Genomic DNA, 49,497 nt, shown 5'->3' with positions numbered 1-49,497 from the left:
GCCGTAGCGCCGATGGTAGTGTGGGGTCTCCCCATGTGAGAGTAGGGAACTGCCAGGCATCAAACAAGAAGAACCCCGTACCGAAAGGTGCGGGGTTTTTTGCTTTTGTTTTTCTTCCTCTCCCTCTCCCTGAAACTTTCTCACCTTCACCTTGCAGACTCGACATTCCGATCATTTCTGGGTATCGTTAGCTGTCTGGATGTCTAAACGTTTATACGTATGTTGTGAGGATATAAAGCTATGCCGATTCGGGTGCAGGACGAGCTACCAGCCGTCAATTTCTTGCGTGAAGAAAATGTCTTTGTGATGACGACTTCACGTGCGACAGGTCAGGAAATTCGCCCGCTGAAGGTGCTTATTCTCAATCTGATGCCCAAAAAGATCGAAACAGAAAACCAGTTCCTGCGTCTGCTGTCGAACTCCCCGCTGCAGGTTGATATTCAACTGCTGCGGATCGACGCCCGTGAGTCTCGCAATACGCCTTCTGAGCACCTGAACAACTTCTACTGCAACTTTGATGACATTCAGGGTGAAAACTTCGATGGATTGATTGTGACCGGCGCGCCGCTGGGCCTGGTGGAATTTAACGATGTCGCTTACTGGCCGCAGATCAAACAGGTGCTGGAATGGGCAAAAGATCACGTCACGTCCACGCTGTTTGTCTGTTGGGCGGTACAAGCCGCACTGAATATTCTGTATGGCATCCCCAAGCAAACCCGCACTGAAAAGCTCTCCGGCGTATACGAACACCATATTCTCCATCCCCATGCGTTGCTGACGCGCGGGTTTGATGATTCTTTCCTGGCTCCGCATTCTCGCTACGCCGATTTCCCGGCCCAGCTGATTCGTGATTACACCGATCTGGAGATCCTGGCCGAAACGGAAGATGGGGACGCTTACCTGTTTGCCAGTAAAGATAAGCGCATTGCCTTTGTGACCGGACATCCTGAATACGATCCGCACACCCTTGCGTCAGAGTATTTCCGTGATGTCGAAGCGGGTCTGAACCCGGATGTCCCGTACAACTATTTCCCGAAAGACGATCCGCAAAACAAACCGAGAGCGACCTGGCGCAGCCACGGGAATTTGCTTTTTACTAACTGGCTCAACTATTACGTCTACCAGATAACACCATACGATCTGCGTCACATGAACCCGACGCTGGAGTAATCGTCTGCACTAAACGATCCTAAAGCGTTTCAGCTATTCAAATCAGGCACCTTCGGGTGCCTTTTTTATTTCCGAAATGTCACTCATCATTCTTTAAAACTTTAATTTCAATAAAATCAATCAATTAATAGCAATTTATAATTAAAATGGAAATTGTTTTTGATTTTAGAAAAAATAGAGATAGTCTTAATTCTGCTGAGCGAAAACTACCCAACGATCTTTCGTTCGCATCGGGGGCGTGATTTTGGATCTTTGATGAGGAGCAGAGTAATGACTCAACAGGCAACGACGGTCGATGAACTGGCCTTTACCCAGCCGTATGGCGAGCAAGAACAGCAAGTATTAACGGCAGAAGCGGTAGAATTTCTGACTGAACTGGTGACCCGCTTTACGCCGCAGCGCAATAAGCTGCTGGCGGCACGTATTCATCAGCAGCAGGAAATTGATAACGGCAAGTTGCCTGGTTTTATTTCGGAAACTGCTTCCATTCGTCGTAGCGAGTGGAAAATCCGCGGCATCCCTGAAGATTTACAGGATCGTCGCGTTGAGATCACCGGTCCGGTAGAACGCAAAATGGTGATCAACGCCATGAACGCGAACGTTAAAGTCTTTATGGCCGATTTTGAAGACTCGCTGGCACCGGACTGGCGTAAGGTCATCGAGGGGCAGATCAACCTGCGCGACGCCGTAAACGGCACCATCAGCTATACCAATGAAGCCGGCAAAATATACCAGCTCAAACCGAACCCGGCGGTGCTGATCTGTCGCGTGCGCGGCCTGCACCTGCCCGAAAAACATGTCACCTGGCGTGGAGAAGCCATTCCAGGAAGCCTGTTTGATTTTGCACTCTATTTCTTCCACAACTACAAAGCCCTGCTGGCGAAAGGCAGCGGCCCGTATTTCTACCTGCCTAAAACGCAGGCCTGGCAGGAAGCGGCCTGGTGGAGCGAGGTCTTCAGCTATGCGGAAGATCGTTTCAACCTGCCGCGCGGCACCATCAAAGCCACCCTGCTGATTGAAACGCTGCCCGCCGTATTCCAGATGCATGAAATCCTGCATGCGCTGCGCGACCACATTGTCGGTCTGAACTGTGGACGCTGGGACTATATTTTCAGCTATATCAAAACCCTGAAAAATTATCCCGATCGCGTGCTCCCCGATCGTCAGGTTGTCACCATGGACAAACCGTTCCTGAGCGCCTATTCGCGTCTGCTGATCAAAACCTGCCACAAGCGCGGTGCCTTTGCGATGGGCGGCATGGCAGCCTTTATCCCGAGCAAAGACGCAGAGCGCAACAATCAGGTGCTCAACAAGGTGAAAGCCGACAAAGAGCTTGAAGCACGTAACGGCCACGACGGGACGTGGATCGCCCATCCGGGTTTGGCCGATACGGCGATGGAGGTCTTTAACCGCGTGCTCGGCGACAACAAAAACCAGCTGTTTGTCACCCGTGAAGATGATGCACCAATCGCAGAAGAACAGCTGCTGGCGCCGTGCGCGGGCGAACGGACGGAAGAGGGGATGCGGGCCAACATTCGCGTCGCGGTGCAGTACATCGAAGCGTGGATCTCCGGCAACGGCTGCGTGCCGATCTACGGCCTGATGGAAGATGCTGCGACGGCGGAGATCTCACGTACCTCTATCTGGCAGTGGATCCACCATCAAAAAACGCTCAGCAACGGCAAACCGGTGACCAAGACCCTGTTCCGCCAGATGCTGGCCGAAGAGATGCGGGTGATCCAGGACGAACTGGGCGAACACCGCTTCAGCAGCGGGCGTTTTGACGACGCTGCCCGCCTGATGGAGCAAATCACCACATCAGATGACTTAATCGACTTCCTGACCCTGCCGGGCTACCGCTTCCTGGCGTAACTCACCACATAACAATATGGAGCATCTGCACATGAAAACCCGTACCCAACAAATCGAAGAATTAAAGAAAGAGTGGACTCAACCTCGCTGGGAAGGCATCCGCCGCCCGTACAGCGCGGAAGACGTGGTGAAATTACGCGGCTCGGTCAATCCGGAATGTACGCTGGCGCAAAATGGCGCGGCGAAAATGTGGAAGCTGCTGCACGGTGGCTCTAAAAAGGGCTACATCAACAGCCTCGGCGCGCTGACCGGCGGTCAGGCGCTGCAGCAGGCGAAGGCCGGTATTGAGGCTATCTACCTCTCCGGCTGGCAGGTCGCGGCGGACGCCAACCTGGCCTCCAGCATGTACCCGGATCAGTCGCTCTATCCGGCTAACTCCGTGCCGTCGGTCGTGGATCGGATCAACAACACCTTCCGCCGTGCGGATCAGATCCAGTGGGCGGCGGGCATCGAACCCAACGATCCGCGCTTTATTGACTACTTCCTGCCGATCGTCGCGGATGCGGAAGCGGGCTTCGGCGGCGTGCTGAACGCCTTTGAGCTGATGAAATCGATGATTGAGGCCGGTGCAGCGGCCGTTCACTTCGAAGACCAGCTGGCGTCAGTGAAGAAGTGCGGACATATGGGCGGTAAGGTGCTGGTTCCTACACAGGAAGCGGTGCAGAAGCTGGTTGCCGCGCGTCTGGCTGCTGACGTGCTCGGCGTGCCAACGCTGGTCATTGCCCGTACCGATGCGGACGCGGCTGACCTGATCACCTCTGACTGCGATCCGTACGACAGCGAGTTCATCACCGGCGAGCGCACCAGCGAAGGGTTCTATCGCACCCATGCGGGCATTGAGCAGGCGATCAGCCGCGGTCTGGCGTACGCGCCGTACGCGGACCTGGTCTGGTGTGAAACCTCTACGCCGGATCTGGCGCTGGCAAAACGCTTTGCCGACGCCATTCATGCGAAGTACCCGGGCAAACTGCTGGCCTACAACTGCTCGCCGTCCTTCAACTGGCAGAAAAAGCTGGATGACAAAACCATCGCCAGCTTCCAGCAGCAGCTGTCCGACATGGGCTACAAATACCAGTTCATTACGCTGGCAGGCATCCACAGCATGTGGTTCAACATGTTCGACCTGGCGCACGCCTATGCGCAGGGTGAGGGCATGAAGCACTACGTTGAGAAGGTGCAGCAGCCGGAATTTGCGGCGGGCAAAGACGGTTACACCTTCGTGTCTCACCAGCAGGAGGTGGGCACCGGCTACTTTGATAATGTGACCACGATTATTCAGGGCGGCACCTCCTCCGTCACCGCCTTAACGGGTTCAACGGAAGAAGCACAGTTCTAATCTTTTCCCCCTCTCCCCCTGGGGAGAGGGTTGGTGGTGAGGGGGAATATATGTCGCGTGGCCTGGAATTACTGATTGCCCAAACTATTTTGCAGGGCTTCGATGCCCAGTATGGTCGTTTTCTGGAAGTAACCTCCGGCGCCCAGCAGCGCTTCGAACACGCAGACTGGCATGCGGTTCAGCAGGCCATGAAGCAGCGTATCCATCTTTATGACCACCACGTGGGTCTGGTGGTGGAGCAGCTGCGCTGTATTACCGACGGTAAAAGTCCGGACGCGGAATTTTTACTGCGCGTAAAAGAGCATTACACCCATCTGTTACCCGACTACCCGCGCTTCGAGATTGCGGAGAGCTTTTTCAACTCCGTCTATTGCCGGTTATTTGACCACCGCTCATTATCTCCTGAGCGGTTATTTATCTTCAGCTCCCAGCCTGAACGGCGCTTTCGTACCATTCCGCGTCCGCTGGCGAAAGATTTCTTTCCCGAGCACGGATGGGAAAAGCTCCTGCATCGCGTGCTGACGGATTTGCCGCTGCGTCTGCCCTGGGAGAATAAAGCCCGGGATATCGGGTATATCCACGCCCATCTCAAAGAAGCATTCGGCGCGGAGGTGCTCAGCCACAGCCATTTGCAGGTGGCCAACGAGCTTTTCTACCGCAATAAAGCCGCCTGGCTGGTGGGCAAACTGGTTACGCCGACGGCTATTGTGCCGTTTCTGCTGCCCATTCATCGTACCGACGACGGGGAACTGTTTGTTGATACCTGCCTGACTACCAGCGCCGAGGCCAGCATCGTGTTTGGCTTCGCCCGTTCCTATTTTATGGTGTACGCTCCGCTGCCCGCCGCGCTGGTGGAGTGGCTGCGCGAGATCCTGCCGGGCAAAACCACGGCCGAGCTGTATATGGCCATTGGCTGCCAGAAGCACGCTAAAACGGAAAGCTACCGGGAGTACCTGCGCTATGTCACCACGGCCGATGAGCAGTTCATCGAAGCGCCCGGCATTCGCGGCATGGTGATGCTGGTGTTTACGCTGCCGGGCTTCGACCGGGTCTTTAAGGTGATTAAGGACAGATTCGCGCCGCAGAAAGAGATGACCGCCGCGCACGTCCGCGCCTGCTACCAGCTGGTTAAGGAGCACGACCGCGTCGGGCGCATGGCGGATACTCAGGAATTCGAAAACTTTGTGCTGGATAAGCAGCAGATCGATCCGGCACTCATGGCGCTTTTACTGCAGGAAGCACCCGCCAAAATCACCGATCTTGGCGACAAAATCGCGATCAGCCATCTCTACATTGAACGACGCATGGTGCCGCTGAATATCTGGCTGGAGCAGTCCGACGGTCAGGCTTTAAGAGATGCGATTGAAGAGTACGGCAACGCGATTCGCCAGCTTGCCGCCGCCAATATCTTCCCGGGCGATATGCTGTTTAAAAACTTCGGCGTCACCCGTCACGGTCGGGTGGTGTTCTACGATTACGACGAAATTTGCTACATGACCGAGGTGAACTTCCGCGATATCCCACCGGCCCGCTACCCGGAAGATGAGCTTTCCAGCGAGCCATGGTACAGCGTTTCGCCGGGCGATGTGTTTCCCGAAGAGTTTCGCCACTGGCTCTGCGCCGATCCGCGCATCGGGCCGCTATTCGAAGAGATGCATGCCGATCTGTTCCGCGCCAGCTACTGGCGGGGACTGCAAACGCGGATCAAAAACGGGCACGTGGAAGATGTGTACGCTTACCGTCGCAAGCAGCGGTTTTGCATCCGGTTTTCAGAGGACATCATGCAGGCCGGGTAAGGCGAAGCCGCCACCCGGCAATGCATGCTTAACGAATCCCACCGTACGCCAGCGTGACCTCTTTCGCCGCCTTAATCACCAGCGCACCCAACTCAGTGACCCGATCGTCGGTCATACGTGAAATCGGCCCGGAAATAGAGATGGCGGCAAACGGCTCGCGGTGCTCGTCAAAAATGCAGGCTGCGATACAGCGCAGGCCGAGGGCGTGCTCCTCGTCGTCAAACGAATAGCCGCGCTTGCGGGTCAGGGCCAAATCTTCTTTCAGATGCACCGGCGAAACCAGCGTGGCGTGGGTATAGGCATGCAGTCCTTTACGGTGCAGCAGCCCCGTCACCTGCTCCTCGGTCAGCTGCGAGAGGAACGCTTTACCCGCCCCTGAGGCATGCATCGGCAGCTTGCCGCCAATCGGCGCGGACATGCGCATCAGCTGCGTGCATTGCACCTGGTCGATGATAATCGCCTGATGGTCGCTCTGGTCGAGCACGGCCAGATTCACGGTCTCGCCCGACTCTTCCATCAATTTGCGCAGAATCGGGTGCACAATCGCCAGCAGGTTACGGCTCTGCAGGAAGCTGCTGCCCACGATAAACGCATGCGCGCCCACCGCCCAGTGCCCCAGCTCGCCTACCTGGCGGACAAAGCCCAGCTGCTGCATGGTGGTCAGCAGGCGGTGCGTCGTGGAGTTCGGCAGACCAGCCTGCTGGGCCAGCTCCGTCAGGGCCACGCTGCTGTGCGACTCGGCTATCCACTCCAGCAGCTTCAGACCGCGCGTGAGCGATTGAACCTGTCCACCCTGTTGTGCGGCAGCGGTGGTGGCAGCAGGTTTTCTGCCGCGTTTAGCGGGAACGGTCGCGACCATGACGATCTCCTTTTTCTGTATCGTGGAAATCATTTTCGTTTTATTTGGTGAATTTGCAACCGTTATCCTGACTGATCGGAGGAGTGATAGTGAACATGTCTCATGTTACCGCTGAGCGACTTTTCCACCCTGCGAGATTGTGCCAGTATGGAACGCAGCCTTTTGGCCTTGTTGAGCGTTGTCGGGAGCAAGTGTGAGCAGCAAAGTAGAGCAACTGCGTGCGCAGTTAAATGAACGAATTCTGGTGCTGGACGGCGGCATGGGCACCATGATCCAGGGCTATCGTCTGAGTGAAGGCGATTTCCGCGGCGAACGCTTCGCCGACTGGCCCTGCGACCTGAAAGGGAACAACGACCTGCTGGTGCTCAGCAAGCCGTCCGTGATCAAGGATATCCACAACGCCTACTTCGAAGCGGGTGCGGATATCGTTGAAACCAACACCTTTAACTCGACAACCATCGCCATGGCGGATTACCAGATGGAATCCCTGTCGGCGGAGATCAACTTTGAAGCCGCAAAGCTTGCGCGCGCCTGCGCCGACGAGTGGACGGCCCGCACGCCGGACAAGCCGCGCTACGTTGCCGGGGTGCTTGGCCCAACCAACCGCACTGCGTCGATTTCACCGGACGTCAACGACCCGGCGTTTCGTAATATCACCTTTGACCAGCTGGTTGTTGCCTACCGTGAATCGACCAGAGCGCTGGTGGAAGGCGGTTCCGATCTGATCCTGATTGAAACGGTATTCGACACCCTCAACGCCAAGGCCGCGATTTACGCGGTGAAAGAGGAGTTCGAGGCGCTGGGCGTTGACCTGCCGATTATGATTTCCGGCACCATCACCGATGCCTCCGGCCGTACCCTGTCCGGCCAGACCACCGAAGCGTTTTATAACTCCCTGCGCCACGCCGACGCGCTCTCCTTCGGCCTGAACTGCGCGCTGGGTCCAGATGTACTGCGCCAGTACGTGCAGGAGCTGTCGCGCATTGCGGAATGCTACGTTACCGCGCACCCGAACGCCGGTCTGCCGAACGCCTTCGGTGAATACGATCTGGATGCCGACACCATGGCGGCACAAATCCGCGAGTGGGCCGAGTCTGGATTTCTCAACATCGTCGGCGGCTGCTGCGGCACCACGCCGGAGCACATCGCCGCCATGAGCAACGCCGTGGCCGGACTGCCGCCGCGCAAGCTGCCCGAACTGCCGGTTGCCTGTCGCCTCTCGGGCCTTGAGCCGTTAACCATCGGCGACGACAGCCTGTTTGTGAACGTGGGTGAGCGTACAAACGTCACCGGCTCCGCGAAGTTCAAGCGTCTGATCAAAGAGGAGAAGTACAGCGAAGCGCTGGACGTTGCCCGCCAGCAGGTGGAAAGCGGCGCGCAGATTATCGATATCAACATGGATGAGGGGATGCTCGACGCCGAAGCGGCGATGGTGCGTTTCCTGAACCTGATCGCCGGTGAGCCGGACATCGCCCGCGTGCCGATCATGATCGACTCCTCCAAATGGGAGGTGATCGAGAAGGGGCTGAAGTGCATTCAGGGTAAAGGCATCGTCAACTCCATCTCCATGAAAGAGGGTCTTGATACCTTTATTAATCACGCGAAGCAGGTCCGCCGCTACGGTGCTGCGGTGGTGGTCATGGCTTTTGATGAAGTGGGCCAGGCCGACACTCGCGCGCGTAAAATTGAGATTTGCCGCCGCGCGTACAAAATACTGACCGAAGAGGTAGGCTTCCCGCCGGAAGACATCATCTTTGACCCGAACATCTTCGCCGTGGCGACCGGCATCGAAGAGCACAACAACTACGCCCAGGACTTTATCGGCGCGTGCGAGGACATCAAGCGCGAGCTGCCGCATGCCCTCATCTCCGGCGGCGTGTCGAACGTCTCGTTCTCGTTCCGCGGCAACGACCCGGTGCGTGAAGCGATCCACGCCGTGTTCCTCTACTACGCCATCCGCAACGGGATGGACATGGGGATCGTCAACGCCGGCCAGCTGGCGATTTATGACGACCTGCCTGCGGAGCTACGCGACGCGGTAGAAGACGTGATCCTCAACCGCCGCGACGACGCCACGGAGCGGCTGCTTGACCTGGCAGAAAAATACCGCGGCAGCAAGTCGGATGACGCAGCCAACGTTCAGCAGGCCGAGTGGCGCGCCTGGGACGTGAAAAAACGCCTGGAATATTCGCTGGTAAAAGGCATCACCGAGTTTATCGAGCAGGACACCGAAGAGGCGCGTCAGCAGTCAGCCCGGCCGATTGAAGTGATCGAAGGGCCGCTGATGGACGGCATGAACGTGGTGGGCGATCTGTTCGGCGAGGGCAAAATGTTCCTGCCGCAGGTGGTGAAATCCGCGCGCGTGATGAAGCAGGCCGTGGCGTACCTGGAGCCGTTTATCGAAGCCAGCAAAGAGAAAGGCTCCAGCAACGGCAAAATGGTCATCGCCACCGTGAAGGGCGACGTGCACGACATCGGCAAGAACATCGTCGGCGTGGTGCTGCAGTGCAATAACTACGAGATTATCGACCTTGGCGTGATGGTCCCGGCGGATAAAATCCTCAAGACCGCGCGCGAAGTGAATGCCGACCTGATTGGCCTCTCCGGGCTGATCACCCCGTCGCTGGACGAGATGGTTAACGTGGCGAAGGAGATGGAGCGTCAGGGCTTCACCATTCCGCTGCTGATTGGCGGCGCGACCACCTCCAAGGCGCACACGGCGGTGAAAATCGAGCAGAACTACAGCGGGCCGACGGTCTACGTGCAGAACGCCTCGCGCACGGTGGGCGTGGTCTCCGCGCTGCTCTCTGACACCCAGCGCGACGAGTTTGTTGAGCGCACCCGCAAAGAGTACGAAACCGTTCGCATCCAGCACGGGCGCAAGAAACCGCGCACCCCGCCAGTTTCACTCCAGGCGGCGCGCGATAACGATCTGGCGTTTGACTGGTCGAGCTATACGCCGCCGGTCGCGCATCGCCTGGGCGTTCAGGAGGTCAGTGCCAGCATCGAAACGCTGCGCAACTACATCGACTGGACGCCGTTCTTCATGACCTGGTCGCTCGCGGGCAAATATCCGCGCATTCTGGAAGATGAGGTGGTGGGCGAGGAGGCGAAACGCCTGTTTAACGATGCCAACGACATGCTCGACAGGCTGAGCGCGGAGAAAACCCTCAACCCACGCGGCGTGGTGGGGCTGTTCCCGGCCAACCGCGTGGGCGACGACATCGAAATTTACCGCGATGAAACCCGCACTCACGTGCTGGCAGTCAGCCGCCATCTGCGCCAGCAAACCGAGAAAGTGGGCTTTGCCAACTACTGCCTGGCCGATTTTGTCGCGCCGAAGCTGAGCGGTAAAGCCGACTATATTGGCGCCTTTGCGGTAACCGGCGGTCTGGAAGAAGATGCGCTGGCGGACGCGTTCGAAGCGCAGCACGATGATTACAATAAAATCATGGTGAAAGCGATCGCCGACCGCCTGGCGGAAGCCTTCGCCGAGTACCTGCACGAGCGCGTGCGTAAGGTGCACTGGGGCTACGCGGCGAACGAAAACCTCAGCAACGAGGAGTTGATCCGCGAAAACTACCAGGGGATTCGTCCGGCGCCGGGCTACCCGGCCTGTCCGGAACACACCGAAAAGGGCACGATCTGGCAACTGCTGGACGTCGAAGCCCATACCGGGATGAAGCTCACCGAGTCGTACGCCATGTGGCCGGGCGCATCCGTCTCCGGCTGGTACTTCAGCCACCCGGACAGCAAGTACTTTGCCGTGGCGCAGCTTCAGCGCGATCAGATTGAAGATTACGCCCTGCGCAAAGGCATGAGCGTGTCAGAAGTAGAGCGCTGGCTGGCACCGAATTTAGGCTACGACGCAGACTAACGTCACTTTTCCTTACAACAAACAGGGCACCTCATGGGTGCCTTGTCTCTTTCTTACGCTTAACCCCTTATACTGAAATAAGGTTCTATCCCTGGCACCCGGTGGCGGTGCGCTTACCGGGCCTGTGCGTAGGTCAGATAAGGCGTCGCCGTCATCCGACATGGCAACGCGCAGGGAACCTCAGGAAAACCGATAAAGATAAGGAGGAAAACCATCCGTGCTGACCCTGTTACATCTGCTCTCTGCAGTCGCACTGCTCGTATGGGGCACCCATATCGTCCGTACCGGCGTGATGCGCGTATTTGGTGCCCGTTTACGTACCGTTCTCAGCAGCAGCGTTGAGAAGAAGCCGCTCGCCTTCTGCGCAGGCATTGGCGTAACGGCACTCGTTCAGAGCAGCAACGCCACAACCCTGCTTGTCACCTCCTTTGTGGCGCAGGATCTGGTGGCGCTGGCCCCGGCGCTGGTCATTGTGCTGGGGGCTGATGTGGGTACCGCGCTGATGGCGCGTATCCTGACGTTTGATCTCTCATGGCTGTCGCCGCTGCTGATTTTTGTCGGCGTCATCTTCTTCCTCGGCCGCAAACAGACGCGGGCGGGCCAGCTTGGACGCGTGGGGATTGGCCTGGGGCTGATTCTGCTGGCGCTGGAGCTGATTGTGCAGGCGGTCACCCCGATTACCGAGGCCAACGGCGTGCAGGTCATCTTCGCCTCCCTGACCGGTGACATCATGCTCGACGCGTTGATTGGCGCGGTGTTTGCCATCGTCAGCTACTCCAGCCTGGCCGCCGTGCTGCTGACGGCCACGCTCACCGCCGCCGGGGCGATCTCCTTCCCGGTCGCGCTGTGTCTGGTGATCGGTGCCAACCTCGGCTCTGGCCTGCTGGCGATGCTCAATAACAGCGCCGCCAACGCTGCCGCCCGCCGCGTGGCGCTCGGCAGCCTGCTGTTTAAGCTGGTGGGCAGCCTGATTATTCTGCCCTTTATCCATCCGCTGGCGAACCTGATGGATAACCTCCCGCTGCCGAAGGCGGAGCTGGTGATCTACTTCCACGTGTTCTACAACCTGGTGCGCTGCCTGGCGATGGTCCCTTTTGCCGGGTCGATGGCTCGCTTCTGCGAGCGACTCATTCAGGACGAACCGGAGCTGGACGCCCGCCTGAAACCAAAGCATCTGGATACCTCCGCGCTGGACACCCCGGCGCTGGCGCTGGCGAATGCCGCGCGCGAGACGCTGCGCATGGGCGACGCCATGGAAACCATGCTCGAAGGGCTGCAAAAGGTGATGCACGGCGAGCCGCGAGAGGAGAAAGAGCTGCGCAGACTGGCGGACGATATCAACGTGCTCTATACCGCCATTAAGCTTTACCTGGCCCGCATGCCGCAGGACGAGCTGGCGGAGGAGGAGTCCCGCCGCTGGGCGGAAATCATTGAGATGTCGCTCAACCTTGAGCAGGCCTCCGATATTGTTGAGCGCATGGGCAGCGAGATAGCCGATAAGTCGCTGGCCGCCCGCCGGGCGTTCTCCGTTGAAGGCATAAAAGAGCTTGAAGCGCTGCACGAACAGCTGGTCAGCAACCTCAAGCTGGCGATGCTGGTCTTCTTCTCCAGCGACGTGCCGAGCGCGCGCCGCCTGCGCCGCAACAAGCATCGCTTCCGCATTCTTAACCGCCGCTACTCGCACGCCCACGTTGAGCGCCTGCATCAGCAGAACGTGCAGAGTATCGAGACCAGCTCACTCCACCTGGGGCTGCTGGGTGATATGAAGCGCCTCAACTCGTTGTTCTGTGCGGTGGCCTACAGCGTGATGGAACAGCCGGATGAAGATGACCAGCGGGATGAGTATTAATCCCCGGCGTGTTTGAGTGTTAGCCCAAAACCCAATGCTTTCATGACCGCGAGCGTGGTTTTGAGCGTTGGGTTTCCTTTATCACTGAATGACCGATAAAGCTGCTCACGTGATAAACCGGTTTGCTGTGAAATGTTCGACATGCCTTTGGCTCGCGCGACAACACCAAGGGCTTTAGCGATATATGTCGAGTCGCCTGTTTCTAGTGCATCAGCGATAAACACGGCGATTTCCTCGTCATCCACCAACGCGTTGGCGGGATCGTAAGGTGTTAATTTATGCATGCTCATTCACTCCTGCCATTGGGATACATTGCTCAGCATTTTTGCCATCAGTATGTCTCTGGCCTGGCTGCTTTTGTCACCACCACATAACAGCACGATGATGTAATTGCCCTGGTCTTTAAAATAGATCCTGTAGCGCGGACCAAAGTGGATCCTTAGCTCACTTATACCTTCTCCCACGGGTTTAACGTCGCCCGCTAAGCCATTTGCCAACCGAAAGAGGCGGGAAGCGATAATGGTCTTCGCTCGTCGATCTTTTAAGTTTTGCTCCCAGCGTCGGAAGGATTCTGTCTGAACAATCTCCTTCATATTACTCCCTGTGATTTATAAACTACAAACACTTCTCCATGGAGAGTAAAACTAAAAGGCTTGAACACATGGGTAAATGACAGAATGCAAAATCCTGAAAGCGTCTCGCAAACTAAAAAACCCGTCTCAGTTACCGTCGGCTAATCTTTTTTTCCAGTCCATACCTAAGGTATATTTCGCCCTTCACAGGAGAAACTATGCTGCCAACTCAATCAACCCGATTAAACAAATACATTAGCGAGAGCGGGATCTGCTCACGTCGCGAGGCGGACCGTTACATTGAACAAGGTAATGTGTTCCTCAACGGCAAGCGCGCCACGATTGGTGACCAGGTCATGCCTGGCGACGTGGTTAAAGTGAATGGTCAGCTCATCGAACCGCGTGATGCCGAAGACCTGGTGTTTATCGCGTTGAACAAACCGGTTGGAATTGTCAGCACCACGGAAGACGGTGAGCGGGACAACATCGTTGATTTCGTGAACCACAGCAGCCGTATCTTCCCGATTGGCCGTCTGGATAAAGACTCTCAGGGGCTGATTTTCCTCACCAACCACGGCGATCTGGTCAACAAGATCCTGCGTGCCGGTAACGATCACGAAAAAGAGTACATTGTGACGGTGAATAAGCCGGTCACGGACGACTTTATTCGCGGCATGGGCGCCGGTGTGCCGATCCTCGGTACCGTCACGAAAAAGTGTAAGGTGAAGAAAGAAGCGCCGTTCGCGTTCCGCATTACCCTGGTGCAGGGCTTAAACCGCCAGATCCGCCGCATGTGCGAGTACTTCGGTTATGAAGTGACGAAGCTGGAGCGCACGCGCATCATGAACGTCAGCCTGTCCGGCATTCCGCTGGGCGAATGGCGCGACTTGACGGATGACGAACTGATTGAGCTGTTCAAGCTTATCGAGAACTCCTCGTCCGAAGCGAAGCCGAAGGCCAAAGCCAAACCGAAAACCCAGGCGATTAAACGTCCGGTCGTGAAGGCGCCGCAGGCGGAAGAGAAAGGACGCGGCAAACCGGGTAACGGGAAGCGATTTACCCAGCCTGGCCGTAAAAAGAAAGGGCGCTAGCTAGCGCCTTCCACGGGTAGAGGTATTGGCCGACCAGGAAAAGGTCGTTTCAGTATCCGGCTTATAAGCCTGCTGCTTTTTCAGCTTGCGGGCTTTTTTCGCCTCGGCGTCACGCTGCGCCATCAGTTTGTCGATGTACTCTTTTTTCACCTGATTGGTTTCGGCGTTGGTCAGCGTACGGCCATGCGCGATGCGGGCGCGGTCGAGAAGCGTTTTCAGTTCGCGCTGCTCGGCTTCCGTCATGTCTTTCTGGGTCAAACGTGGTGTCGCCATTGCTGAAGCCTCATGAGAGAGAGGCTTCAGTGTAAAGCAAGCTGAGTCAATTAACCCTGTTTCACCGCATCTTTTTTCGTTTGTTCCTCAATCGGTTTGCCGGACCAGTAGCCCGCCAGCAGCGAGCCGGAGAGGTTGTGCCAGACGGAGAACAGCGCACCCGGCAGGGCCGCCAGCGGCGAGAAGTAGATTTTGCCGAGCGCCGCCGCCAGGCCGGAGTTCTGCATCCCTACCTCGATTGCCAGCGTGCGGCAGGTCGATTCGTCGAAGCCAAACAGTTTCCCGCCCCAGTAGCCGCCCAGCAGGCCAATGGTGTTATGCAGCACCACCGCAACGATCACCACAAAGCCCACGGAAGCTATGTGCGAGGCGGAACCCGCCACCACTGCGCTGATGATCGCCAGAATACAGACCATCGAAAACGCGGGCAGGTACGGCTCAACGGCCTTCACCACGCGCGGGAACAGGTGGTGAATGACCAGTCCCAGCGCAATCGGGATTACTACAATCTGCAGAATGCTCAGCAGCATCCCCATCACGTCCACCTGAATATGCGCATCCACGTACAGGCGGGTTAACAGCGGCGTGGCAATCACGCCAACCAGCGTGGAGACGGACGAGATAGTGACGGAGAGCGCCACGTCGCCTTTCGCCAGATAGATCATGACGTTGGATGCCGTGCCGCTGGCGACGCTGCCCACCAGCACCATCCCGGCGGAGAGGTCGGGCGGCATCTTAAAGACCATCGCCAGCAGCCACGCCGCGAGCGGCATCACCAGGTAGTGGAGGAATATTCCTGCCGCGACGGGCGCAGGGCGAGACAGCACGCGCTTAAAATCGTCTACTTTCAGATGCACACCCATACCGAACATGATCAGCATCAGCAGCGTGGCGACCCACGGACCAATACCGGTGAACGTGGTGGGCGTGTAATACGCGAGTACGGAGAGCAGCAGCGCCCATAACGGGAACAGCCGCGTAATAGCGGATAACATAATGATTTCCTTGCGATGAATGTTGCGTGTGTTTGTTATAAAAAGCCGGGATCGAGCCCGGCTATAGTTATTGTTTATCGCGTAAGGAAGTAATATTCAAATGAATTATGACCGGATGCTTTCCCAGCTCAGACTAAAGCGAGCCAGATATTTGCGCAGTCGGTCGGCGTCGTTAGGATTGGCTTTTTTGAGCCGTGAAACGGCAAACAGCTCACGTCCGGCTTCAGACAACGATGCGCTGCGGCGACATACCTCCAGCACCGTTTCCAGTTGCCGCTGGTCAAAGAGGTCAATCTCCATGTCAGTTGCAGGCTGCGTCACGTCAGTTTGCCAGTCGGTCTGAAGACGTGAGATCTCCTCCAGCACCAGATCCTGAGTAATACGCCCTCGTTCCGCCAGCGTCGCCATGCGTGCGACGCTGGCGCTCAGTTCGCGAAAGTTGCCCCGCCACAGCGCTCTGCTGGAACAGGCAAAGGCCAGATAGCCTTCGCGTGCCTCTTTATCGAAGCGGATTTGCGTCTGGCTTTCGCGAGAGAAACGTTGAAGTTCGTAGTCAACATTCGGCGTGATGTCTTCTTTCCGTTGGGCAAGGCCGGGTAAGGCAAAGCTCCACATATTAATACGGGCATAGAGATCTTCACGAAAACGTCCTTCTGCCACCCACTGGCGCATATCACGGTGGGTTCCGGCGATAAGTTGAAAATCGCTGTGAACTTCTTTATCGGAGCCAAACGGGAAAAAAGTTTTCTCTTCAATGGCTTTGAGCAGCATCGCCTGTTCATCCAGGCCTAGTTCGGCAATCTCGTCGAGGAAAAGGACGCCGCCATCGGCTTCACGCAGCAGGCCGCTGCGCGCCGACAGTGCGCCGGTAAAGGCTCCTTTCACATGGCCGAACAGCGTGGACATGGCGTTATCACCGCGCAGGGTCGCGCAGTTGACGGAAAAACCAGTTTGCCGGAAACCTGATGGCGTGACTGCTTAAGCTGATAAATGCGGTTCGCGAGGAACGACTTGCCCGCGCCGGTGGGGCCGGTCAGCAGGATCGGGGCTGTTGAACGTAGCGCCACGCGTTCAATCTTGTCGATCAGACTGTTAAAGGTGGCATTTCGCGTCTCAATGCCCGCTTTCAGAAATGAGATTGACTGCTGCTGCTCGCGCTGAAAACGGTTGGTAAGGGTCGTGTAGCGGCTTAAATCCAGGTCGATAATTGAGTAAGTTCCGGCTGCAGTCTCCTCAGCAGAGGCTTCTTTTCTGGCAGGGCCAGTCTGCAAAAGGCTGGCGGGAAGATAGCGTGCTTCCGTCAGCAGGAACCAGCAGATCTGCGCCACATGCGTGCCGGTGGTGATGTGGACGAAATACTCTTCGCGATCGGTATCAAAAGTGTACTGGGTGGCGAAATCGAGAAACGCGGCATAAACCTCTTCGAAATCCCACGGGTCTTCAATGGTTACCGTGCTGGGACGCACCTCGGTGTGGGGGGAAACCAGCACAATATCTTCCGCCAGTTGCTGAGCCATGCCGAGATCTCGCGGTTGATGTAGCAGCTCCAGCCTGTCGACCGGGAAATCCGGCTGTTGGCACAGCCCGACGGTCGGTCGCCATTTGCGAAAGCGATTAGCCCGCTTTCCCCGTTTATCCATCACGGTGCCAAGCACCCCGATCACCACCTTCCGCTTCTTCATATTTATCCAGAAAGATAATTGCCGATATAGCAGGATAAGAAATGTTGAGCTGAACGGCAATGCATGAAAAGCGTGATAAATAAAAAGCATTAATTATCAATAAAATAAAAAAATAAAACGGCGATTTTTGTTTTTGGCACGCTTCTGGCAATACAGATAACGTCACGACGTTGAGCACACTGGGGGTTAAGGCCCCGTCGGCGCACCAGGAACGGCAAGGCTGTTTTCCGGGGGCGTTCCGTCAACTAATGACAGACAGAAGGGTTCGATTCCCGATTCATTCTCCCAATGAAAACTGGTTGTAAACATCAAAGTAAAAACGGGGATTGCGCAGTCAGCAATCCCAATGAAGGTCGCCGGTAATGGCGCCGGATCGCAGGCGAAAAGGCATTCCCCTGTGATTTCGTGCCTGCACCCGCGCCTGACTTTAAGGAATATAAAATGGCTAAGAAAATCACGATAAAAAAAGGTCAGTTAGGACTGGTAGCAAAAGCTGGCGATTATTACCGGGTACTGGAGGCGGGTGAACACCGTCTGGGTTGGTTCAATACTGACGACGTGCTGGTGGTGAGCCAGGATGGCAGCGAGGTGCCGGGTGCGCTGGCGGATTATCTGCGCCGCTTTCAGCCTGACTGGGTGGTACGTTACTGCCTGGCGGTAGACCTTACTGCGGATGAAATCGGGGTGTTATCGAACAACGGCGTATTGCAGGAAATTGTGCCGCCTTCGACTCGTCGTCTGTACTGGCAGCAGGATGCGGCGTTGACCCTGCAAAGAATTGATACCCGCGACGTGCGGGTACCGGTGGACGTGATGAATGCTGCTCTGCAACCGCGTCGCAATGGCGCGCTAAAGGGGCGCGACGCGATGCTGGTCGTACAGGTACCTGCCTGGCACGTCGGGGTGGTGAAAATCGACGGAGAAATTCAGGCACTGTTACCGCCGGGACTGACGGCCTACTGGAAAATTAACCATCTGGTTGAGGCAGAGGTCGTGGATACGCGCCTTCAGGTGGTGGAAGTGAGCGGGCAGGAGATCCTGACGAAGGACAAAGTTAACCTGCGCCTGAACCTGGCGGCTAACTGGCGCTACAGCGACGTGCTGCAGGCCTGCGGACAGCTTACGAAACCGCTGGAACATTTGTACCGCGAACTCCAGTTCGCACTGCGTGAGGCGGTCGGCACCCGCACGCTCGATGAGTTACTGGAAGATAAGCAGATCATTGATGAGGTGGTCAGCAAACAGGTGCAAGGCCGCCTGTCATCCTTTGGAATGGAAATTGCGTCGCTTGGGGTAAAAGATATTGTTTTACCTGGTGATATGAAAACGATTTTATCCCGTCTGGTAGAGGCCGAAAAATCTGCCCAGGCGAATGTTATTCGCCGACGTGAAGAAACGGCGGCGACACGATCGCTGTTAAACACCGCAAAGGTGATGGAGAACAACCCGGTGGCGCTGCGTTTAAAAGAGCTGGAAACCCTGGAAAGGGTCGCGGAGCGTATCGACAAAATTTCAGTATTTGGTGGCCTGGACCAGGTATTACACGGCCTTGTTAACCTGAAAGGATAACGCAATGCAACAGAATGATTTTGAATTACTGACGGCGTCAAACGGCGCCCCGATCAAAATTTGGACTCACGGTGTGCCCGTGGAACCAGAGGCACAGGCGCAGTTACTGAATACTGCAAAGATGCCGTTTATTTTCAAACACCTTGCGGTGATGCCCGACGTTCATCTCGGTAAAGGCTCAACCATCGGCAGCGTGATTCCGACCAAAGGGGCAATTATTCCTGCGGCGGTTGGCGTGGATATTGGCTGCGGGATGATTGCCGTTCGCACGTCGCTGGTGGCCGGTGATTTGCCGGATAATCTCAGCGGTTTACGTAGCGCCATTGAACAGGCAGTACCGCATGGGAGAACTAATACCCGTTCTCGACGGGATAAAGGCGCGTGGGAAACGCCACCGAAAGAAGTGGACGATCGCTGGTGGGTGCTGGCCCCACGTTTTAAACAACTCACGGATAAATACCCGCAGTTGCTGAAAACCAACAACTACCAGCATCTGGGCACGCTGGGTACCGGAAACCACTTTATTGAAATTTGCCTCGATGAGCAGCAGCGCGTCTGGGTGATGTTGCACAGCGGCTCGCGCGGCGTAGGAAACGCCATCGGTAATGTGTTTATCGCCCTGGCACAGCAGGATATGCAGCATCACCTGGGACATCTGCCGGATAAAAATCTGGCCTATTTTCAGGAGGGGAGTCGTCACTATGAGGACTACATCGAGGCGGTGGAGTGGGCGCAGGATTTTGCCCGCCACAATCGGGAAGTGATGATGTCGCGCGTGCTGGCGGCGCTCTCTCGCGAAGTGACAAAGCCCTTTATTACGCAGCAGGAGGCGGTTAACTGCCATCACAACTATGTGCAGAAAGAGCATCACTTTGGGGAAGAGGTACTGATCACGCGCAAAGGTGCGGTGTCGGCGCAGAAAGGGCAGATGGGGATTATTCCGGGCTCAATGGGCGCAAAGAGCTTCATCGTGCGTGGCCTCGGCAACGAGCAAAGCTTCTGTTCCTGCAGCCACGGCGCCGGGCGAGTGATGAGCCGAACGGCGGCCAAAAAACGCTATACCCTTAGCGACCATATTCAGGCGACCTCTCACGTAGAGTGTCGCAAAGACAATGAGGTGATCGATGAAACGCCGATGGCCTATAAAGACATTGACGCCGTGATGGCCGCGCAATCGTCGCTGGTGGAGATCGTTCACACCCTGCGTCAGGTAGTGTGTGTAAAAGGATAAAAAAATGAGCAACAACGATGTTGATAGCGCGATGCGCGCACGTGTCTGCGCGCAACTTCGCGATATAGAGCAGCGCTATAACGTGCGCGTGCTCTACGCCTGTGAATCGGGCAGCCGGGGATGGGGTTTTGCCTCACCGGATAGCGATTATGATGTGCGGTTTTTGTACGTTCACCGCCCAGAATGGTATCTGCGCGTCGAATCCCAGCGGGATGTGATCGAGCTGCCGATAGATGATGAACTGGACGTTTGTGGCTGGGAATGGCGCAAGGCACTGGGCCTGCTGAAGGGGGCAAACCCGACGCTTATCGAGTGGCTGGATTCCCCTGTTGTTTATCAGGAGGATGAGACGGTAGTGGCCGAGTTGCGCGCGCTAATACCTGCGTGGTTTTCGCCATTGCGCGCCCGCTGGCATTACTACTCAATGGCCCGAAAAAACTTCCGTGGATATTTACAGGGGGAAACGGTTCGGCTGAAAAAGTACTTTTATGTTCTGCGACCTTTGCTGGCGGCGCGGTGGGTAGAAGCGGGGAAAGGCGTTCCACCGATGCGTTTTGCCGAACTGCTTGCCGGGAGCGAACTGTGTGCGCCGTTACGTGCGGAAATCGATGGATTACTGGAAATAAAACAGCGCGCAGGTGAAGCGGAATATGGTCCTAAACGGCCCTTACTCCACGCTTTTTTGCAAAGTGAGCTGGTGAGAGGAGAAGTGCCGCCTGTACTACCCGACAGCAGAGAAGGAAATTTAAAAGATCTGGATTCGCTGCTGATGAGAACAGTAATGAAAAGCTAAAGAATGGCCCGGTAGTGAAAACGCCCGGGCCATTCTTGCGCTTATTCAAACAAATTCTGATGAAGCTTCTGCACCACCTGCTCGGCCTGATCGGCTGGCACCAGGAAGCAGAGGTTATAGCTGGACGCACCGTAGCAAATCATGCGGATGTTGAACGGGTCGAGTACGCCAAACACCTCTTTGCCCACGCCGCAGGCGCGCGACAGCTTGTTGCCAATAATGGCAACCAGCGCCAGGTCTTCTTCGACTTCCACGCGGCACAGCTCGGACAGCTCAATCAGCAGCGACTGCGTCAGCAGGGTATCACCGGTTGATGTGGAGCCGGTGGTGTCCAGCGTCAATGCAATGCTCACTTCCGAGGTGGTGATCAGATCCACGGAGATATTGTGGCGCGCCAGAATACCAAACACTTCCGCCAGGAAACCGCGGGAGTGCAGCATATTGTGGCTGTGGAGCGTCACCAGCGTCTGGCGACGGCGCAGGGCCAGGGCGCGGAACAGCGGCGGGTTTTCCGTTTTCTTGCAGACCAGCGTGCCGCCCGCTTTTGGATCTTTACTGGAGCCGACGAAGACCGGAATATCGCTGCGCACAGCAGGCAGCAGCGTGGCCGGGTGCAGCACTTTCGCGCCGAAGGTGGCCATTTCCGCCGCTTCTTCAAACGCGATCACATCAATACGTTTCGCCGCGGAAACAACGCGCGGGTCGGTGGTGTAAATGCCCGGAACGTCAGTCCAGATATCGACGCGCGTAGCATGCAGGGCCTCGCCCAGCAGCGCGGCGGTATAGTCGCTGCCGCCACGGCCAAGCGTGGTCGTGCGGCCTTTCGCTTCACTGCCGATAAAGCCCTGAGTGATCACGATGCCGTCTGCCAGGCGCGGGGCCAGCTGCTGATTGGTCAGCTCGGCCAGCGCTTCAACGTCCGGCTCGGCGCGGCCAAAGCGGTCGCTGGTACGCATGATTTTGCGTACGTCAAACCACTGCGCCTGAACGTTACGCTCGCGCATGATTTCCACAAACAGCAGGGTGGACATCAGCTCACCGTGGCTGACCAGCTCATCGGTCAGGGCGGTGGAGGTGGCCAGAGAGGCCGCTTCTGCCAGCGTGGTGATGTTTTCCAGCAGGCGTTCCACTTCCTCGCGGATGACGTTCGGGTTCTGCAGACGCTCAAGGATGTCGAACTGAATTTTGCGCAGTGCATCCAGCTTCACGAAACGTTCTGTCGCTTCCAGTCCTTCAGACAGAGAAACCAGCAGGTTCGTCACGCCGGCGGATGCAGACAGCACCACCAGGCGGGTATTCGGATCGGCCAGCACCACATCGGCGCTGCGGTTCATGGCATCGTAATCGGCCACACTGGTGCCGCCAAACTTGGCGACCACAAAACTCGTCATAACAACCTCGTGTCAGGGAATGAATAAGCGACCATGGCACAAGAATGAAACGAAAACAGGTGCAGGCGCAAAATACGGCCCTATAAATAAAATGTGGGGGAGGTCCTGTCAATGCTGGGATTATGCGGATTTTTTATGGGGGGGTACCCCTGAGAAACAGGACTTATAACAGGGCCAGATTTTATGCTTCGTTTTAGGGCATTTTGACCGACATTTCTCCGCTCCAGGAGGGCGCTTCAGCAGCTATACTTTTCGGGTCTTTTCACCTGTGTTTGATGCAGGCCAGGGCAATGGCATAAAAACCATCACAATTTTTATTTGCAGGCGCTACAATCGACCGCAGTCACAATTCTCAAATCAGAAGAGTATTGCTAATGAAAAACATCAACCCAACGCAGACCGCTGCCTGGCAGGCACTCCAGAAACATTTTGATGAAATGAAAGATGTCACCATCGCGGACCTGTTCGCGAAAGATGCCGATCGTTTCAACAAGTTCTCCGCGACCTTCGACGACCTGATGCTGGTGGATTTCTCTAAAAACCGCATTACCGAAGAGACGCTGGCAAAACTGCAGGATCTGGCGAAAGAGACCGAACTGGCGGACGCCATCAAATCCATGTTCTCCGGTGAGAAGATCAACCGCACCGAAGACCGTGCCGTGCTGCATGTAGCCCTGCGTAACCGTAGCAATACCCCAATCATCGTTGACGGCAAAGACGTCATGCCGGAAGTGAACGCGGTGCTGGAAAAGATGAAAACCTTCTCCGAAGCGATCATCTCCGGAAGCTGGAAAGGCTACACCGGCAAAGCGATCACCGACGTGGTTAACATCGGTATCGGCGGCTCTGACCTCGGCCCGTTCATGGTGACCGAAGCGCTGCGCCCGTACAAAAACCACCTCAATATGCACTTTGTGTCTAACGTCGATGGTACCCACATCGCCGAAGTGCTGAAGAACGTGAACCCGGAAACCACCCTGTTCCTGGTTGCGTCTAAAACCTTTACCACTCAGGAAACCATGACCAACGCCCACAGCGCGCGCGACTGGTTCCTGAAAACCGCGGGCGACAACAAGCACGTGGCGAAACACTTCGCTGCGCTGTCCACCAACGGCAAAGCCGTCAGCGAGTTCGGTATCGACACCGCGAACATGTTCGAATTCTGGGACTGGGTCGGTGGCCGCTACTCTCTGTGGTCTGCAATCGGTCTGTCTATCATCCTGTCCGTGGGCTTCGACAACTTCGTTGAGCTGCTCTCCGGCGCGCACGCGATGGACAAACACTTCTCCACCACCGCACCAGAGAAAAACCTGCCGGTGCTGCTGGCGCTGATCGGTATCTGGTACAACAACTTCTTTGGCGCTGAAACCGAAGCGATCCTGCCGTATGACCAGTACATGCACCGCTTTGCTGCTTACTTCCAGCAGGGCAACATGGAATCCAACGGTAAATACGTGGACCGTAACGGCAACGCGGTGGATTACCAGACTGGCCCAATCATCTGGGGCGAGCCGGGCACTAACGGTCAGCACGCGTTCTATCAGCTGATTCACCAGGGCACCAAAATGGTACCGTGCGATTTCATCGCCCCGGCTATCACCCATAATCCGCTGTCCGACCACCATCCGAAGCTGCTGTCCAACTTCTTCGCCCAGACCGAAGCGCTGGCGTTCGGTAAATCCCGCGAGGTGGTTGAGCAGGAATACCGCGACCAGGGTAAAGATCCGGCAACGCTGGAGCACGTGGTGCCGTTCAAAGTGTTCGAAGGTAACCGTCCAACCAACTCCATCCTGCTGCGCGAAATCACGCCGTTCAGCCTTGGCGCGCTGATTGCCCTGTACGAGCACAAAATCTTCACGCAGGGCGCGATCCTGAACATCTTCACCTTCGACCAGTGGGGCGTTGAGCTGGGTAAACAGCTGGCAAACCGTATTCTGCCAGAGCTGGGTGACGATAACGCGATTACCAGCCATGACAGCTCGACCAATGGGTTGATCAACCGTTATAAAGCATGGCGTGCGTAATTAAAACGCCATGAAAACGTGCCGGCTTAATGCCGGCATTTTTTTATCAGATAATTCCTGATGTCTGTTAGTTAACTCAAATTCTGGTTCTGAGTTTAATCTGAAAAAGACGTTTAACCCGTTAATTGCTGCGGTTTATTTTAAGAAAATACGCAGAAGGAACTTAATATATCAATATTATAAGTTATTGTTTTATCGTTATTTAATATTTTACCTCTTTGTCTTTCATTTCGATTTTATCCATTAGTCTGAAAACCCACCCTCTATTTCCCCTTACGGCAAACCCACGGCATGAGTTGTGTATACTCGATTCCGCCTGAAATTCTTTTCGGGCAAATCTCCATTCATTCATTGAAGGGAAATTGTTATGAAGAAAGTACTGTATGGCATTTTTGCCATATCTGCGCTTGCGGCGACATCTGTCTATGCAGCTCCGGTTCAGGTCGGGGAAGCGGCAGGTTCGGCTGCGACGTCTGCGTCTGCGGGAAGTTCTACCGCAGCCAGCGCCAGCACCGTAAGTTCAGCCGTGGGTGTCGCGCTGGCGGCAACCGGTGGCGGTGATGGCTCCAACACCGGAACCACGACCACCACGACAACCAGCACCCAGTAATAGCGGGTGTTTTAATCATAACCACACTTCGGTGTGGTTATTTCGCCCCTTCGGAGAAGAGTCGTGAAGCGACCAGCAATCATTCTGATTTGCCTGCTGCTGCAGGCATGCTCGGCCACCACTAAAGGGCTGGGAAACTCACTGTGGGAAAGCCTGTTCGGCACACCGGGCGTGCATCTGACCGATGACGAGCTTCAGAACATGCCTTATGCCAGTCAGTACATGCAGCTTAACGATGGCCCGCAACTGTTTGTGGTGCTCGCTTTCGATGAAAACGGGCAGCAGAAATGGGTGACGCAGGATCAGGCCACCATCGTGACGCAGCATGGCCGTATCGTGAAAACCCTGTTGGGCGGCGATAACCTGCTGGAGGTGAATAATCTCGCTGACGATCCGCTGATCAAGCCGAACCAGATCGCCGACGGCGCGGGCTGGACGCGCACGATGGGCTGGACCGAACACAAGCAGGTGCGTTACGCCACGGCACGCTCGACCTTCCGCTGGGACGGCACCGACAGCGTGAAGGTCGGCAGCGACGAAACGCAGGTTCGCGTGCTGGATGAAGAGGTCACCACCGACCAGGCCACCTGGCACAACCGCTTCTGGATCGACGAGGAAGGGCAGATCCGCCAGTCCTTACAGTATCTCGGTGCCGGATTCTTCCCGGTCAAAACCACCCTGATCAAGGCGGCGAAATCATGAAAACGCTCATCCACGCTGCGCTTATCGCCAGTTTTGCCGCGCCGCTGGCATGGTCCGCGGGAACGGTAAAGGTCTACACGCCGGACAGTGAAAAACCTAAAACCTTAACCCACGCCGAACGTCTGCTCGATCTCGTCGGACAGCCAAGGCTTGCCAACAGCTGGTGGCCAGGCGCGGTCATCGCTGAACGGCAGAAGACCGTGGAAGCGGAACAGCAGCACAAGGCGCTTCTTGCCAGACTAACGGGACTTGCGGAACAGGAAGACGGCGACGACGCGGCGGCCATTAACAGCGTCCGTCAGCAGCTGCAGGCGCTGAAGGTGACGGGCCGACAGAACGTCAATCTTGACCCGGATGAGGTGCGCGTCACGGAAAACGGCAACCCGACCCTGGAAGGGGACTATACGCTCTGGCTTCCGGCGAAGCCGACGACGGTGACCGTGATGGGGCTTATCAGCAGCCCGGGTAACAAGCCCTTTACCCCCGGCCGCGACGTGGCGAGCTATCTCGACGAGCAGAGTCTGCTGAGCGGCGCGGATAACAGCTACGCCTGGGTGGTTTACCCTGACGGCCACACGCAAAAAGCGCCCGTTGCTTACTGGAATAAACGCCATATCGAACCCATGCCGGGCAGCATTATTTTTGTCGGTTTTGCCGACCATTTCTGGACGAAGGCGTATGACGGGCTTAACGCCGATATCCTTCACTCCCTGATTCAGCGGATACCGGAATAATGAAAAGAACCTATCTCTACAGCATGCTGGCGCTCTGCGTGAGTGCCGCCTGCCATGCAGAAACGTATCCGGCACCCATTGGCCCGTCTCAGTCAGACTTCGGCGGCGTCGGTTTACTGCAAACGCCCACCGCGCGTATGGCGCGCGAAGGGGAAATTAGCCTTAACTACCGTGATAACGACCAGTATCGTTACTACTCGGCGTCGGTGCAGTTGTTCCCGTGGCTTGAAACCACGCTGCGCTATACCGACGTCCGTACGAAACAATACAGCAGCGTCGAGGCGTTCTCAGGCGATCAGACCTACAAAGATAAAGCCTTCGACGTCAAGCTGCGCCTGTGGGAAGAGAGCTACTGGATGCCGCAGGTCTCCGTGGGCGCCAAAGATATTGGCGGTACCGGCCTGTTTGATGCGGAATACATCGTGGCCAGCAAGGCCTGGGGGCCGTTCGACTTCTCGCTCGGTCTGGGATGGGGCTATCTCGGCACCAGCGGCAACGTGAAAAACCCGTTTTGCTCCTACAGCGATAAATACTGCTACCGCGATAACAGCTATCAGAAAGCGGGCTCCATCAACAGCGACCAGATGTTCCACGGCCCGGCCTCGCTGTTTGGCGGCGTGGAGTATCAGACGCCCTGGCAGCCATTGCGTCTGAAGCTGGAGTACGAGGGGAATGACTACTCACAGGACTTCGCCGGGAAGATTGAGCAGAAGAGCAAGTTTAACGTCGGCGCCATTTATCGCGTCACCGATTGGGCCGACGTTAACCTCAGCTACGAGCGCGGCAATACGGTGATGTTTGGCTTTACGCTGCGCACCAACTTCAACGACATGCGGCCGCACTACAACGACAACGCGCGGCCTGCATACCAGCCGGAGCCGCAGGATGCGATTCTGCAGCACTCCGTGGTGGCAAATCAGCTGACGCTGCTGAAATACAATGCCGGTCTGGCGGATCCAAAAATTCAGGTGAAAGGCGATACGCTTTACGTCACCGGCGAGCAGGTGAAATACCGCGACTCGCGGGAAGGGATCGAGCGCGCCAACCGGATCGTCATGAACGATCTCCCGGACGGGATCCGTACGATCCGCGTGACGGAGAACCGTCTCAACCTGCCGCAGGTGACGACGGAAACGGACGTTGCCAGCCTGAAGCGCCATCTGGAAGGCGAACCGCTCGGACATGAAACCGAGCTGGTGCAAAAGCGCGTTGAGCCGATCGTGCCGGAGACCACCGAGCAGGGCTGGTATATCGACAAGTCGCGCTTCGATTTCCATATCGATCCGGTGCTAAACCAGTCCGTCGGCGGGCCGGAAAACTTCTACATGTATCAGCTGGGCGTCATGGCGACGGCAGATCTGTGGCTGACCGACCACCTGCTGACCACCGGCAGCCTGTTCGGCAACATCGCCAACAACTACGACAAGTTCAACTACACTAACCCGCCAAAAGACTCGACGCTGCCGCGCGTGCGTACCCGCGTGCGTGAGTACGTACAGAACGATGCTTACGTGAACAACCTGCAGGCCAACTACTTCCAGTACTTCGGCAACGGCTTCTACGGCCAGGTGTACGGCGGGTATCTGGAAACCATGTACGGCGGTGCGGGGGCAGAAGTGCTTTATCGTCCTGTCGACAGCAACTGGGCGTTCGGGATTGATGCCAACTACGTTAAACAGCGTGACTGGCGCAGCGCGCAGGACATGATGAAGTTCACCGACTACAGCGTTAAAACCGGTCACCTGACCGCGTACTGGACGCCGTCGTTCGCGCCTGACGTGCTGGTGAAAGCCAGCGTCGGCCAGTACCTGGCGGGCGATAAGGGCGGCACGCTGGATATCTCCAAACACTTCGACAGCGGCGTCGTGGTGGGTGGCTACGCCACCATTACCAACGTCTCGCCGGACGAATATGGGGAAGGGGACTTCACCAAAGGGGTTTACGTGTCGATTCCGCTGGATCTGTTCTCATCCGGTCCAACCCGAAGCCGCGCGGCCATCGGCTGGACGCCGCTGACGCGTGACGGCGGTCAACAGCTTGGACGTAAGTTCCAGCTGTACGACATGACCAGCGATAAGAACATTAACTTCCGCTGATGCTTCACGTCGGGCGGCACTGCGTTTGCCCGGCCTACGGTTTTTGTAGGCCCGGTAAGCGCAGCGCCACCGGGCGAATGCGCCAAACATAAACAAAAAATATAGATCCCCGTCACATTTTTGCGTTATACAGAAATCTCGCCCTGGAGAATGAGGTGCTGTATGACATCCCTGACTCGCCCGCGCGTTGAGTTTATCTCAACTGTCCTCCAGACCGTGCTGAACCTCGGTCTGCTGAGCCTTGGCCTGATCCTGGTCGTCTTTTTGGGTAAGGAGACGGTGCATCTGGCGGATGTGCTGTTCGCCCCTGAACAAACCAGCAAATATGCGCTGGTGGAAGGCCTGGTGGTCTACTTTCTCTACTTTGAATTTATCGCCCTGATTGTGAAGTATTTTCAGTCCGGCTTTCACTTCCCGCTGCGTTATTTTGTCTACATTGGGATCACCGCGATTGTGCGGCTGATCATCGTCGATCATAAATCCCCGCTCGATGTGCTGATCTACTCGGCGGCGATCCTGCTGCTGGTGATCACCCTCTGGCTGTGTAACTCGAAGCGGCTGAAACGCGAATAAAAAAATGGCGGCCCGGAGGCCGCCTAACAACAGTCACAAGTTGGGTCAATACAATACGTCTAAAGTTGAGGGTTGCAGTGGCATAACAAAATGAAACTTAACCTTTCACACCGCCCGCCGTCAGGCCGTTCACCAGCCAGCGCTGCGCCAGCAGGAACACCACGGTAATCGGGATGGCAGAAAGTACGGCCGCCGCGGCAAAGTCGCCCCACAGGTAGTTTTGCGGGTTGAGGTATTGCTGCATGCCGACGGCCAGGGTGTAGCTGTTCACATCACGCAGTAACAGTGAGGCAACCGGTACTTCGGTGATCGCAGCGATAAACGACAGGATAAACACTACCGCCAGAATCGGCACCGACAGCGGCAGCAGCACCAGGCGGAACGCCTGCCATGGGGTCGCGCCATCCAGCGCGGCCGCTTCTTCCAGCGAGCCGTCGATGGTTTCGAAATACCCTTTAATGGTCCACACATGCAGTGCGATACCGCCAAGGTAGGCGAAGATCACGCCGCCGTGGGTGTTCAGACCGATAAACGGAATGTACTGGCCCAGGCGGTCAAACAGGGCATACAGCGCCACCAGCGACAGCACCGCCGGGAACATCTGGAAAATCAGCATCCCTTTCAGCAGCGTCGCTTTGCCCGGGAAACGCATGCGGGCAAAGGCGTAAGCGCAGGTGGTGGACAGCGCCACGATACCAATGGCGGTAATACCTGCGATTTTCACCGAGTTCCACAGCCACAGCAGCACCGGGAACGGCGGCGGCGTGACGCGGCCATCCGCGTGTTCCACGCTGAAGCCCAGCGCGAGCTTCCAGTGCTCCCAGGAGATTTCGTCCGGGATCAGGCTCCCGGTGGCGAAGTTACCCGAACGCAGGGAGATGGCGATAACCATCAGCAGCGGGAACATGATCGCCGCGATAAAAATCAGCAGGCCCAGGTGCGTCGCCAGGAGGCGCAGTTTCTGAGATTTGGGTTGTACCATAGCCATGTTCAGTGCCCTCCTTAGTCAAATTTCATACGTGTGGCTTTCAGGTTCACAATCGCCAGGGCGCCCACCAGCAGGAAGATCAGGGTGGCAATCGCTGCCGCCAGACCGAAGTCCTGACCGCCGCCGCCTTCGAAGGCGATACGGTAGGTGTAGCTCACGAGCAGGTCGGTATAGCCTGCCGGCGTGGTGGTGCCAAGACGGTCCGGGCCGCCGTTGGTCAACAGCTGAATCAGCACGAAGTTGTTAAAGTTAAAGGCGAAGCTGGCAATCATCAGCGGGGTGAGCGGCTTGATGAGCAGCGGCAGCGTAATCTTAAAGAAGTTCTGGAACGGACCCGCGCCGTCCATCGCCGAAGCTTCGTACAGGTCATCCGGGATGGCCTTCAGCAGCCCCATGCACAGGATCATCATGTACGGATAGCCCAGCCAGGTGTTCACGATGATGATCATCGAGCGGGCGGTGGTCGGGTCGCTGAACCAGGCCGGTTTGATGCCAAACAGCGCGCTCAGCATCATGTTGATTTCACCGAAGCTCTGGTTAAACAGCCCTTTGAAAATCAGAATCGAGATAAACGACGGTACGGCATACGGCAGAATCAGCAGCACGCGGTAAATCGCTTTGCCCTTCAGGGATTCCCACTGGACCAGACAGGCCAGCACCATGCCCACGGCCACGGTCAGGATCACGGTCAGTACGGAGAAGACCACCGTCCAGACGAAGATGGCGAAGAACGGTTTCTGAATGCCTTCGTCGGTAAATACGCGGGTAAAGTTGTCCCAGCCGATGGTGACGGTATAGCCCGGGCTGAGTTTGTCATCACCCCATTTGCCGTCGGCAGTAATGGACTGATAGAAACCAATGTCGTTATTCGGACGGTACTTCACGCCGCTCTGGTTGTTGGTCAGCGTGCCGTCATCCCCCAGGGTATAGAGCGGTTGGGTGCCGGAGAACTGGCGCAGCGAGCTCATGATCACTTTGCTGTCGTCTGGCAGCACGGCGGTGAGCTGGGTCAGCGCCTGACGGTTTTGGGTAATGACGCGCAGGTTGGCACGTTCACCTTCCGGCAGGGCCTGGGCCTCTTTTAAGGCCAGCTTCTGCTCGCCGCCAAATTTGAAGGCGTCAGAGACATAGTATTTCCCGCTTGCTTCGTCAGTAAGCGCTAACTTCCATTCGTTGCCTGCGGGATACAGGCCGAAGTTAAAGGTCTTGCCTGCCTGGTATGAGCGGTCCAGCAGGACCTGCTGCGCGCGTTCCTGCGCAAGCTGGTTGGTGCTGCTGTAGTTGGTAAACGCAATGGCGACGGTACAAATCAACGGGAACAGGACAAACAGCCCCATCCCGGCCACGCCCGGGTAGACATAGCGCCAGGCATAGGCTTTACGGTTGGCGAAAATATACAGGCCAGCAGAGCTTAAAATCAGCGTCATGATGGCGAACAGATATTCCCCTTGTACGTACATTAAAACAACAAGGTAACCCACCAGCAGACACAGCAGACCGATCGCTGACCATTTCAGCGCGTCGCTTTGCCACCAGCGTTTCTTTTTAATGACATCCATGGGGTTCTTCCTCTACAACGGTGGAATCTTATCGTCAGGTGGCGCTGCGCTTACCTGACCTACGGATCGTGCCGTAGTCGTAGGGCGGGTAAGCGCACGCGCTACCCGCCGTTTTTCAGACTTACTTAGTAATACGACCCTGAGCATCTTTCAGTGCGGCATCGACAGTCTGACGACCGCTTGCAGCGTTGATAACCGCGGTACGGGTGGCGTACCAGAATGCGGCCATCTGTGGGATGTTCGGCATGATTTCGCCTTTCTGGGCGTTATCCATGGTGGCCGCGATACGTGGGTCTTTCGCCAGCTGATCCTGGAAGGATTTCAGCGCAACGGCACCCAGCGGTTTGTCCTTGTTCACTTCATCCAGACCCTGATCGGTCAGCAGGTAGTTTTCCAGGAACTCTTTCGCCAGCTCTTTGTTCGGGCTGGCGGCGTTGATGCCTGCGCTCAGCACGCCAACGAACGGTTTAGACGGCTTGCCTTTGAAGGTTGGCAGCAGCGTCACGCCGTAATTGACTTTGCTCTTGTCGATGTTGGTCCAGGCCCACGGACCGTTGATGGTCATCGCGGTTTCGCCTTTGTTGAACGCCGCTTCCGCGATGGAGTAATCGGTATCCGCGTTCATGTGTTTGTTCTTGATCAGGTCGACCAGGAAGGTCAGGCCCGCTTTCGCGCCCGCGCTGTCGACGCCCACGTCTTTCACGTCGTATTTGCCGTTTTCAAACTTGAACGCGTAACCGCCGTCGGCAGCAATCAGCGGCCAGGTGAAGTACGGCTCTTGCAGGTTGAACATCAGGGCGGATTTACCTTTCGCCTTCAGCTCTTTATCCAGTTTCGGGATCTCTTCCCAGGTTTTCGGTGGGTTAGGGACCAGGTCTTTGTTGTAAATCAGAGACAGGGCTTCAACCGCGACAGGGTAAGCGATCAGCTTGCCGTTATAGCGAACGGCGTCCCAGGTGAACGGGAACAGTTTGTCCTGGAACGCTTTGTCCGGGGTGACTTCAGCCAGCAGGCCAGACTGTGCGTAACCGCCAAAACGGTCATGCGCCCAGAAGATGATGTCCGGGCCGTCGCCGGTTGCCGCAACCTGCGGGAATTTCTCTTCCAGTTTGTCCGGGTGCTCTACGGTCACTTTGATGCCGGTGTCTTTCTCGAATTTTTTGCCCACTTCGGCCAGGCCGTTATAGCCCTTGTCGCCGTTAATCCAGATAACCAGCTTGCCTTCTTCAATTTTGGCGAGCGCCGGTGCGGAAATCATCATTGCTGCAAGGGCGGACAATGCGAAAACGCGTGCGCCAGTCTTGATATTCATATCTGCCATCCTTTTTGGTGATGTCTCGTGGTATGACTTCAGTGGTTCAACGTGACTCAGTCTCCTTATTTGACATCCTCTTTCCATCCTCCCAACCCCTACGCCCCACCCCCCGTTTGTGTGATCTCCGTTGCATAAATTTAAGTTATGAGTGCTGGCGCACATAAAAACGCACTGAATTTTGCAGGCGGCTTCACGAATTTTGCCTCAGCCCGCCCACGCCGGTCGCAGAGCCTGCTCTCTCATCCTCCCGCCTCCTCCCCCATAAAAAAGCCGGGGGGTGGAGGATTCGTGAAAGTAATGGATCCCCCATAGTCACCTTATCTTGAATGTTTCTGTCGGTGACAGGTTGTAACGAAGGGAGAAGGGCATGGCGAGCGTACAGCTGCGTAATGTAACGAAAGCCTGGGGTGACGTTGTGGTGTCGAAAGACATCAATCTGGACATCCACGAAGGTGAATTCGTGGTATTTGTCGGCCCATCAGGCTGCGGTAAATCAACCCTGCTGCGTATGATTGCCGGTCTTGAAACCATCACCAGCGGCGACCTGCTGATCGGTGATACCCGAATGAATGACATCCCGCCTGCCGAACGTGGCGTAGGCATGGTGTTCCAGTCTTATGCACTCTATCCCCATCTTTCCGTCGCCGAGAACATGTCCTTTGGTTTGAAGCTGGCCGGCGCAAAGAAAGAGGTGATTAACCAGCGCGTGACGCAGGTGGCGGAAGTGTTACAGCTGGCGCACCTGCTGGAGCGTAAGCCGAAAGCGCTTTCCGGCGGTCAGCGTCAGCGTGTGGCGATTGGCCGTACCTTGGTCGCCGAGCCGCGCGTCTTCCTGCTCGACGAACCGCTTTCCAACCTGGATGCCGCCCTGCGCGTCCAGATGCGTATCGAAATCTCCCGTCTGCACAAGCGTCTTGGCCGCACGATGATTTACGTCACCCACGATCAGGTCGAAGCGATGACCCTCGCCGACAAAATCGTGGTGCTGGATGCCGGTCGCGTGGCGCAGGTGGGCAAACCGCTGGAGCTGTATCACTACCCGGCAGACCGCTTTGTTGCGGGCTTCATTGGCTCGCCAAAGATGAACTTCCTGCCCGTCAAAGTGACCGCGACAGCCATTGAACAGGTACAGGTGGAGCTGCCAAACCGCCAGCAGGTGTGGCTGCCGGTCGACAGCGCCAACGTACAGGTGGGGGCAAACATGTCCCTCGGTATTCGTCCTGAGCATTTACTGCCGAGCCACATTGCCGATGTGACGCTGGAAGGTGAGGTTCAGGTCGTCGAACAGCTTGGTCACGAAACACAGATTCATATCCAGATCCCCGCCATCCGTCAGAACCTGGTCTACCGCCAGAATGACGTGGTGTTGGTAGAAGAGGGTGCCACATTCGCTATCGGCTTGCCGCCAGAGCGCTGCCATCTGTTCCGTGAGGATGGCACCGCATGTCGTCGGTTGCACAAAGAGCCAGGCGTTTAAGCAATCCCAAAAGAAGACACGAAACCGACAGGTGAAGTGTTCAAAGAAAAGCAATGATCTCAGGAGATAGAATGATGATTACTCTGCGCAAACTTCCTCTGGCAGTTGCCGTCGCAGCGGGCGTAATGTCTGCTCAGGCACTGGCCGTGGATTTCCATGGTTATGCTCGTTCCGGTATCGGCTGGACGGGTAGTGGCGGCGAACAGCAGTGCTTCCAGGCAACCGGTGCCCAAAGTAAATACCGTCTGGGTAACGAATGTGAAACCTATGCGGAACTGAAGCTGGGCCAGGAAGTGTGGAAAGAAGGCGACAAGAGCTTCTACTTCGACACCAACGTAGCGTACTCCGTGGCGCAACAGAACGACTGGGAAGCTACCGACCCGGCGTTCCGTGAAGCCAACGTGCAGGGTAAAAACCTGATTGAGTGGCTGCCAGGTTCCACCATCTGGGCCGGTAAGCGCTTCTATCAGCGTCATGACGTTCACATGATCGACTTCTACTACTGGGATATTTCAGGTCCTGGTGCCGGTATCGAAAACGTCGATCTGGGCTTCGGTAAACTGTCTCTGGCAGCGACCCGTTCTCAGGAAGCAGGCGGCTCATACATCTTCACCAGCAACGATATCTATCATGACTTCAAAGACACCGCTAACGACGTCTTCGATGTGCGCTTAGCGCAGATGGAAATCAACCCGGGCGGCACGCTGGAGTTGGGTGTTGACTATGGCCGAGCTAACAAAACTGACGGTTACAGCTTCGCTGACGGCGCATCTAAAGATGGCTGGATGTTCACCGCTGAACATACCCAGAGCATGCTGAAAGGCTACAACAAGTTTGTTGTCCAGTACGCTACCGATGCAATGACCACTCAGGGCAAAGGTATTCCGCAGGGTTCCTTCACCGGCAACAACTATGACAAAGACGCTGAAATTGGTGTTGTAAATAACAAGATTAACAACAACGGTTCCCTGGTTCGTATTCTCGACCACGGTGCGATCTCTCTGGGTGACAGCTGGGATCTGATGTACGTCGGTATGTATCAGGATATCGATCGTGACGACAACAACGGTACGACCTGGTACACCGTGGGTGTGCGCCCAATGTATAAATGGACGCCAATCATGAGCACCTTGCTTGAAGTTGGCTACGACAACGTTAAGTCGCAGAAAACTGACGATACCAACAACCAGTACAAAATTACCCTTGCACAGCAATGGCAGGCCGGTAACAGCATCTGGTCCCGTCCAGCGATCCGTGTCTTCGCAACTTACGCGAAGTGGGATGAGAAATGGGGTTATGACAACGGCATTGCAAAAAGCGATACCAAAGCCACAACCTACAGCCGTGGTGACAACGATGAGTGGTCCTTCGGCGCCCAGATGGAAATCTGGTGGTAATCCCGTCTTAATCTGACGTAATGACCAAACTGAGGGGCGCAAGCCCCTCAATCCTTGGGACGGCGCGCTATTGCCTGGCTACCGCTGACCTGTGCATTTTGAGGTGATAACAATGAAAATGAACAAAACTCTCCTTGCCCTTTGTTTATCCGCAGGGTTGCTGGCGAGCGCGCCTGCTGTAACGCTCGCTAATGTGAATTTCGTTCCGCAAAACACAACATCCGCGCCGGCCATTCCGGCAGCTGCGTTGCAACAGCTGGTCTGGACGCCTGTCGATCAATCTAAAGCCCAAACGACCCAGCTCTCGACGGGTGGGCAGCCGCTTAATGTTCCGGGTATTAGTGGTCCGGTGGTCGCGTACAGCGTGCCCGCTAACATTGGCGAACTGACGTTAACGCTCTCCAGTGAAGTCAATAAACAGACCAGCGTCTTTGCGCCGAACGTGCTGATTCTTGACCAGAACATGACGCCTTCTGCGTTCTTCCCGAGCGAATATTTTACCTATCAGGAACCGGGTGTCATGAGCGCCGATCGCCTGGAAGGGGTAATGCGCCTGACGCCTGCGCTGGGTCAGCAGAAAATTTATGTACTCGTCTTCACCACGGAAAAAGATTTGCAGCAAACCACCACGCTGCTTGATCCTGCGAAGGCCTATGCCAAAGGCGTAGGTAACGCCGCACCGGATATCCCGGATCCGATCGCCCGCCACACCACTGACGGCCTTGTGAAGCTGAAAGTGTCGACCAGCAGTGCGTCCAGCGTCCTGGTCGGCCCGCTGTTTGGCTCCTCCGGTACCGGCCCTGTCACCGTGGGCAACACCGCTGCGCCTGCCTATACTGCGCCAGCTTCCACGGCAGCCGCACCGGTAGCGACCGCAGCGCCGGCCCCGGCGAAGAAAGCGGAGCCGGTACTGAATGACACCGAAGAATACTTCAACAATGCCATCAAGCAGGCGGTGAAGCGCGGCGATGTCGATAAAGCGCTGAAGCTGCTTGATGAAGCCGAACGTTTAGGTTCAACCACTGCCCGTTCCACCTTTATCAGCAGTGTAAAAGGCAAGGGGTAACCGTTTCCCCACAATGCTGATTTGTTAGTCGTTTGGTGCGCCTGAGTGGGCGCACTTTTTTTCGTCTCCGCCGGGCTGTTGCACTCTTGTTGCGATCGTGATCGTTAAATAACGTTTGGCCCCCCTCAATCCGCGTTTCTGCGATACAATGCCTGTACGTTATGTATCGGAGAGTCTGGCATGTCACACCCTGCGCTAACGCAACTGCGTGCGCTGCGCTATTTCGACCAAATACCTGCGCTTGATCCGCAGCAGCTGGACTGGCTGTTGCTGGAAGATTCCATGACAAAACGTTTTGAGCAGCAGGGAAAAACGGTCACGGTGACCCTGATTCAGGAAGGGTTTGTCTCTGGCGATGAGATCGCCAACGAGCTGCCGCTGCTGCCGCACGAGCCACGTTACTGGCTGCGTGAAATTTTACTCTGCGCTGACGGCGAGCCGTGGCTTGCCGGACGGACGGTGGTGCCCGAGTCCACTTTGTCCGGGCCCGAGCTGGCGCTGCAACGTCTGGGGAAAACGCCGCTGGGGCGTTACCTTTTCACCTCGTCTGAGCTTACCCGGGATTTTATTGAGATTGGTCGTGATGCTGAACTTTGGGGGCGTCGTTCCCGCCTTCGCCTGAGCGGTAAACCGTTAATTCTGACGGAGCTTTTTTTACCGGCATCACCGTTGTACTAAGAGGAAGAAAAAATGGAGTGGAGCCTGACGCAGAATAAGCTGTTGGCGTATCACCGCTTAATGCGTACCGATAAACCGATTGGCGCGTTGCTGCTGCTGTGGCCGACCTTATGGGCGCTGTGGGTCGCCACGCCGGGCGTGCCGCCGCTGTGGATCCTGGGCGTGTTTGTTGCTGGCGTCTGGCTGATGCGCGCAGCGGGCTGCGTGGTCAATGATTATGCCGATCGTAAATTCGACGGCCATGTTAAACGTACTGCCGGTCGTCCGTTACCCAGCGGGCAGGTGACCGGGAAAGAAGCCCGCGTGCTGTTTGCTGTTCTGGTGCTGCTCTCTTTCCTGCTGGTGTTAACCCTGAACACCATGACCATACTGCTTTCCGTTGCGGCGCTGGCACTGGCCTGGGTTTATCCGTTTATGAAGCGCTATACCCACCTGCCTCAGGTGGTACTGGGCGCAGCGTTTGGCTGGTCGATTCCAATGGCGTTTGCGGCAGTTAGTGAGTCCTTACCGCTCAGCTGCTGGCTGATGTTCCTGGCGAACATACTTTGGGCCGTGGCTTACGACACGCAATACGCGATGGTTGACCGCGACGATGACCTGAAAATTGGCATCAAATCCACCGCCATCCTCTTTGGCCGTCAGGACAAGCTGATTATCGGGATTCTGCAGGTCGCCGTGCTGGCGCTGATGGTGGCGATTGGCCGCCTGAACGGGCTGAACTGGGCGTTTTACTGGTCGGTGCTGGTGGCAGGGCTGCTGTTTGCGTACCAGCAAAAGCTGATTGCGAAGCGCGAACGCGACGCCTGCTTCAAGGCGTTTATGAACAATAACTACGTCGGTCTGGTGCTGTTTTTAGGCCTGGCGATGAGCTACTTCTTATAAAAAAAGCCGGGTGGCGGCTTCGCCTTACCCGGCCTACGTTTTAGCAGGATATGTAGGCCCGGTAAGCGTTAGCGCCACCGGGCGTTTTTTTACCGGCGACGCAGCAGCCGCAGCGCGTTCGCCGTCACCAGCACCGTCGCGCCGGTATCCGCCAGCACCGCCAGCCACAGTCCGGTCATGCCGAGCAGGGTGGTCACCAGGAAAATCCCCTTCAGCCCCAGCGCGATGCCGATGTTCTGGCGGATGTTGGCACGCGTCGCCCGCGCAAGATCGATCATCTGCGCCAGTCCGGTCAGGCGGTTGTGGGTCAGCGCCGCGTCCGCCGTCTCTAGCGCCACGTCGGTGCCGCTGCCCATCGCAATGCCGATGGTGGACGCCTTCATCGCCGGGGCATCGTTAATCCCGTCTCCGACCATCGCCAGCGGGGCGTGCGCGTTCAGCTCCGTTACCGCGCTGACCTTATCCGCCGGCAGTAATCCGGCTTTAAACGCCAGCCCCAGCTCACCGGCAATCGCTGCCGCCGCGCGAGGGTTATCGCCGGTGAGAATCACGCCCTGCACGCCCAGCTGATGCAGCGCCGCCACGGCTTCTTTTGCGTCATCGCGCAGGGTGTCGCGCAGCGCCAGCATCCCTTTTGCGACGCCGTCCTGCATGACGGTCACGACAGTTTGTCCGGTCTGTTCTAACGCCTCCACCTCAGGATGAGAAGACTTGCCCGCCGCGACAATCAGTACCTTTTTACCGTCAACGGTGGCCTCAATCCCGGAGCCTACCAGCGCCCGCTGAGCGGTTGCCGGTGGGATATTCAGCCCGCGCGACTGCGCTTCTCGCACAATCGCCAGCGCCAGCGTGTGAGTGGAACCCTGCTCTACGGCGGCGGCCAGGATCAGCAGTTCGTCTTCACTGATTTCCTGCGGATACACACCGGTCACCTGCGGCTTGCCGACGGTCAGCGTACCGGTTTTATCGAAGGCGATATGCTGGATCTGGCTCAGCTGCTCCAGCGCCGCGCCGCCCTTAATCAACGCGCCGCGACGTGCCGCCGCCGCCAGGCCGGAGGTAATGGCCGCCGGGGTGGAGATGACCAGCGCGCACGGGCAGCCGATCAGCAGTAGCGTCAGCCCTTTATAAATCCAGCCCTCCCACAGCGCGCCAAAGAACAGCGGTGGGACGACGGTGACCAGCAGGGCAACCAGCATAATGGCGGGCGTGTAGATGCGGCTGAAGCGGTCGATAAAGCGTTCGACCGGCGCGCGGCGCTCTTCGGCCTCTTCAATCAGCTTCAGGATGCGGTCGATGGCGCTTTCACCCGGCTCGGAAAGCACGGTGAGCTGCACCAGACGGTCGACGCTGGTGGCGCCAGCAGGCACTTTTTCACCTGCGGCACGTTCAACCGGAATGGACTCACCGGTCAGGGCACTTTCATCAAAGCTCGCGGTGGCGGTAAGCAGCGCGCCGTCGGCAGGCAGGCGTCCGCCTGCCGCAACTTCTATCACGTCGCCCGGACGCAGGGTCGTGATGGCGACCGTTTCACGCGTGCCGTTTACTACGCGCGTGGCGGTTTCCGGCTTCAGCGCCATCAGCGCGCTGACCCCTTTACGCGCCCGGCTCGCCGCCCAGCCCTCAAGACGTTCACCGATTAAGAACAGCAGCAATACCATCGCCGCTTCTGCCGTCGCGCCAATAAACAGCGCGCCGATGGCCGCCACGCTCATCAGCGTTTCAATGGCGAACCAGCTGCCGCTTTTCATCAGACGCAGCGCCTGGCGGGCAATCGGGAACAGCCCGACCAGCGTGGTGGCGATAAACGCCAGGTTGCCGAACGGATGGTTGATCTGTTCCAGCCCCCAGCTCAGGGCCATCATGATGATCAGGGTAATGAGCGGCAGGTTTTCTTTCAGTGAAGAGGTTTTTTCCGCGGGCGCGGCTTCACTACGCAGGCTGTAACCCGCCTTGCTTACCGCGTCTTCAACCTGTTTGCTGACGTCGTTATCGGCGCTAACCAGCAGCTTTTCGGTGGCGAACAGCACCTGAACGTGGCTGACGCCCGGCACCTGTTTCACCGCATTTTCCACTTTGCGGGCGCAGGCGGCGCAGTCCATGCCGTTAACGACCCAGCTGTAGCGGTTGCCGCTTTCAGGAAGCGTTTGAGTTTGCGTTTCGCACGCGCCTTCGCAGCAGCAGTCGTCTTTCGACGGAACGGGACTGAGCTTAAGCGCCGAGAATTGAGGGACTTTTTTGGGTGTTTCTGGAGTCGACATGGCAGTCTCCGGCAATGATAATTTTCTCATTAACCGCAGCATACACTCTGGAGTCGACTCCAGAGTCAAGCGTTATTTAGATATACAGCGAACGCACAATCAGGAAGTGCCCGGCAAAGTAACAGGCGGCGGCAATCGCGTTATCCGCCCGGAAACGGCGGCGATAGTGGCTGCCCAGCCACACGATATTCCCAATCAGCAGCAGCGCGGCCCCGAAGAACGCGGACATCGCCGGAGCGGTCGGACGGAAGAACCACAGTTCACCTGCCAGCCATACCATCACCAGCGTCATGGCGATAAACGTGCAGATCGGCAACCGCATCTCTTCCAGACGCGACCAGATCACCGCGATCAGCAGGGCACCAATCACCAGCAGGACCAGCGGCAGCGGCCAGAAGAAAGAGAGCGTCATCTGGCTGGCGAAGTAGATGGTATACAGCAGATGCGACAGGAAAAATGCCCCTACGGCATACAGCAGGCGCTGGCGCGGCAGCAGGGTTAAGGCATCGCCAATCAGAGAGGCGCACAGCCCGGCGAGGACCAGATAGCTGACGGCATTAAACATCGGTGCTTGCCAGGCCAGCAGCAACAGGAGCAACAGCGTGACGGGTTTAAACAGCCAGCGCTGCCAGGTGGGACCACGGTACGACGCATCGACATAAAGCCATGCGGAAAAACAGACAGCGATAAATGACCAAAGCATATTAACTCCCTGTATCTGTTAAGTCTGAATAATCAGTTTCTGATCCAGTGTAGTGACGCGGGCGGGCGTTTGGCAATGCCGGGGAAGGCAGGGTATCCTGAATTCCGCATAATCTGATGGGATAGTTGAATGAGCAAGATGCCGCTGTTTTTCATTATCGTGGTGGCGATTATCGTCATTGCCGCCTCGTTCCGCTTCGTGCAGCAGCGCCGCGAGAAGGCGGATAACGATGCCGCGCTGCTGATGCAAAAGCGCGTGGTAGTGACGAACAAACGCGAAAAGCCGCTCAATGACCGCCGCTCGCGCCAGCAGCAGGTGACGCCTGCGGGCACAACAATGCGTTATGAAGCGAGCTTTAAGCCGGAAACGGGCGGCCTGGAGATGACCTTCCGCCTGGAGGCGCAGCAGTACCACCAGCTGACGGTGGGGGAAAAAGGAACGCTGAGTTACAAAGGATCGCGGTTTGAGGGGTTTGTTCCGGAGTTGTAACGCCGGGCGGCACTGCGTTTGCCCGGCCTACGTGGTTTCGTAGGCCCGGTAAGCGAAGCGCCGCCGGGCGACTAAACGCACCTTACTTCTTCACCTGCGCCTTAAACTTCTTCATCCACACCAGCAGCTCAAACACGCCGAAAATAAACACGCGCAGCTGCTGCCAGCCCGTCATCTGCGGGCCGTCTTTCGGCAGACCGTTTTTCAGCATCACCATCTGCAGGGCGTGCATGAACGAGGTGAAAATCAGCGCCACGTTAACAAAAATATTCATCGGGCGCGGGAACGGGTGCACCAGGTTGAGCAGCAAAAACGCCCAGACGCCCAGCATCAGCAGACGTCCCAGATTAATCAGTACCGGCATCGGATCCTCCTTGTGCCTGACGGTGATACAGACGATAAGCAACCTGACCTGCCACTTTTTCACGGTGCAGATCCCAGTGAGCGGGAACCGGCGGCAAACCGTTTTCCACTTCGCTTTCCACGTAAATCAATGCGTCATCCGCCAGCCAGCCGTTTTGCTCCAGCAGGGATAACGTTTCTTCCAGCAGCCCCTTGCGGAACGGCGGGTCGACAAACACCACGGTGTGCGGCGTGCCCTTTTGCGCGAGGAAGCTCAGCGTGTTGGTGTTCACCACTTTCGCGTTGCTCGCTTTCAGCGTCGCCAGATTTTGCTGCAGCGTCTGCGCCACGCCGCGCTCCATCTCCAGCAGCGTGGCGCTGGCAGCATAGCGCGACAGCGCTTCCAGCCCGAGCGCGCCGCTACCGGCGAAGCAGTCCAGGCAGCGGGCGTCTACCATTGACGGGGCCAGCCAGTTAAACAGCGTCTCGCGCACGCGGTCGGTAGTAGGGCGTAAACCGGGGCTGTCCGGCACCGGTAATTTCCGGCCTCGCCACTGACCGCCGATAATACGAATTTGACCGGCCGGGGCGCGGTTGGGTTTCTTCATCTCAGGAAAGCTCTGTTAACAATTGGCCTGCGATTGCGGGCGGTGATGTCAATTAAGTAAAGTGTTAGACTATTTCATCATTTTTTTAGCTTCCATGTATATAGCGCCGCGAGGAGTGTAGTCGCAGATGGCAAAACAAAAAAAACGTGGCTTCTTTTCCTGGCTGGGCTTCGGTGAAAAAGAGCAAGAAACAGAACAGAAAACCGAAGAGCAACAAGCCGTTGAAGAGCCATCGCAGCCTGAAACGCCAGTAGAAACCGCCGCGGTTGTCGATGCGGAAGAAACGGCGCACAGCAAAGAAGAGGTTGAAACCTTTGCTGAAGAGGTGGTTGAGGTCACTGAACAGGTTCAGGAGAGCGAGAAGCCAGAACCGGTTGTCGTAGAAGCCGCTATCGAAGCGCCACAGGCCGCTATCGAACACGAAGAGCTTCCGCTGCCGGAAGAGGTCAAAGACGAAGCGGTGTCTGCCGAAGAGTGGCAGGCCGAAGCGGAAACCGTTGAAATCGTTGAGGCGGTGGAAGAAGAAGCGGCGCTCGAGCCGGAGCTAACCGACGAAGAGCTGGAAGCCCAGGCGCTGGCGGCGGAAGCGGCTGAAGAAGCGGTCATCGTTGTGCCGGTAGAAGAGCAGGCCGAAGAAGAGATCGTTCAGGAGCAGGAAAAACCGACCAAAGAGGGTTTCTTCGCGCGCCTGAAGCGCAGCCTGCTTAAAACCAAAGAAAACTTAGGTTCCGGATTTATCAGTCTGTTCCGCGGCAAGAAGATCGACGACGATCTGTTTGAAGAGCTGGAAGAGCAACTGCTGATTGCGGACGTTGGGGTGGAAACCACCCGTAAGATCATTGCCAATCTGACCGAAGGGGCGAGCCGCAAGCAATTGCGTGACGCCGAAGCGCTGTACGGCCTGCTGAAAGACGAGATGGGTGAAATTCTCGCAAAAGTTGACGAACCGCTTAATATTGAAGGCAAAACGCCATTTGTTATTCTGATGGTTGGCGTGAACGGCGTGGGTAAAACCACCACCATCGGCAAGCTGGCGCGTCAGTTCGAGCAGCAGGGCAAATCGGTGATGCTGGCGGCGGGCGATACCTTCCGTGCGGCGGCGGTTGAGCAGCTGCAGGTCTGGGGCCAGCGCAACAACATCCCGGTGATTGCTCAGCATACCGGCGCGGATTCCGCATCCGTGATCTTTGACGCCATCCAGGCGGCGAAGGCGCGCAACGTGGACGTGCTGATTGCCGATACCGCAGGGCGTTTGCAGAACAAATCGCACCTGATGGAAGAGCTGAAGAAGATCGTTCGCGTCATGAAGAAGCTGGACGAAGACGCACCGCATGAAATTATGCTGACCATTGATGCCAGCACCGGACAAAACGCCATCAGCCAGGCAAAACTGTTCCATGAAGCGGTAGGACTGACGGGAATCACGCTGACCAAACTGGACGGCACCGCGAAAGGCGGGGTGATCTTCTCCGTGGCCGACCAGTTCGGCATTCCTATCCGTTACATCGGTGTGGGCGAGCGTATTGAGGATTTACGTCCGTTTAAGGCGGACGACTTTATTGAGGCATTATTTGCCCGAGAGGACTAACAATGATTCGCTTTGAACACGTCAGCAAGGCCTATCTCGGTGGGAGACAAGCGCTGCAGGGGGTGACCTTCCACCTGCAGCCGGGCGAGATGGCATTCCTGACCGGCCATTCCGGCGCGGGGAAAAGTACCCTGCTCAAGCTTATCTGTGGGATCGAGCGGCCAAGCGCCGGAAAAATCTTTTTCAGCGGCCATGAGATCAGCCGTCTGAAAAACCGTGAGGTGCCGTTCCTGCGTCGTCAGATCGGCATGATTTTCCAGGATCACCACCTGCTGATGGATCGCACCGTTTTCGATAACGTGGCCATTCCGCTGATTATTGCCGGCGCCAGCTATGACGATATCCGCCGCCGCGTCTCTGCGGCGCTGGATAAGGTCGGGCTACTGGACAAAGCGAAGAACTTCCCGATCCAGCTCTCCGGCGGTGAACAGCAGCGCGTGGGCATCGCCCGCGCGGTGGTGAACAAGCCTGCTGTGCTGCTGGCGGATGAACCGACCGGTAACCTGGACGATGCCCTGTCAGAAGGGATTTTGCGTCTGTTTGAGGAGTTTAACCGCGTAGGGGTTACCGTATTGATGGCAACGCACGACATCGGGCTGATTTCCCGTCGTTCGTACCGCATGCTGACCCTGAGCGACGGGCATTTGCACGGAGGCCACGGTGAACAAGCGTGATGCAATAAACCAGATTCGGCAGTTCGGGAACCGGTTTGACCGTTTCCGTAAGCCGCAGGGCGGGGGTGACGGCAATCGTAATGCGCCGAAGCGCCAGAAGGCCGCGCCAAAACCGGCCTCCCGCAAAACCAACGTCTTTAACGAGCAGGTGCGCTACGCGTTCCACGGCGCGCTGCAGGACCTGAAAAGCAAACCGCTGGCGACGTTCCTGACGGTGATGGTAATCGCCATCTCCCTGACGCTGCCAAGCGTCTGCTACATGGTTTACAAGAACGTCAACCAGGCGGCGTCGCAGTATTATCCGTCTCCGCAGATCACGGTCTATCTGGATAAAGCGCTCGACGATAACGCGGCGGCGCAGGTGGTTGGGCAAATTCAGGCCGAGCAGGGCGTGGAGAAGGTCAACTATCTTTCACGTGAAGACGCGCTGGGCGAGTTCCGCAACTGGTCAGGCTTTGGCGGTGCGCTGGATATGCTTGAAGAGAACCCGCTGCCCGCCGTGGCGGTGGTGATCCCGAAGCTGGATTTCCAGGGGACCGATTCGCTTAACACCCTGCGCGATCGCATCACGCGCATTAAGGGCATTGATGAAGTGCGCATGGATGACAGCTGGTTTGCGCGTCTCGCTGCTTTGACCGGGCTGGTAGGCCGCATCGCGGCGATGATTGGCGTGCTGATGGTGGCGGCGGTCTTCCTCGTCATCGGCAACAGCGTACGCCTGAGCATCTTCGCTCGTCGCGATACCATCAACGTGCAGAAACTGATTGGTGCGACGGATGGCTTCATCCTCCGACCGTTCCTTTACGGTGGCGCACTGCTCGGTTTTTCCGGCGCATTTCTTTCACTGATATTGTCAGAAATTTTGGTGATGCGGCTTTCCTCTGCCGTGACTGAAGTGGCGCAGGTTTTCGGAACGAAGTTTGATATCAGTGGCTTAGGGTTCGATGAGTGCCTGTTACTGTTGCTGGTGTGTTCGATGATTGGGTGGGTGGCAGCGTGGCTGGCAACCGTTCAACATTTACGTCACTTTACTCCCGACTAATAAAAGCGTGATATAATCTTTCCCTGCACCGAGATGTTCGCTCTGCAGGGAAAGCGTCCCTGTTGTCTCTTCCCCTGTTATCATCTCCATGTCACATTTTGTGCGTAATTTATTCACCGTTGCACCTGGAACTTGTGGATAAAATCACTGTCTGATAAAAGAGTGAATGCTAATCTCGTTGCTCAAACGCTTTGGCATGGTTGTTGCCTGACGGGGACAGCCTGGACCAGAAGAAACACTGAGAGGAATGAATGACCAAAGAAATGCAAACTTTAGCTTTAGCCCCTGTTGGTAACCTGGAATCCTATATCCGGGCTGCGAACACCTGGCCGATGTTAACGGCCGAGGAAGAAAAGGAGCTTGCTGAAAAGCTGCATTACCAGGGCGATCTGGAAGCAGCGAAAAAGCTGATCCTGTCTCACCTGCGCTTTGTTGTTCACATTGCTCGTAATTATGCGGGCTATGGCCTGCCGCAGGCGGACTTGATTCAGGAAGGTAACATCGGCCTGATGAAGGCTGTGCGTCGCTTTAACCCGGAAGTGGGTGTGCGACTGGTCTCCTTCGCCGTCCACTGGATCAAAGCAGAAATTCATGAATACGTGCTGCGCAACTGGCGTATCGTGAAAGTCGCCACGACAAAAGCGCAACGCAAACTGTTCTTCAACCTGCGTAAAACCAAGCAGCGTCTGGGCTGGTTCAATCAGGACGAAGTGGAAATGGTGGCGCGCGAGCTGGGTGTTTCCAGCAAAGACGTGCGTGAGATGGAATCCCGTATGGCCGCGCAGGACATGACCTTTGATATGTCCTCCGACGACGACGCATCTGACAGCCAGCCGATGGCACCGGTTCTGTATCTGCAGGATAAAACCTCTAACTTTGCCGACGGCATCGAAGAGGACAACTGGGAAGATCAGGCCGCGAACAAGCTGAGCTATGCGATGGAAGGCCTCGACGAACGTAGCCAGGATATTATCCGCGCCCGCTGGCTGGATGAAGACAACAAGTCCACGCTGCAGGAGCTGGCCGACCGCTACGGCGTCTCTGCGGAACGTGTCCGTCAGCTTGAAAAGAACGCCATGAAGAAACTTCGCGCCGCTATCGAAGCGTAATTAACGCGAAGTACACCGAGAACCCCTGGATGAGAGTCTGGGGGTTTTGTTTTTTTAGCGCCCGCTCTGGCGAATTCCCTCCCCCTGGCAAACACTTACTGATGCGCTAAGCAGGCGACTTTCTCAGGGGGACAGGGTGAAAAACAACGAACTGAACGACCGGCGGTTACAGGCGACGCCGCGCGGCATCGGCGTGATGTGTAACTTCTATGCCGATAAAGCCGAAAACGCCACGGTGTGGGACGTGGAAGGCAATGAGTACATCGACTTCGCCGCCGGGATCGCGGTGCTGAATACCGGTCATCGCCATCCTAAAGTCATTTCCGCCATCGAAAAACAACTCCACGCGTTTACCCACACGGCCTACCAGATTGTGCCGTACGAAGGCTACGTGGCGCTTGCCGAGCGCATCAACCAGCGCGTGCCGATTGACGGCCCGGCCAAAACCGCGTTCTTCTCGACGGGGGCTGAGGCGGTCGAAAACGCGGTGAAAATTGCACGCGCCTTTACCAGACGCCCCGGCCTTATCACCTTCGGTGGCGCGTTCCACGGCCGCACCTTTATGACCATGGCGCTGACCGGCAAAGTTGCGCCGTACAAGCTCGGCTTTGGACCTTTCCCCGGCTCGGTGTATCACGCCCAGTATCCGAATGAACTGCACGGCGTCAGCACGGCGGAAGCGTTGAAAACCCTGGAACGTATCTTTAAAGCGGATATTGCTCCTGACCAGGTCGCGGCGATAATTCTCGAACCGGTTCAGGGAGAGGGCGGTTTCAACATCGCCCCGGCTGATTTTATGCAGGCGCTGCGCGCCCTGTGCGATACCCACGGCATTTTGCTGATTGCCGACGAGGTGCAAAGCGGCTTCGCCCGCACCGGCAAGCTGTTCTCGATGGAACATCACTGCGTGAAGCCCGATCTGATCACTATGGCGAAAAGCCTGGCGGGCGGGATGCCGCTCTCGGCGGTGTCGGGCCGTGCTGAAGTGATGGATGCGCCCGCGCCGGGTGGGCTGGGCGGTACCTACGCGGGTAACCCGCTGGCGATTGCGGCGGCGCATGCCGTACTGGACGTGATTGATGAGGAAGATCTCTGCACGCGCTCGGCGCATCTTGGCCATCACCTGGTGGAGGTGTTGAACAAGGCGAAGGAACACTGCCCGTATATCGCGGATATTCGCGCGCAGGGCTCGATGGTGGCGGTGGAGTTTAACGATCCGCAAACGGGTCAGCCTGCGCCGGAATTTACCCGCCAGGTGCAGGAGCGTGCATTGCAGGAAGGTCTGCTGCTTCTGAGCTGCGGCGTCTACGGCAACGTCATTCGTTTCCTCTATCCGCTGACGATTCCCGAAGTGCAGTTCCGTAAAGCGCTGGACATTATCTCCGCGTCGCTGACACGTTAAAGCCACATGCCCGGCGAAAACCTCTGCCGGGCCTATCATATATTCATTTCAAATTTGCTATTCCAAAATCATAAAAATGGGGTATGTTTTAGCAGAGTATGCTGAAAAAGCGCGAACAGCACACCTATAACTGAAATAAAGCGCTGCACAACAACATCACAACAATCGTAATAACCATAATAATGGGGAATCTCAGGATGAACATGAAGGGTAAAGCGTTACTGGCAGGATGTATCGCGTTGGCATTCAGCACCATGGCGCAGGCAGACATCAAAGTGGCTGTGGTTGGTGCCATGTCCGGTCCGGTAGCGCAGTACGGCGACCAGGAGTTTACTGGCGCAGAACAGGCGGTTGCAGACATTAACGCTAAGGGCGGTATCAAGGGCGAAAAACTGCAGATCGTAAAATATGATGATGCCTGTGACCCGAAACAGGCGGTCGCGGTCGCGAACAAAGTGGTGAACGACGGGATCAAATACGTTATCGGTCACCTGTGCTCTTCCTCTACCCAGCCGGCGTCTGACATCTACGAAGACGAAGGTATTCTGATGATCACCCCGGCGGCGACCGCACCAGAGCTGACCGCACGCGGTTACAAGCTGACCCTGCGCACCACCGGTCTGGACTCTGACCAGGGCCCAACCGCGGCGAAATACATCGTTGAAAAAGTGAAGCCGAAACGCATTGCCATTGTTCATGACAAGCAGCAGTACGGTGAAGGTCTGGCGCGTTCAGTGCAGGACAACCTTAAGAAAGCCAATGCCGACGTGGTGTTCTTCGACGGGATCACCGCCGGTGAGAAAGACTTTTCCACGCTGGTTG

At 56.6% G+C, this 49,497-nt stretch carries 41 protein-coding genes and 1 pseudogene (1 of these 42 only partly in view); 28 read left to right on the top strand and 14 right to left on the bottom strand.

All coding sequences use genetic code 11. From position 1 onward, the window contains the following. Window positions 1–240: 240 nt before the first annotated feature. The 4 genes from metA (at window position 241) to aceK (ending at window position 6,174) form a co-directional block, all read left to right on the top strand. On the top strand, window positions 241–1,170 hold the full coding sequence (gene metA, locus AA74_RS0108830) for a homoserine O-succinyltransferase (RefSeq protein WP_008503405.1): 930 nt from the start codon (window positions 241–243) through the stop codon (window positions 1,168–1,170). A 270-nt stretch (window positions 1,171–1,440) separates the two neighbouring features. Next, entirely contained in the window at window positions 1,441–3,042 is a 1,602-nt protein-coding gene (gene aceB / locus AA74_RS0108825; protein WP_008503406.1) for a malate synthase A, read from the top strand. 31 nt (window positions 3,043–3,073) lie between these two features. Beyond that, window positions 3,074–4,378 (top strand): isocitrate lyase, encoded by a 1,305-nt coding sequence (aceA, locus tag AA74_RS0108820; protein ID WP_008503407.1) that lies wholly within the window; start codon window positions 3,074–3,076, stop codon window positions 4,376–4,378. Window positions 4,379–4,428: 50 nt separating this feature from the next. Then, entirely contained in the window at window positions 4,429–6,174 is a 1,746-nt protein-coding gene (gene aceK, locus AA74_RS0108815; protein ID WP_025912228.1) for a bifunctional isocitrate dehydrogenase kinase/phosphatase, read from the top strand. A gap of 28 nt (window positions 6,175–6,202) precedes the next feature. Here aceK and iclR read toward each other — a convergent pair whose 3' ends face one another. Beyond that, the gene (iclR, locus tag AA74_RS0108810) at window positions 6,203–7,033 is read right to left on the bottom strand and encodes a glyoxylate bypass operon transcriptional repressor IclR (protein ID WP_023293555.1); all 831 of its coding nucleotides are present in this window, start codon (window positions 7,031–7,033) and stop codon (window positions 6,203–6,205) included. A gap of 193 nt (window positions 7,034–7,226) precedes the next feature. Here iclR and metH point away from each other — a divergent pair, with 193 nt between their 5' ends. Next, the gene (metH, locus tag AA74_RS0108805) at window positions 7,227–10,910 is read left to right on the top strand and encodes a methionine synthase (RefSeq protein ID WP_025912226.1); all 3,684 of its coding nucleotides are present in this window, start codon (window positions 7,227–7,229) and stop codon (window positions 10,908–10,910) included. 217 nt (window positions 10,911–11,127) lie between these two features. After that, the gene (locus AA74_RS0108800; protein ID WP_025912225.1) at window positions 11,128–12,759 is read left to right on the top strand and encodes a Na/Pi cotransporter family protein; all 1,632 of its coding nucleotides are present in this window, start codon (window positions 11,128–11,130) and stop codon (window positions 12,757–12,759) included. On the opposite strand, the gene AA74_RS0108795 is transcribed toward AA74_RS0108800, so the two are convergent. Beyond that, window positions 12,756–13,043, bottom strand: a complete 288-nt coding sequence (locus AA74_RS0108795; RefSeq protein WP_021242718.1) for an addiction module antidote protein — start codon at window positions 13,041–13,043, stop codon at window positions 12,756–12,758. The genes AA74_RS0108800 and AA74_RS0108795 overlap by 4 nt on opposite strands. 6 nt (window positions 13,044–13,049) lie before the next feature. Continuing rightward, window positions 13,050–13,352, bottom strand: a complete 303-nt coding sequence (locus AA74_RS0108790; RefSeq protein WP_025912224.1) for a type II toxin-antitoxin system RelE/ParE family toxin — start codon at window positions 13,350–13,352, stop codon at window positions 13,050–13,052. A 197-nt stretch (window positions 13,353–13,549) separates the two neighbouring features. Here AA74_RS0108790 and rluF point away from each other — a divergent pair, with 197 nt between their 5' ends. After that, complete coding sequence (rluF, locus tag AA74_RS0108785; RefSeq protein ID WP_008503414.1) at window positions 13,550–14,422, top strand: 23S rRNA pseudouridine(2604) synthase RluF; 873 nt, start codon at window positions 13,550–13,552, stop codon at window positions 14,420–14,422. Here rluF and AA74_RS0108780 read toward each other — a convergent pair whose 3' ends face one another. The 3 genes and pseudogenes from AA74_RS0108780 to rtcR form a co-directional block, all read right to left on the bottom strand. After that, entirely contained in the window at window positions 14,423–14,695 is a 273-nt protein-coding gene (locus AA74_RS0108780; RefSeq protein ID WP_014830263.1) for a DUF3811 domain-containing protein, read from the bottom strand. 50 nt (window positions 14,696–14,745) lie between these two features. Further along, window positions 14,746–15,690: a ketopantoate/pantoate/pantothenate transporter PanS gene (gene panS / locus AA74_RS0108775; RefSeq protein WP_023293551.1), complete on the bottom strand. Its 945-nt coding sequence runs from the start codon at window positions 15,688–15,690 to the stop codon at window positions 14,746–14,748. Window positions 15,691–15,795: 105 nt separating this feature from the next. After that, window positions 15,796–17,372, bottom strand: a pseudogene (rtcR, locus tag AA74_RS01000000122095) (RNA repair transcriptional activator RtcR). A 441-nt stretch (window positions 17,373–17,813) separates the two neighbouring features. On the opposite strand from rtcR, the gene AA74_RS0108765 reads away from it, so the two are divergent. The 3 genes from AA74_RS0108765 to AA74_RS0108755 are packed head-to-tail and all read left to right on the top strand — an operon-like array spanning window position 17,814 to window position 20,965. Further along, a complete protein-coding gene (locus AA74_RS0108765; protein WP_023618733.1) occupies window positions 17,814–18,941 on the top strand; it encodes a slipin family protein in 1,128 nt (375 codons plus the stop codon). 4 nt (window positions 18,942–18,945) lie between these two features. Beyond that, window positions 18,946–20,172, top strand: coding sequence for an RtcB family protein (locus AA74_RS0108760; protein WP_025912223.1), 1,227 nt, complete (start codon window positions 18,946–18,948; stop codon window positions 20,170–20,172). 4 nt (window positions 20,173–20,176) lie between these two features. Beyond that, window positions 20,177–20,965, top strand: coding sequence for a nucleotidyltransferase domain-containing protein (locus AA74_RS0108755; protein ID WP_025912222.1), 789 nt, complete (start codon window positions 20,177–20,179; stop codon window positions 20,963–20,965). 41 nt (window positions 20,966–21,006) lie between these two features. On the opposite strand, the gene lysC is transcribed toward AA74_RS0108755, so the two are convergent. Continuing rightward, a complete protein-coding gene (gene lysC / locus AA74_RS0108750; RefSeq protein ID WP_008503421.1) occupies window positions 21,007–22,356 on the bottom strand; it encodes a lysine-sensitive aspartokinase 3 in 1,350 nt (449 codons plus the stop codon). 374 nt (window positions 22,357–22,730) lie between these two features. Here lysC and pgi point away from each other — a divergent pair, with 374 nt between their 5' ends. From pgi to psiE, 6 genes are all read left to right on the top strand, one after another. Next, window positions 22,731–24,380: a glucose-6-phosphate isomerase gene (pgi, locus tag AA74_RS0108745; protein WP_023293545.1), complete on the top strand. Its 1,650-nt coding sequence runs from the start codon at window positions 22,731–22,733 to the stop codon at window positions 24,378–24,380. A gap of 367 nt (window positions 24,381–24,747) precedes the next feature. After that, a complete protein-coding gene (gene yjbE / locus AA74_RS0108740; protein ID WP_008503423.1) occupies window positions 24,748–24,990 on the top strand; it encodes an exopolysaccharide production protein YjbE in 243 nt (80 codons plus the stop codon). A 63-nt stretch (window positions 24,991–25,053) separates the two neighbouring features. Then, window positions 25,054–25,692 carry a YjbF family lipoprotein gene (locus AA74_RS0108735; protein ID WP_008503424.1) on the top strand — a complete coding sequence of 213 codons (639 nt, stop codon included), beginning with the start codon at window positions 25,054–25,056 and terminating at the stop codon, window positions 25,690–25,692. Beyond that, window positions 25,689–26,426 carry a capsule biosynthesis GfcC D2 domain-containing protein gene (locus tag AA74_RS0108730; RefSeq protein WP_084832291.1) on the top strand — a complete coding sequence of 246 codons (738 nt, stop codon included), beginning with the start codon at window positions 25,689–25,691 and terminating at the stop codon, window positions 26,424–26,426. Before AA74_RS0108735 ends, AA74_RS0108730 begins: the two co-directional genes overlap by 4 nt. Beyond that, window positions 26,426–28,522, top strand: coding sequence for a YjbH domain-containing protein (locus AA74_RS0108725; protein WP_025912220.1), 2,097 nt, complete (start codon window positions 26,426–26,428; stop codon window positions 28,520–28,522). The genes AA74_RS0108730 and AA74_RS0108725 overlap by 1 nt, the downstream gene beginning before the upstream one ends. A gap of 162 nt (window positions 28,523–28,684) precedes the next feature. Beyond that, window positions 28,685–29,095, top strand: coding sequence for a phosphate-starvation-inducible protein PsiE (psiE, locus tag AA74_RS0108720; RefSeq protein ID WP_021242727.1), 411 nt, complete (start codon window positions 28,685–28,687; stop codon window positions 29,093–29,095). A gap of 97 nt (window positions 29,096–29,192) precedes the next feature. On the opposite strand, the gene malG is transcribed toward psiE, so the two are convergent. The 3 genes from malG to malE all read right to left on the bottom strand — a co-directional run bounded on the left by malG (window position 29,193) and on the right by malE (window position 32,954). Then, window positions 29,193–30,083 (bottom strand): maltose ABC transporter permease MalG, encoded by an 891-nt coding sequence (gene malG / locus AA74_RS0108715; protein ID WP_008500077.1) that lies wholly within the window; start codon window positions 30,081–30,083, stop codon window positions 29,193–29,195. Window positions 30,084–30,097: 14 nt separating this feature from the next. Continuing rightward, complete coding sequence (gene malF, locus AA74_RS0108710; protein ID WP_025912219.1) at window positions 30,098–31,642, bottom strand: maltose ABC transporter permease MalF; 1,545 nt, start codon at window positions 31,640–31,642, stop codon at window positions 30,098–30,100. A 121-nt stretch (window positions 31,643–31,763) separates the two neighbouring features. Further along, window positions 31,764–32,954 carry a maltose/maltodextrin ABC transporter substrate-binding protein MalE gene (malE, locus tag AA74_RS0108705; protein ID WP_008500079.1) on the bottom strand — a complete coding sequence of 397 codons (1,191 nt, stop codon included), beginning with the start codon at window positions 32,952–32,954 and terminating at the stop codon, window positions 31,764–31,766. 370 nt (window positions 32,955–33,324) lie between these two features. On the opposite strand from malE, the gene malK reads away from it, so the two are divergent. The 5 genes from malK (at window position 33,325) to ubiA (ending at window position 38,457) form a co-directional block, all read left to right on the top strand. After that, a complete protein-coding gene (gene malK, locus AA74_RS0108700; protein ID WP_008500080.1) occupies window positions 33,325–34,434 on the top strand; it encodes a maltose/maltodextrin ABC transporter ATP-binding protein MalK in 1,110 nt (369 codons plus the stop codon). 71 nt (window positions 34,435–34,505) lie between these two features. Then, the gene (locus tag AA74_RS0108695; RefSeq protein ID WP_008500081.1) at window positions 34,506–35,831 is read left to right on the top strand and encodes a maltoporin; all 1,326 of its coding nucleotides are present in this window, start codon (window positions 34,506–34,508) and stop codon (window positions 35,829–35,831) included. Window positions 35,832–35,943: 112 nt separating this feature from the next. After that, a complete protein-coding gene (malM, locus tag AA74_RS0108690; protein ID WP_025912217.1) occupies window positions 35,944–36,897 on the top strand; it encodes a maltose operon protein MalM in 954 nt (317 codons plus the stop codon). 180 nt (window positions 36,898–37,077) lie between these two features. Then, a complete protein-coding gene (gene ubiC, locus AA74_RS0108685) occupies window positions 37,078–37,575 on the top strand; it encodes a chorismate lyase (RefSeq protein WP_021242729.1) in 498 nt (165 codons plus the stop codon). A 12-nt stretch (window positions 37,576–37,587) separates the two neighbouring features. Beyond that, on the top strand, window positions 37,588–38,457 hold the full coding sequence (gene ubiA / locus AA74_RS0108680) for a 4-hydroxybenzoate octaprenyltransferase (RefSeq protein WP_023293539.1): 870 nt from the start codon (window positions 37,588–37,590) through the stop codon (window positions 38,455–38,457). Between the two features lie 89 nt (window positions 38,458–38,546). Here the strand turns inward: ubiA and zntA are convergent, their stop codons facing one another. Next, window positions 38,547–40,718, bottom strand: coding sequence for a Zn(II)/Cd(II)/Pb(II) translocating P-type ATPase ZntA (gene zntA, locus AA74_RS0108675; protein ID WP_025912216.1), 2,172 nt, complete (start codon window positions 40,716–40,718; stop codon window positions 38,547–38,549). A gap of 76 nt (window positions 40,719–40,794) precedes the next feature. Further along, on the bottom strand, window positions 40,795–41,421 hold the full coding sequence (locus AA74_RS0108670) for a lysoplasmalogenase (RefSeq protein ID WP_008500086.1): 627 nt from the start codon (window positions 41,419–41,421) through the stop codon (window positions 40,795–40,797). Window positions 41,422–41,550: 129 nt separating this feature from the next. Here AA74_RS0108670 and AA74_RS0108665 point away from each other — a divergent pair, with 129 nt between their 5' ends. Further along, window positions 41,551–41,910 (top strand): DUF2500 domain-containing protein, encoded by a 360-nt coding sequence (locus AA74_RS0108665; RefSeq protein ID WP_025912215.1) that lies wholly within the window; start codon window positions 41,551–41,553, stop codon window positions 41,908–41,910. A gap of 82 nt (window positions 41,911–41,992) precedes the next feature. Here the strand turns inward: AA74_RS0108665 and AA74_RS0108660 are convergent, their stop codons facing one another. Next, window positions 41,993–42,274 (bottom strand): DUF1145 family protein, encoded by a 282-nt coding sequence (locus AA74_RS0108660; protein WP_008500088.1) that lies wholly within the window; start codon window positions 42,272–42,274, stop codon window positions 41,993–41,995. Continuing rightward, window positions 42,258–42,860 carry a 16S rRNA (guanine(966)-N(2))-methyltransferase gene (gene rsmD / locus AA74_RS0108655; protein ID WP_008500089.1) on the bottom strand — a complete coding sequence of 201 codons (603 nt, stop codon included), beginning with the start codon at window positions 42,858–42,860 and terminating at the stop codon, window positions 42,258–42,260. The genes AA74_RS0108660 and rsmD overlap by 17 nt, the downstream gene beginning before the upstream one ends. Before the next feature lie 127 nt (window positions 42,861–42,987). Between rsmD and ftsY the strand changes: the two genes are divergently transcribed. From ftsY to livJ, 6 genes are all read left to right on the top strand, one after another. Beyond that, window positions 42,988–44,448: a signal recognition particle-docking protein FtsY gene (gene ftsY / locus AA74_RS0108650; RefSeq protein ID WP_023345260.1), complete on the top strand. Its 1,461-nt coding sequence runs from the start codon at window positions 42,988–42,990 to the stop codon at window positions 44,446–44,448. 2 nt (window positions 44,449–44,450) lie between these two features. After that, complete coding sequence (gene ftsE / locus AA74_RS0108645) at window positions 44,451–45,122, top strand: cell division ATP-binding protein FtsE (protein ID WP_008500091.1); 672 nt, start codon at window positions 44,451–44,453, stop codon at window positions 45,120–45,122. Beyond that, the gene (ftsX, locus tag AA74_RS0108640) at window positions 45,109–46,164 is read left to right on the top strand and encodes a permease-like cell division protein FtsX (protein ID WP_025912214.1); all 1,056 of its coding nucleotides are present in this window, start codon (window positions 45,109–45,111) and stop codon (window positions 46,162–46,164) included. The genes ftsE and ftsX overlap by 14 nt, the downstream gene beginning before the upstream one ends. 251 nt (window positions 46,165–46,415) lie before the next feature. Further along, window positions 46,416–47,273 (top strand): RNA polymerase sigma factor RpoH, encoded by an 858-nt coding sequence (rpoH, locus tag AA74_RS0108635; RefSeq protein ID WP_008500093.1) that lies wholly within the window; start codon window positions 46,416–46,418, stop codon window positions 47,271–47,273. A gap of 136 nt (window positions 47,274–47,409) precedes the next feature. Continuing rightward, window positions 47,410–48,675, top strand: coding sequence for a 4-aminobutyrate--2-oxoglutarate transaminase (locus AA74_RS0108630; protein ID WP_025912213.1), 1,266 nt, complete (start codon window positions 47,410–47,412; stop codon window positions 48,673–48,675). Between the two features lie 197 nt (window positions 48,676–48,872). Beyond that, window positions 48,873–49,497 carry the 5' portion of a branched chain amino acid ABC transporter substrate-binding protein LivJ gene (gene livJ, locus AA74_RS0108625; RefSeq protein WP_021242735.1) on the top strand. Its footprint extends 476 nt past the window's final position, so 625 of the gene's 1,101 nt are visible here — the first part of the coding sequence; the start codon lies at window positions 48,873–48,875; its stop codon lies off the right edge, out of view.

The organism is Enterobacter sp. 5-4 (assembly GCF_000612205.1).
Lineage (GTDB): Bacteria > Pseudomonadota > Gammaproteobacteria > Enterobacterales > Enterobacteriaceae > Enterobacter > Enterobacter roggenkampii.
This window is presented reverse-complemented; position numbering and strand designations above follow the sequence as displayed.

Excerpts from the sequence above, each read along its gene's own strand:
- AA74_RS0108725 (WP_025912220.1), top strand. The coding sequence starts at position 26,426 with ATGAAAAGAACCTATCTCTACAGCATGCTGGCGCTCTGCGTGAGTGCC.
- psiE (WP_021242727.1), top strand. The coding sequence starts at position 28,685 with ATGACATCCCTGACTCGCCCGCGCGTTGAGTTTATCTCAACTGTCCTC.
- pgi (WP_023293545.1), top strand. The coding sequence starts at position 22,731 with ATGAAAAACATCAACCCAACGCAGACCGCTGCCTGGCAGGCACTCCAG.
- lysC (WP_008503421.1), bottom strand. The coding sequence starts at position 22,356 with ATGACGAGTTTTGTGGTCGCCAAGTTTGGCGGCACCAGTGTGGCCGAT.
- aceB (WP_008503406.1), top strand. The coding sequence starts at position 1,441 with ATGACTCAACAGGCAACGACGGTCGATGAACTGGCCTTTACCCAGCCG.
- AA74_RS0108670 (WP_008500086.1), bottom strand. The coding sequence starts at position 41,421 with ATGCTTTGGTCATTTATCGCTGTCTGTTTTTCCGCATGGCTTTATGTC.
- zntA (WP_025912216.1), bottom strand. The coding sequence starts at position 40,718 with ATGTCGACTCCAGAAACACCCAAAAAAGTCCCTCAATTCTCGGCGCTT.
- ftsY (WP_023345260.1), top strand. The coding sequence starts at position 42,988 with ATGGCAAAACAAAAAAAACGTGGCTTCTTTTCCTGGCTGGGCTTCGGT.
- rpoH (WP_008500093.1), top strand. The coding sequence starts at position 46,416 with ATGACCAAAGAAATGCAAACTTTAGCTTTAGCCCCTGTTGGTAACCTG.
- AA74_RS0108730 (WP_084832291.1), top strand. The coding sequence starts at position 25,689 with ATGAAAACGCTCATCCACGCTGCGCTTATCGCCAGTTTTGCCGCGCCG.
- AA74_RS0108760 (WP_025912223.1), top strand. The coding sequence starts at position 18,946 with ATGCAACAGAATGATTTTGAATTACTGACGGCGTCAAACGGCGCCCCG.
- aceA (WP_008503407.1), top strand. The coding sequence starts at position 3,074 with ATGAAAACCCGTACCCAACAAATCGAAGAATTAAAGAAAGAGTGGACT.
- AA74_RS0108765 (WP_023618733.1), top strand. The coding sequence starts at position 17,814 with ATGGCTAAGAAAATCACGATAAAAAAAGGTCAGTTAGGACTGGTAGCA.
- ftsE (WP_008500091.1), top strand. The coding sequence starts at position 44,451 with ATGATTCGCTTTGAACACGTCAGCAAGGCCTATCTCGGTGGGAGACAA.
- AA74_RS0108695 (WP_008500081.1), top strand. The coding sequence starts at position 34,506 with ATGATGATTACTCTGCGCAAACTTCCTCTGGCAGTTGCCGTCGCAGCG.
- AA74_RS0108795 (WP_021242718.1), bottom strand. The coding sequence starts at position 13,043 with ATGCATAAATTAACACCTTACGATCCCGCCAACGCGTTGGTGGATGAC.
- yjbE (WP_008503423.1), top strand. The coding sequence starts at position 24,748 with ATGAAGAAAGTACTGTATGGCATTTTTGCCATATCTGCGCTTGCGGCG.
- malG (WP_008500077.1), bottom strand. The coding sequence starts at position 30,083 with ATGGCTATGGTACAACCCAAATCTCAGAAACTGCGCCTCCTGGCGACG.
- iclR (WP_023293555.1), bottom strand. The coding sequence starts at position 7,033 with ATGGTCGCGACCGTTCCCGCTAAACGCGGCAGAAAACCTGCTGCCACC.
- AA74_RS0108780 (WP_014830263.1), bottom strand. The coding sequence starts at position 14,695 with ATGGCGACACCACGTTTGACCCAGAAAGACATGACGGAAGCCGAGCAG.
- AA74_RS0108790 (WP_025912224.1), bottom strand. The coding sequence starts at position 13,352 with ATGAAGGAGATTGTTCAGACAGAATCCTTCCGACGCTGGGAGCAAAAC.
- ubiA (WP_023293539.1), top strand. The coding sequence starts at position 37,588 with ATGGAGTGGAGCCTGACGCAGAATAAGCTGTTGGCGTATCACCGCTTA.
- AA74_RS0108665 (WP_025912215.1), top strand. The coding sequence starts at position 41,551 with ATGAGCAAGATGCCGCTGTTTTTCATTATCGTGGTGGCGATTATCGTC.
- malK (WP_008500080.1), top strand. The coding sequence starts at position 33,325 with ATGGCGAGCGTACAGCTGCGTAATGTAACGAAAGCCTGGGGTGACGTT.
- rsmD (WP_008500089.1), bottom strand. The coding sequence starts at position 42,860 with ATGAAGAAACCCAACCGCGCCCCGGCCGGTCAAATTCGTATTATCGGC.
- ubiC (WP_021242729.1), top strand. The coding sequence starts at position 37,078 with ATGTCACACCCTGCGCTAACGCAACTGCGTGCGCTGCGCTATTTCGAC.
- metA (WP_008503405.1), top strand. The coding sequence starts at position 241 with ATGCCGATTCGGGTGCAGGACGAGCTACCAGCCGTCAATTTCTTGCGT.
- malM (WP_025912217.1), top strand. The coding sequence starts at position 35,944 with ATGAAAATGAACAAAACTCTCCTTGCCCTTTGTTTATCCGCAGGGTTG.
- AA74_RS0108755 (WP_025912222.1), top strand. The coding sequence starts at position 20,177 with ATGAGCAACAACGATGTTGATAGCGCGATGCGCGCACGTGTCTGCGCG.
- rluF (WP_008503414.1), top strand. The coding sequence starts at position 13,550 with ATGCTGCCAACTCAATCAACCCGATTAAACAAATACATTAGCGAGAGC.
- panS (WP_023293551.1), bottom strand. The coding sequence starts at position 15,690 with ATGTTATCCGCTATTACGCGGCTGTTCCCGTTATGGGCGCTGCTGCTC.
- malF (WP_025912219.1), bottom strand. The coding sequence starts at position 31,642 with ATGGATGTCATTAAAAAGAAACGCTGGTGGCAAAGCGACGCGCTGAAA.
- aceK (WP_025912228.1), top strand. The coding sequence starts at position 4,429 with ATGTCGCGTGGCCTGGAATTACTGATTGCCCAAACTATTTTGCAGGGC.
- AA74_RS0108660 (WP_008500088.1), bottom strand. The coding sequence starts at position 42,274 with ATGCCGGTACTGATTAATCTGGGACGTCTGCTGATGCTGGGCGTCTGG.
- malE (WP_008500079.1), bottom strand. The coding sequence starts at position 32,954 with ATGAATATCAAGACTGGCGCACGCGTTTTCGCATTGTCCGCCCTTGCA.